Origin of the sequence: Flavobacterium sp., from assembly GCF_031409475.1 — a bacterium.
Classification (GTDB): domain Bacteria; phylum Bacteroidota; class Bacteroidia; order Flavobacteriales; family Flavobacteriaceae; genus Flavobacterium.
This window is the reverse complement of record NZ_JANNXH010000019.1, coordinates 1-46,053: the sequence shown is the minus strand read 5'-3', so window position 1 is coordinate 46,053 and position 46,053 is coordinate 1. Positions and strand designations below refer to the sequence as shown.

Below are 46,053 nucleotides of genomic sequence, written 5' to 3'. Positions count from 1 at the left end.
GAAGAAAAAAGATAATGAAGCAAGCCAAAGGTTTCTTTGGTCGTCGTAAAAACGTTTGGACAGTTGCGAAAAATGCGGTTGAGAAAGCAATGTGCTACGCTTACCGTGATAGAAAAGTGAACAAAAGAAATTTCCGCGCTTTGTGGATTCAACGTATCAACGCTGGAGCCAGATTAGAAGGAATGTCTTATTCACAATTCATTGGGAAATGCAAAGCTAATAACATCGAATTGAACCGTAAAGTTCTTGCCGATTTAGCCATGAACCACCCAGTAGCTTTCAAAGCAATACTTCATAAAGTAAAATAAACGTTTTATCAACTCAATTTAAATTACTTACTTATATAGAAACCCAGTTCTCCACGGCGAATTGGGTTTTTTGTTTTTAGGAGCACAACATTTTCGATTTATCACAACAGTCGTCCCGCTATTCATTGCAATCCACGGGATTGCTTCGTGCCTCGCAATGACGTGGGATTTTCATTGCTATCGGGGCTAATTTATATCAGTTGGTGATTAAATCAACTTATCTAATAATACTTTTTGTCCTATCGAGCGCAATCGAGATACAAACTATTAATCATTTTTAAGGATGTATTTCTCGATAATATATTTTGATACAGGCTTCAATGTTTTTCCAGTTTCGGGATGCAATCCTGGTTGATTAAAATATTCATATTCTTTTTTATCAGGTGCTTTTCCATACCAAACTAAAGGATGGTCTGTATCCCCATTTTTAAAAAAAGTAGTCGTATCAGAAACCTTTATTTTTTTGAAATTATCCAATACCTCTTGATTGAAAGGGTAAACTTCGAGGGTATCATTACCTTTATCGCATACCACTGCATCATAATGGGTTTTATTCCAAAACATACAATTCTTATTCGGAAAAAAAATGTTTTTGACACCATAACCCGCAGCACCAAAAACTAATAATGGCATCACCGCAAAAGCTATTCGCTTTGAAACACTCTTCTTTTTAAATTGTTCGAAAAATGCTACCTCTTTTTTATTTTCATTCTCAACCCATTCATCTTTTCGTAAAATCTCATTTACTTCAACAGCATCTGTCAATTCCTCTTTGTTTCCTCCAATAAATTTCTTGTATGGTCTTGGATTGAAATCTACCAAAAACGCTATTAAATCAAGACTTACAGTTCTGGTATTTTCCGTTTTTACCCTCAGAAAATTACCTACCGGTTTTAATTTATCCACATTAAAATGTTCCATCTGTTTTCGCTTACTGGACTTATCATCAAGTTCAAAAAAAATATCTAATATTTCTTGATCCTGTTTACTAATTCCTTTATCAAACAATAGTAAACATAAATTTTTCAATTCAGCGGGAGAAGGTTTCAACAAAAATCCTGAAAACTCTCCTGTTTTTGCTTCTTCATATTTAGCCTTGATATCCTTTTTGTAATCTTCAATTGAATTTCTATTCATACTATTTATGGAATTAATCGGAATGATTTAGAATTGTTCGGAATCATCGGAATGATTGGAATCCGAAGTCAATCGTCGCTCAAAAACCCTATTCCTTTGCTTCAGAATTAGTTCTTGCCTTGACCTGCAATCAAGACAAATGTACAAAACTACTTCTAAAAAAGTGTTGCTAAACAGCATGGTACGTTTATTCGGGAAGTATAAATCCTGCCATTCTGTTTCAGTACACTTCACTTCCCAAAAAAAGCAAAAGAGCATTCCGTTGTTAATGGTTTTATGCTCAGGCTAGGATTCGATTTAAGTATCGAACAGCCCAACTTATGTCTAATTTTTAATTTCAAAAAAAATGAAAAAAGCAATTTTAGTATCGATGTATGTCGTGGCAAGTGTAGCGATGATTTCTTGTAGCAATGATGAAGCGGACTATGCTGCATCCAAAAACAAATCCCAAGTTACCGTAAATGCGGATTCCAGTGGTGGACAAAGTGGTCAAACTCCAGTTCCTCCACCAAAATAATAATACAAAATCATAATTAAATTTGTATTTAAATTTAATAAATTTCTGTATTTTCGGGGAATTATATTTAAAAAATTTCATTTCCCGATTTTTAATTTATTCTTAATCCTTCTTTTTGGGATATGTTCCTGCAAAAAAGAAGCAGCTGATATTCCCAAACCCAAAATCAATCCTGAATACCAACACTATTTTTCACTTGCAGAAAAACATTTTGAAAAGCAAACCTATGATAGTGCCTACTACTATTATAACAAATCTAAATTAGCTTGTACTACAACATCTGATAATGAAAAGATAATTTATTCAGTATTAAAAATGGCTATAATTCAGCAAATGCAAGGCAATTATTCTGATAGTGAGACCAGTGCAACCGAAGCAGTATCTTTTTTTCAAAAAACCACCAATTCCTATTACAAAGTTGCCGTTTACAACACATTGGGCATCAACTACAAAAATCTTTTTGATTTTGAAAATTCCATTTACTATTATAATCAAGCCCTTAATCTAGCGGTAGATAACTTGCAAAAAGCAATTCTCAAAAATAATATAGCGGTTGTCTATTTAGACAAGAAAGACTACCCGCATGCCATACAAATTCTACTGCCGTTAACACTCGAAAAAGAGGTGCAAGAAAACCCCGAAAATCAGGCAAGAATACTAGATAATTTGGGTTATGCCTGTTTCAAAGTAGGAAATCTAAAAAGCCTTGACTATCTAAATCAATCAACAACTATTCGAAAAAAGATAAAGGACGATTTCGGAATGACTGCAAGTTATAATCACTTTTCGGAATTTTACGAAAAAAGCAACCCAAATCTAGCTCATAATTACGCCAAACTAGCTTATCAAAAGGCAACTAAAGTAAACAATGTTGACGACCGATTGAAGTCGTTGGCTTTATTAATAAAAACTAGTACAGGGAATGAATCCAAAAAATTTTCTGTAATGCATCTCAACCTCAACGACAGCATAAACAAAGTGAGGCAAAAAGCCAAAAATCAGTTTGCCAAAATAAAGTATGATTCCAAGAAAGAAAAAGACGAAAACCTAAAACTAAAAGCTCAAAAAGCAGAAAATGCACTTCAATTAGAAAAACAAAAAAATAGAAATCTACTCCTTTTAATTCTAATAGTAATTAGTATTGGAACAACTGTATTTATCGCTTATTTTTTAATAGCTCAAAGCAAAAGAGAAAAAATCAAAGCCTCGTATGATACCGAAACCCGAATTGCAAAAAAATTGCACGACGAACTTGCAAACGATGTCTTTCATACTATGGCTTTTGCCGAAACTCAAGATTTATCTTCAAACCAAAACAAAGAGGTTTTACTCACCAATCTAGATATTATTTATTCCAGAACACGAAACATTTCAAGAGAAAATAGCGCTATTGATACTGGAACACAATTTGTTCCCACGCTAAAAGAAATGATGTCTGGTTTTAACACAAATTCAGTCAATATCTTAATCAACGGATTAGATGCTGTAAATTGGGATATAATCGAGAGTAATAAAAAAATTGCTGTTTACAGGGTTTTGCAAGAGTTATTAGTCAACATGAAAAAACACAGTAAATGCAGTTTGGTCGTGATTACTTTCAAAAAAAACGATGCCAAACTACAAATAGATTACAGTGATAACGGGATTGGAGCAGCATTCGAGAAAATAAATTTGAAAAATGGACTCCAAAATGTGGAAAACCGTATTCTGGCTATAAAAGGAACAATTACTTTTGATACTAAATCTAACAAAGGATTCAAAACAAGTTTCTTATTTCCAATATAATTGTAGTTTTTATGTTTAATAAAGTTTTAGTAGCCGAAGATTTAGACACCATCAGTATTGCTGTGGTTCAAGCACTAGAAGAACTTTCTATTTCCGAAATTCATTATGCTAAATACTGTGATGATGCTTTTCTAAAAATAAAAAGAGCACTCCATGATAATTCACCTTATGATTTACTAATTAGCGATTTGTCATTCAAAGAAGACCATCGAGAAAACAAGTTGAAGTCAGGCGATGAACTCATAGAAGCTGTAAAAAAAGTGCAACCCAACATCAAAACCATAATTTTTTCTATCGAAGATAAATCCTTTAGAATAAAATCCCTTTTTAATAATTTAGGAATCAATGCCTATGTTTCTAAAGGGAGAAACAGTATTCCAGAACTCAAAAAAGCCATTCAAAGCGTTTTTAGCAATGACGAAAAAATCCTTTCTCCAGAACTATCTCATGCTTTAAGAGATCGTTCACTGTTAGAAATCGAAGCCTATGATATTTCGCTTTTGAAACTTTTGTCCAAAGGATTAACAATTGAGGAAATCGCATCACAATTCAATACATCAGGAATAATCCCCAATGGTAATAGTAGTCTCGAAAAACGTATTAATAAACTCAAAATATACTTCAAAGCCAGCAATAACGTACATCTTATAGCAATAGCAAAAGATTTAGGGTTAGTGTAACCAAAAAATTTCTACTAACAATTCGAGTCATTCCACTTTTTTTCTTCGGAATTGTATCAAAAAACAGTTCTGAAAAACCTTCACTTTTTAACTTTTTCAAAAATAATTATCCCCTTTACGGTTTCCCGTAAGGAATAGTTTTTTATTGGGTTTAAGTTTGAAAAAAAATCAATTAGAAAAGCACCAACATGAAACGTTACCAAGTATGCGAACCCAACATAGTTTCGGTAGGATATGACGAAGTAAACGAAATACTCGAAATAGAGTTTAAACTTCAAACAATCCATCACTATTTGGGCGTGCCTTTAAATGAATATGTAGCACTTATGAAAGCTAAAGATATTGAAGTGCATTATTTTGATTTTGTGCATTGCCAATATCATTTTAATGTGTTTTAATTTTTTTTTACTGCTTTATGGTTTCCCGTAAGGAAGTCATTTCTGTTACTTTTAATTTTGAGAAAAAAAAATCCAATATTGAAAAAAAATCAAAACACAATTAAAGTAAATGATTCAGAGAACATCACCAGCAAACCCACAAACAAATGGGACGAATGCCTAAATGATTATTCAAATTATATCAAAGAGTACATCAAGCATTACAAAAAATCCTTAAAAGGAGACACTAATTCATCTGGTAAATACCCTTATATGAAAGCAAAATTCGAAGATTTAAACAATAAATTAAACCAAGCCCAAAGCAAACAATTACTGAACCAGAAACAGTTAAATAGAAAATTAAAAATCCAGATGAAATTAATACATGCCTTAAACAATTAATTATTTAAAAATCTACCCGTGAAGCAATTTTATCTGACTATTGAAATATTATTTATACTACAAATAGCAGTCATGGCATTTGGTTTTATTTGCGTGGTTTATTTGTTTTTTAAAATCTGGAAGAGTAAGTAGCTTTTATAAAATGAGATTTAATAAACTACCTCTAGGCACAGCTCAATTGGCATTGAAGAAGTCAACACAAATTTACAAACAAAAATCTGTGTTAATCAGTGTAATCTGTGGCAAAAAACAAATCGGAGTAGAGTTTCGAGGAATTGAACCTTAATAGATTAAAAAAAATACCCGAAATGAGGAAAACCGTAAAATAACGATTTTTAAGGGTTGTAGGTTTGGGGGATTATTAATTAAAAAACAAAAATTATGGCTTTAGTAAATTGTTCCGAATGTAATACTAAAATTAGTGATGAAGCAAAAAATTGCCCGAAATGTGGCGCTCCTGTTGATTTGGAAAAAATAAAAATAAAAAAGAATCAAACTTCAAAAGGGTGTTTAATGTTTATTGTGATAGTCATTTTCATAGCTGTTTTAGTTAATACTTGCAATAAAACTGGTTCTGAAAATACAAATTCAACTACTGAAACTCTATACCCAGAACCAATCATAGATACTGTTGCAGAAAAAAAACTACAAGATAGTCTAAATAAAATAGCTGAAATTGAGGAAGCAAATTTTAAAAAAACTAAAGCGGGTAAAATACAAAAAAAGCATCCAGAATGGTCAAGAGAAGATTGTGAAAGAATCGCTAATAAAAAAATATGGATAGGAATGAATTATGACATGCTATTATATTTAAGAGGAAAACCAAATGATGTAAATACTTCTGATTACGGAAACGGGCCAGAATATCAGTGTTGTTGGGACGATTATGATCCTTCCTGTTTTTATATGAAATCAGACGACATTATTACCTCTTATAACTAAATATTAATTTATTTGAACTCTCTAAATCAACATATAAGTATCAAACATTTATCTAAAATTTAATCAAATAAAATAAATTATGAAAACAAAACAAATAGTCTTAATTACAGTGGTTATTATTTTAATAATAGCAATTTTTACAAATCCAAATCAAGCTGCACATAAAGAAAAAGTAAAATCTACAATTACATCTTTATACCAAAAACAATTGAAAGAAAATGAAACTACTTCAAGCAATGGTTTTGAAGCCTTAGGAAGTTTATTAGGAACTACTCTAATTAATACAATGGTTGAAAATGGGGTTAGTTGTGATAATTATATTCTTTTCTCTATTACAAAATTCACATATGAAGGTCAAGAAAAATCAATTGGCTATGGTCTTTTAGGGAACGTTTTTCTTTCTAATAAAATAGAAGATGCTTTTAATAAAAAATAATGAGTATTCAACTAATTAAAAAATCCTAAACAATGAAAAATTATATCATTATAATTCTATCTTTTTTTATTTTTTCAAGTTCATTTGCCCAAGATGCAAAAAAAGAAATTGAAAAAGAAAAAACAAAAATGGATGCATTTGCATCAAAAACAGGCACAATTATGAAGTTTGTTGATTTTAATTTATCTGGAATAAAACAATCCTATGGCAAATTAATTGAAACAAGAATAAGGAAAATAAGTTCTGGATCTTTATCTACCTATTTCTACCAAATAGTAAAAACTGGTCAATATAGTAATCCAACTGCATCGATTGAATATAATGATTTGATTGAAGTTATAAAAGCGATTCAGCCATTAAAAACTGATGTCGAAAAAGATTTAGCAACTAATCCTGATTATCTTGAAAATAAATTTACAACGGTAGATGGTTTCCAAGTTGGATATTATATTAGTAAAGGCAAATCAACTTGGTATTTAAAATTGGAGAAATATGGTTCCGATAGTTCTGTATTTATTGATAATGTAAATCAAATTGAACAATATTTTGAAGAAGCAAAAAGTAAAATTGACGAAATAAAAAATAAATAAAATGGAAAGAGAAACAGTAAGATCATCAAATTTAGCATCAATCGGTTATGATGAAATAAATAACATTCTAGAGATAGAATTTAATCACGGTGGAGTTTATCAATATCTAAATGTACCCTTAGATGTTTATGAAGATTTAATGAATGCAAATTCACACGGAACATATTTTTCAGCCAACATAAGAAATAACAGTAGATACAGAACAATAAAGCTTTAATTTTATGGAAAGATATAGAAACTCAAGTGGAAATTCAGGAGTATCTGGTTATGAAATAGGAAATGACTATATTAGGGTCAAATTTACTGGAAATTCAAAAACTTACCAATACAGTTATCAAGGAAAAGCAGGAAAAAATCACGTTGATAACATGAAGTCTTTAGCACGAAGTGGTTCAGGTTTGAATAGTTATATTAATTCTTATGTAAAATTTAAATATGATTAATAAATGAAAATAAATAATTTAAAGATTTCTAATTGGAGATCAATAGTTAGTGAAAATGTTTTTTTTGAAGATTTAATGATATTCATTGGTCAAAATAATCATGGAAAATCAAATGTATTAAGTTCTATTCTGTTTTTTTTTGGAGAGATTAATCATCAAAATTTAGATTTTAATGGTGATTGGATTGAATTATGGGTAGAAATTGAATTTGGAGAATTATCAGAAGCAGAAAATACTACTTTTAAAAAATATGTTTCATCGGATAATAAAATAAGAGTTAGAAAAACGGCAACAAAAAACGGAACATTCATATATAATGGATATATTGAAGAACCTAATGAAGATTGGCTAAAAGAATCTAAAATTTCTGAATTAAAAAAGAGAGAGATTGCGGAAACTTTACCTCTATCTTCATTCTTGCCTGAAAAAGGAGCAATAACAATTGAGCAATTCAAATTTGCTCAAAGCGAATACATTAAGGAAAATATTGCAAATTTGGAATTCAACTATAAACTTGAGAAAACAAATTTTTTAGGGTTAAAAAATGTTGCTAAAGGAAGTTTTGGGGATTTGTTTTTTATTCCTTCAGTAAAAAATGCTTCCGATGAATTAAAGCCAAATGGAAATTCTCTTTTTGGTCAACTTTATTCTAGAGTTATAAATAAAATATCTGAAAATAATCCACAATTTATTGAAGCTAAAGAGAAAATTATAGCATTGACAAAGATTCTTAATAAAACAAATATTGATGGAGAATTAAATACCTCAAGACCAACAGATTTGACAACCTTAGAAACTTTATTAGATGATGAATTATTAAGTTGGGATACAAAAATTGATATTCAAATTTCTCCACCAAATGTTGATGATATTTTTAGAGTTGGAGCAAATGTTTCAATCGATGATGGAATTAAAACTGATATTTCGCGAAAAGGACATGGATTACAAAGAGCTTTAATTTTTGCTTTAATTAAGGCGTGGTCAAAAGTAATAAAACAAGATAGAGCAGAATTAAATAACGACGAAGTTTCTGAAGGCTCAACTCGAAGAGCTTCAAGATCTACTTATTTTATATTTGAAGAACCCGAATTATTTTTACATCCACAAGCACAAAAAGAATTATTTTCTTCTTTAGTAAATTTGTCTAGAGATGAAAGTCAAGTGATTTTATGTACACATTCAAGTTCTTTTTTAGATTTAGAATTTCATAAATCTATTTGTATAGTTAAAAAAGAAAATATAGTTGATGGAACAAAAATTTTACAATATATAAATGACGTTTTTACTGACGTCGATGATAAGAAAAAATTCAATTTAAGTTATTGGATTAATCCTGAAAGGAGTGAACTATTCTTTGCAAAAAAGGTAATTCTTGTTGAAGGTCAAACAGATAAAACAATTATACCTATGATTGCTAAATCACTAGGTACTTTTAGGTACGATTTTACCATAATTGACTGTGGAAGTAAAAGTAACATTCCACTATATATTAATTTACTAAATAAATTTAAAATAAAATATTCAGCAGTTTATGATAAAGATCATCAAGCTAATAAAGATTCTAACGGATGGGCTAGTGCTGATATATCAACTAATATAATTGAGGAATGTATTGACAATTCTATTGGTAGAACGCATATATTAATAAATGATATTGAAGAAGAATTAGGAATGACTGAAAAAGTATCCAGTGGTAAAGCATATAAAGCTATAAGTTTTGTTATTAATGACGATTTTATATTATCAGAAACATTTAAGCAAAAAATCTTAGAAATATACAGCGAGTAATCATGTCAACAATAAAAATCAACCAGCAACTTAAACGCATAGAAATCAAAGAATTCGAAATTGAAAACCCCATTGTTTTCAACTACTTTGATAATTTATCAGCTACTGAACGCGATGAAAAATTGCTTCGCGCTATCTACATTGGTGTTTTAGCATTAATGGAGGATAGAATTTCAGCTTTTTTAGCCAAAACCAATAACGAGTTAGGTACAGAATTAGAAAGTCTAAAAATGATTTTCGAAATGAAAAAAGAGTTGTTTTATAAATCTACCATCAAAGGAACTCTAGCCGAAGATGAAATAGCAGGATTTTTAAACAATTACTTTTCAGAAAAAAGATTAAAAGACAGAGCTTTCTTAACAGGAAATACAGCAGGAAATCTTCCTAAAAACAAAACAGGAGATATTATTTGCGAAGTAAATGGCTCACCTGATTTAAAGATTGCCATTGAATGTAAGTTTGATAAAAGCATTCGTTTTGGAGAAATAGAAAACAAAGAAATCTTTACTCGGAAAACAGATACAGCGTGGAGTCAATTAATAGAAGCTCAAGCCAACAGAGATTCAAAAGTGAGTATCATTGTTTTTGATATTTCGTTAGTAGATAATTCTATTCTCAAAAACTTTGACAATGTTGGTTACATTCCTGAAATAGGTTTTGTAGCCATTATTAATTCTCAAAAAGGAGATTATTCAAATCTCATAATTGCTTATATGTTAGCTCGTGATATTGCAACAAATGCAAAAGAAATAGAGTTTGATAAACACCTATTGTCGATAATTGTAAATAGGATAATCAAAGACATTAACGAAATTCTTTCAGTGAAATTATTAGTTTTAAATAACATCGAAAATAACAAAGCCATTCTAAAACAACTTGATAAATCAATGCTTTTGATGGAATTCAATCAAGAATATTTAAAACGCTTTTTAAGTCAAGGTACATTAACTAAGAAAGATTTACTTGATTTTTATATGGGAGAAGACGTTAAAGACAGATTTAAGTTGATTGAAAAAGAAATAAATGAAATATAATCCATGAGAATTTATTTATTCTTTATAATTTCACTTTTCATCTCCTGCAAAAAATTTTCATCAAATGCAGAAGAAACCCAATCTTTTTATAAAGAACAGAAAAACGTTCAAAAAATCAAACCCGATGACATAGAAACTATCACTCAAGAGGAAGCTAAAACATTACATAAAGACAAAAAATTCGATTATGAATATCGAACTGGAACTTCAAAAAATTATGAGTATAATTATGATATTGTTGGGACTAATGAAGATGGAAACCAAATCACAGGAAGCATAATTATAAAAGGCAAATCTGGTGCTGGAAAAATTGAAGATGATAAAGGCAACGAATATGAGATTGAAGTTGAATGGTATGATTACGGAAAATTAAAAGGCGTTGATGAAAACGGCATTACCTTTGAACTAACGGTAGAATAATTATGTAGTTTTACATTCATATTCCAAAATACAAACTTACCTTATACAAAAATATCGCATATCGCAATATGCGATATTTTTTTATAAAATATTGTAAAATAACATAATATGTTATAATATTGCATATCGCAATATGAAATATTATAAATTATGGTAGCATCAAAATACAATATGAAGCCTCAAGATATTTTGGTTTTATTAAAAATCATCGCATTAGACAGCAAAGAATGGCAACAACTTATATTGGCACAAGAATTAAATATGAGCCAATCCGAAATTAGTCAATCTTTGCAACGCTCCAAATATGCTCAATTACTTGATTTTTCGGGTAAAAAAGTCAACAAAATAGCTTTTTATGATTTTTTAATACACGGTATGAGCTATGTTTTTCCGCAAAGACCAGCAGCAGTAGTACGAGGTATTGCAACAGCACATTCAGCAGCACCAATAAACGAAATGATACAAGCAACAGAAGTATATGTTTGGCCTTATGCCAAAGGAAACATAAGAGGACAGGCTATTATTCCGCTTTATAATTCCGCTGTTGATGCAAGTTTAAAAGATGCTACTTTATACGAACTCTTGGCAATGGTAGATGTACTGCGAGTTGGAAGCACAAGAGAAAAAGAAATGGTAAAATTAGAATTAAAAAAAAGAATCTTGGATGAGTAAATTTATTGACATTCAATCGCTCCTAAATGTAGCATTAGGCTTGAAGGAATTAAGACAAAAAGTAGTCTTTGTTGGTGGTGCTGTAATCAATCTTTACAACGACGACCTAGCTTCGGAAGAAATAAGACCTACTGAAGACATTGATATAACTTTAAAAACAGGAAACTATTTTGAATGGGCTACCATTCAAGAACGCCTTTCAGAACTGGAATTCTTCCCTGACCCATTCGGACATGCTATTTGCAGTTATAAATTCAAAGGAATTCCGATAGATATTATGCCTGCAGAAAACAGTGCCATTGGAGATTCCAATAGTTGGTATGCTCCAGGATTCAAAGATTTAAAAAAAGTTGTGATTGGGAATAATATAAGCATTCAAATTTTGAGTGCACCCTATTTTTTGGCTACAAAATTTGAAGCATTTAAAAATAGAGGTTTTAACGATTACAGAGGTAGTCACGATTTTGAAGATATTATATTCGTATTAGACAACAGAACTACAATAGTTAATGAAATTTTAGGTGCTGATGAAGCTGTAAAAAGGTATCTAAAAAAAGAAATTCTCTTTTTAAAAAGCCACAAAAATGCAGATGAGATATTGTCTATGCACATTCACCCCTTAATTGTTAAGGAACGGTTTGAACTATTAATGACCAAAATAAATAGGATTACAGAATAATGAAAAAAATATTCCTATTCCTTTTACTATTCAACACTTCCCTATTCTCCCAAACCAAACTCCTATCTTGGAACATCGAAAATTTAGGAAAATCAAAATCCGATTCTGAGATTACTTTTATAGCTAATACAGTCAAAGAATTTGACATTATTGCCATTCAGGAAGTTGTGGCAGGTTATGGCGGATCGCAAGCAGTTGCAAAACTTGCCGATGAACTCAATCGCAAAGGCACAAAATGGGATTATGTTATCAGCGAACCTACTAGTAGCAGTGCTTATAAAACCGAGCGCTATGCTTTTATCTGGAAGACAAGTAAAGTAAAACTCAAAGGCAAAGCATGGTTAGAGCAGAAATACAATCTAGAAATAGACCGCGAACCCTATTTTGCTACTTTTGAACTAGATAAAAAAACAGTTACTATCGTAAACTTTCATGCTATAACCAAAAGTAGACAACCAGAAACCGAGATAAAATATTTTAAATTATTACCTCTAGAATATCCAAGTCTAAATTTGATGTTCGTAGGAGATTTCAATTGTCCACAATCGCACACTGTTTTTAATCCGTTACGAAAAATGGGTTTTACTTCTGTTTTAGCAAATCAGAAAACATCATTGAAACAAGAATGTATTGCAGAAGAATGTTTAGCGTCAGAATTTGACAATATATTTTATGACACTTCAAAAATTAATCCCAAAAGTGCTGGAGTAATTTCGTTTTACAAAAGCTTCAATTCTTTACAAGAAGCCAGAAAAATTTCGGATCACGTTCCTATTTGGTTTGAATTTTATTTGAATTAATCAAAAACCTCCAATTTTCCCCCATCAAAACTTGCAAAAACCATACTTGGATGGGAATCTTGGTGAAATATATTCCCATTATTATCAATGGCAATTGCTCCCGCAAAACCATCAAAAGGTTTTAACTCTTGAAATGTTTTTTCAAAAGCAGATTCCAAAGTAAATCCATCAGTAACACGAGTTACAATCTTAGCAGCAACTGCTCCGCTCACAATATCTTCGCCAACACCTGTTAAACTCACGCCACAAAATTCATTAGCATAATTCCCAGCAACAGTTGCCGAGTCAGATATTCTTCCTGGAATTTCGAACCCTTTTCCGCCTGTTGATGTGGCAACGGCAAGTTTTCCGTTTTTATCCAAAGCTACACAACCCACAGTTCCAATTCCTAACGCTTTTAATTTCGCTACATATTCAGCTTTGCGTTGAGGAATTTCGGTAGAAAATTGTTCGAAACCGTGTTGTCTTGCAAAATTAGTAGCACCACTTCCGCCAAGTACTTTATCATCATAATTCAATAAAACTGCAGCAACTTGAATGGGGTTTTTTACGTCTTCTATATTGATAACGCCACTCATTTTCTGGGTTTCACCATCCATTAAAGCAGCACTCATTCTGATTTTTCCATCGCTCTGAATTTGAGAACCAATGCCAGCATTAAACAATTCATCATCTTCCAAAAGTGAAACTGCAAAAACCACAGTTTCAACTGCCGAATGTGTTTTCAAAAATTCAAACGACTCTTTTACAATTCGCTCCAAAGCTTTTTGCTTCGCAACTTTTGTTTCGTGATTTGTCGTTGATTCAGAGAAAAAACCGCCGTGGATAATAATTTTCATGTTTAGCAGATTGCAGAATTTAGAATTCTAGAAATAATCTAAAATCTAAATTTATACGTATTGTGAAGATTGAATAGTCATTTTGTAAGTATCCAGATTGAAAGTGTCGTGTTTACTCATAACGTGAGTTACCAAATGCGAAATCGAGATGGGTTGTCCTAGTTCAACTTGCGTCAAGTTGGTGTCTTTTATCTCACGACCATCAACCAGTATAACCAGTCCAGAACCTATGGCTTCCATTTGTCGTCCATTTGTAATTAGCAAACCTGTGTCCTCACCAAGTCCTATTCCGAGTACTTTTGGGTTACCCACAACCGCTTGAAAAAGTCTACCAATTCTACCTCGTTGCACAAAATGAGTATCAATAATCACATCAGCAATTAGTCCTAAACCGCTGGTAATTTTCACTTCCCCTTTGAGCAAAGCTTCAGAACTGCTGCCTTGATAAATCATATTATTTGAAGCCGCAGCAGCTCCAGCCGAAGTTCCTGCATATATAAAATCTTCGTGAAAATATTTTTCCAAAAGGATATCGTGAAACGCAGTTCCACCAAGAATTGATGTCAAACGCAATTGATCTCCACCCGTAAAAATCACCACATCAGCTGCTTTTAATCGCTCTAAACTTTCAGCGCTCGAAGCTTCTTCACGTTTTTCGATGTTCAAAACTGCTACATTATTTGCATTAAGACTGCTTAAAGCCTTGACATATTCAGGTCCAATTTCTTTTGGAATTTTCGAAGCTGTTGTAATCACCTCAATACGAGAGAGTTCTTTATACTTCGATTCATCAATGATTCTTTTTAGAATTCCTTCTTCAAAAAAATTCAGGTTCTTTGCAGCGCTTTTATCCAAATCAGTTTCAGTAAAACTGCCTTTGTCTACTGCACCTCCTATTATTATAAGTTTTCCACGTAGGTTCATTTTGTAAAAATAGCTAAAAACATAAACTGTGCAATTGAAGTCGTGTTTTTTTTCAAAGAATTTATAACCAAAAAAAGTTAATAATTTTAAAACCGTATTTACTTTGATAACTAACTTAAAAAATTTAATTTAGTTGAATTATATTCATTTTTTTTATAAAATCACAACGGTTATTTTATTATATTTATCAATTAGTAAATATTCAATAACTCATTTCCAATTAATTATCAATATCCTAACCTTTCTGTTTTATGAAAATATTAAAAGTACAAGCACTTCGTGGACCGAATATTTGGAGCGTACAAAGAAAAAAATTAATCCAAATGCGATTGGATTTAGAAGAAATGGAGCAATCCCCAACTAATAAAATCGAAGGTTTTAGAGAACGATTAGAAGTCATGTTCCCAACAATGATTGAGCATCGCTGTTCCGAAGGTTGTCGTGGTGGTTTTTTTATGCGCATCGAAAAAGGAACTTGGATGGGACACGTTATCGAACATATCGCACTCGAAATTCAAACTTTGGCTGGAATGAATACCGGTTTTGGAAGAACACGCGAAACCAAAACTCCCGGAATCTACAATGTAGTTTTTAGTTACACCGAAGAAAATGTAGGCCTTTTTGCAGCCGAAAGTGCCGTTGCAATCGCCGAGTCATTAATAAATGCAACCCACTATGATTTAGATGCAGATTTACAAAAAATGCGTGAAATCAGAGAACGTGTTCGTCTTGGTCCATCTACTGGAAGCATCGTTGAAGAAGCAGTAGCTAGAGATATTCCTTGGATTCGACTGGGTACAAACTCCTTAGTACAACTGGGTTATGGTATTAACCAAATGCGCTTTCAGGCCACAATTACTTGTAAAACGAGCAGTATTGCTGTGGATATTGCTTGTAATAAAGAACAAACCAAAAAAATGCTCGACCTTGCCTCTATTCCTGTGGCAAATGGCGGAATATGCGTTGATGACGAAGATTTAGAAGAAACCATTAAAAAAATTGGGTATCCAATTGTGATAAAACCATTGGACGGAAATCACGGAAAAGGTGCTTCTATAAATGTAAAAAAATGGGAAGATGCAGTTGAAGGTTTGGCATACGCCAAAAAATACAGCCACAGAGTTATTGTCGAAAAATTTATAACTGGGTATGACTTTAGAGTTTTGGTGATTGACAATAAATTAGTTGCTGCAGCAAAACGAGAACCTGCTCATGTAAAAGGCGACGGCAAACAAAATATCCAACAATTAATTGATCAAACTAATCTTGATCCAAAACGTGGTTACGGTCACGAAAATGTGTTGACACAAATAGATGTCGACAGAGACACTACCGATTTACTTGAAAAATTAAACTACACATTAGAAACAATTCCAAAAAAAGACGAAGTAGTTTATCTAAAATCGACAGCAAATTTAAGCACCGGCGGAACTTCTATTGACGTTACGGATATGATGCACCCAGAAAATATTTTCCTGTGTGAGCGAATTTCACGAGTAATAGGACTCGATATTTGCGGTGTAGATATAATGGCCGAAAACCTAACACAACCTTTAAAAGAAAATGGGGGTTGCATTCTCGAAGTAAACGCTGCACCAGGATTTAGAATGCATCTTGCGCCTTCCGAAGGATTGCCAAGAAACGTAGCTGCACCAGTAATTGATATGCTTTATCCTCCAGGAAAAACATGTCGCATTCCTATAATTGCCGTTACAGGAACCAATGGGAAAACTACTACAACAAGGCTTTTGGCGCATATTGTAAAAAATAATGGTTTCAAAGTTGGCTTTACCACATCTGACGGAATTTATATCCAAAATCACATGATGGAAAAAGGCGATACCACTGGACCAATAAGTGCTGAATATATATTAAGAGATCCAACAGTTGAATTTGCTGTTTTAGAAACCGCGAGAGGAGGAATTTTACGCTCTGGATTGGGTTTCAGCCGCTGTGATATTGGAATAATAACTAATATTCAGGAAGACCATTTAGGAATAAGTGACATTCACACTCTTGATGATTTAGCAAGAGTAAAAAGCACTGTTGTCAAAAGCGTTAAGAAAGACGGCTGGGCAATTTTAAATGCCGATGACGAACAATGTATAAAAATAGGGAATGAGTTGAGCTGTAACGTTGCTTATTTTAGCATGGATGAAAACAATGCCTTAATCAAGAAATTAGGTGCCGAAGGTAAAATTGTGGCTGTTTATGAAAACGGTTTTATTACTATCAAAAAAGGAGAATGGAAAATCAGAATCGAACGCGCAACTCATGTTCCGCTTACACTTGGGGGAAAAGCAAAATTTATGATTGCCAATGTTCTTGCGGCAACTTTAGCAAGTTATTTATGGGGTTTTAAAACCGAAGATATTAGTTTGTCCTTACAAACATTTATTCCGAGTGCAGCACAAACTCCAGGTAGAATGAATATTTTTGAATTCAAAAAATTCAAAGTTTTGATCGATTTTGCCCACAATGCTTCGGGTTACAAAGGTGTTGAAGAGTATTTGCAAAGTGTAACAGCTACCAAAAAAATTGGAATCATAGCAGGAGTTGGTGACCGTCGTGACGAAGATATAAAAGAATGTGCTGCAATTGCAGCAAGAATGTTTGACCATATTATTATTCGTCAAGAAAAACATTTGCGTGGCAGAACCGAAGAAGAAATTATTAATTTAATCATGGAAGGAATTGCTGAATCAGGTAAAGAGGTAACCCATGAAATTATTAAAAAAGAAGTTGAAGCCATAAAACATGCAATCGACAATGCAGAAGATGGCAGTTTTATCACAGCATTAAGCGATGTTGTAACTAATGCAATTGAGATTGTTCAGGAATATTTGGATAAAGAAAATGAAGAAGGAAATGAATAATTTATTTAATTGATTAAACAAGAAATCCAATCATTACGATTGGATTTCTTGTTTAATCAAAACACCGACATGCCTGTTTTAGTCGTTAATAATTCTAGAGCATTCATTCCAAGTTCAGAGTTTCCTTTTTTATTTAATCGTGGTGACCAAGTGGCAACAACAAAATTTTTAGGAAATAAAGCCGCAATTCCGCCACCAATTCCGCTTTTTCCGGGTAAACCAACTCTGTAAGTAAACTCGCCTGACTCGTCATAGAAACCACAGGTTTGCATTAAAGCATTCAATCGTTTGACTTGGCTTTGCGTTAAAACTTGCACTCCAGCTTTGGTCTTTCCTTCATTGGCAAAAAAGAAAAAAGAATGTGCGAGTTCTTTGCAGGTCATTTCTACAGAGCATTGGTGAAAATAAAAATCTAAAACAGTTTCTACATCATTATGTATATTGCCAAACGACTTTAAAAAATTAGTTAGAGCAGCATTTCTAAAACGAGTATCTTTCTCTGACTGTGCTACTTTTAGATTAAAATCAATGGTTGGACTTCCTGAAATCATTCGGATGAAATCTAGAAAATCTTGTTTTGGATTTTCTAAATGGGTAACAAGCATATCCGCAATTACTATTGCACCAGCATTTATAAATGGATTTCTTGGAATTCCTAATTCATATTCTAATTGAATTAACGAATTAAACGAACTTCCCGAAGGTTCAACTCCAACACGTTTCCAGATTTCTTCATCTAAAAACGAAAAAGCAAGTGCTACTGTCAGTGCTTTTGACACACTTTGAATAGAAAATTTTTCGTTACTATCCCCAATTCCAAAATCTTGTCCATCAATAGTTGATATATGCATTCCAAATTTATCAGGATTTACTTTACTCAATTCGGGTATTGAAGTTGTTAAATTTCCCGTTATTGAAAGCGATTTTAGCTCTATATAAATTTCTTGTAAAATAGTTTCGTATTTCATATCTGGGTATATTTCGAAAAATACTTATGTCTTCAATTTTTTCTTTTTGGCAGCTGGAAAGAGAACATTATTTAAAATTAATCGATAACCTGGCGAATTGGGGTGTAAATCCAATACTGTTGCTGGATCGCCAACTTGATGTCTGTAATCCTCTGGATCATGTCCACCAAAAAAAGTAAACATTCCTTTGCCTTTTTGACCATGGATATAACGTGCTTCACCGTTGAGTTCACAGGTTCCCATATTTAAAATATTCGATTTAATAAGAGAAGCATCAAAAGCAGTAGTTTGACCCATAAATCCTTTTATGAGTTGGGTATGATTTTGACACAACATACTGGGAATTGGATCCCATTTTGCTGAAAATTCCATTAAAGTAAAATAATCTTTTTCCATAGGGATTATCCTTTTTTCGGTCATGTCAATATTTGAAAACTCATAGTGATCGGGTCTTCTGTCTAGAATAAAATCCTTAAAAGCAAAAGAATTTGAATAATTAATTTTTGATTGATAATTCGCTTCACTTGCATCACCATCAAACATGGTTTCACAAATATCAACTCCATCTGCAGCCAAAGCTATGTCAAAACTATCTGTTGCAGAACACATGGCAAACATAAAACCACCACCAATGACAAAATCTCTAATTTTTTTTGCAATATCAGCTTTCTCCTCAGATACTTTTTTATATCCAAGTTTTGTAGCTAATGCTTCGGCAGTTGCCTTTTGATCTATGTACCAGGGTGAATTCCTGTTGGAACCAAAAAATTTTCCGTATTGACCCGTAAAATCTTCATGATGCAAATGCAACCAATCGTATAGAATTAATTGATCACTTAATACTTCTTGGTCATAAATAGGAGTAAATGGAATTTCGGCGTAGGTCAAAACTAGTGTAACAGCATCGTCCCAAGGTTGTTTCCCGCTGGGTGTATAAACGGCAACTTTTGGTGCTTTTTCAAGTACAACCGCTTCCATATTTTGTGATGGACTGGAGATTTCTTCGAGAATTTGATTGGTTTCAGCATCACTTAACACTTCAAAACTTACGCCTCGAATTTGACATTCTTTTCTGATTTCTGATGCATCGGCTAATAAAAAAGAACCGCCTCGATAATTGAGTAACCAACTTGCTTTGTATTTTTTTTCGATACACCAATAGGTAATTCCGTAGGCTTTAAGGTGATTTTGTTGCGTGGTTTCGTCCATTGGCAACAAAATAAACGAAGCTTTGACTGTAAACGAAATCTGGATTAGAATAATTAAGAAAACTTTTTTTAGCATCATTGTGGGTGTTTAATTGCTAATTGTTTGTATTTGTAGTTAGCAAATATACTTGTTTTTTTAGCTCATGAAGTTAAATAAATGTTAGAAACCATAGCTATAATATTGATTTAAAAAGGCATATCACTATAATCATCATTCAAATTACTGCCAAAAGCTTCGTTTGCCGTAGGAAGACTTTTAGTTTGAAAAGGGTTGTCGTCATGATTCATTTTTGAAGGCAAATCATCATAACTTCCGGTATAATCTTCGAGGTTATCAAATTTACCCAGATTACCTATGAATTTTAATCTAATGCTTTCGAGAGAACCATTTCTGTGTTTTGCAATTATAAATTCGGCTTGACCGGCAGTTGGCGATTGTTCATCATCATCCCATTCATCAATTTTATAATATTCAGGTCTGTAAATAAAGGATACAATATCCGCATCTTGTTCAATCGCACCTGATTCCCGAAGGTCAGACAGCAAAGGTCTCTTACTTGATCCACGCGTTTCAACGGCACGGGATAATTGAGAAAGTGCGATTACAGGAATACTTAATTCCTTTGCGAGTGCTTTTAAGTTTCGGGATATTGTAGAAATTTCTTGTTCTCTATTTCCAGCGCCTTTCCCGTTTCCGCCAGCGGTCATTAATTGTAAATAATCAACTATAATTAATTTTATACCGTGTTGCGATGCTAATCGTCTGGCTTTTGCTCTTAAATCAAAAATCGAAAGTGAAGGAGAATCGTCAATAAAAAGGGGTGCTTTTTCCAGATTTTTTACTTTTACACTTAACTGTTCCCATTCGTGTTTTTCTAATTTTCCGGTACGTAATTTTTCAGAGGACAATCCTGTTTCTGAGGAAATCAATCGTGTAATTAATTGTACGGAAGACATTTCGAGCGAAAATAATGCTACAGGTAATTTACTGTCAATGGCAATATTACGAGCCATAGATAATACAAATGCAGTTTTGCCCATTCCTGGTCGAGCCGCTATAATAATCAAATCACTGGGTTGCCAGCCGGATGTAATTTTATCTAATTTGTCAAAACCTGTTGCAACTCCGCTTAAACCTTCTTGTTTGGCTATTTCCTCAATTCGTTTTTTGGCTTGTAATACTAAACTTTGTGCTGTTTCGGAACTTCGTTTAATATTTCCCTGAGTAACTTCGTATAGTTTTGATTCGGCTTTGTCTAATAAATCGAATACATCGGTAGTTTCATCATAAGATTCTTCGATAATATCAGATGATATTCTAATCAAACTTCGTTGTATGTATTTTTGGAGGATAATTCTAGAATGAAACTCAATATGTGCCGAAGAAGATATCTTTTGGGTGAGCTGAATCAGGTAATAATCGCCACCAGCAAGATCTAACTTTGCGTTTTTTCGCAATTGAGCAGAAACTGTTAATAAGTCAATTGGTTGAGTATCTGTAAATAATTGAACGATAGCTTCAAAGATAAATTTATGTGCTTCTTTATAAAATGCATCGGGTTGCAAAATGTCAATTACCTCATCTACTCCTTTTTTATCAATCATCATGGCACCAAGCACAGCCTCTTCTAGGTCTAAAACTTGAGGTGGTAATTTACCTTTTTCGAGATTGATGATATTCGATTTTTCGGTTTTAATTGAGCTTAAATTTCTAACATTTTCCATGTAGCGAAAGTAACAAAAAATAAAAAAACATAATCATTGAGTTATTACAAAGAAATGTTTATAACCCCTTTTTTTTGTTAATAACCAAAAAAAAATCCATCTTGTAAGGATATACAAGATGGATTACTAATTGTAATAAATTTTTATTCTTTAAATTCACCCATTTTACTGTATTTATCCATTCTTTGAGCAACTAATTCTTGTGTTGATAAGTCTTTCAATTCATTATACCCTTTCATGATATATTGTGCTACTGTTTTGAAAGTAGTTTCTCTATCAAAGTGAGCGCCACCAAGAGGTTCTGGAATAATATCATCTACTAATTTTTGCTTTTTCATATCGGAAGAAGTTAACTTTAAAGCCTCGGCAGCTTGTTCCTTATAATCCCAGCTTTTCCATAAAATTGAGGAACACGATTCTGGTGAAATGACTGAATACCAAGTGTTTTCTAGCATATATACTTTATCCCCAACACCTATTCCTAATGCACCTCCGGAAGCACCTTCGCCTACAATTACAACAATAATAGGGACTTTTAAACGAATCATTTCAAAAATATTTCTAGCAATTGCTTCACCTTGTCCTCGTTCTTCGGCTTCAATTCCTGGAAATGCACCTGGAGTATCAATAAAAGAGAGCACAGGAATTCCAAATTTTTCTGCCATTTTCATTAATCGCAATGCTTTTCTGTACCCTTCAGGATTTGCCATCCCAAAATTTCTATATTGGCGTGTTTTGGTATTATATCCTTTTTGTTGGCCAATTATCATGAATGATTGCCCGTCAATTTTTCCTAAACCACCAATCATTGCCTTGTCATCTTTGAAACCTCTGTCGCCATGAAGCTCTAAAAAAGTATCTCCACAAATAGCATTAACATGGTCTAATGTGTACGGTCGGTCTGGATGTCGTGAGAGTTGTACTCGTTGCCAAGCCGTTAAATTTTTGTAGATTTTTCTCTTGGTTTCTACTAATTTTTTATTAATTTGAATGCAAGTATCGGTAACATCAACATTTGACTCTTGACCAATTATTTGGCATTTGTCTAACTGATCTTCTAGTTCTTTGATAGGAAGCTCAAAATCTAAATATTCCATAGGATTTGTGCGTTTTTAGTTTTAATTCGAACTGCAAATATAAATTTAATATTATCAAAAAGTTTATTTAGTGTCTAAATAAAAATAAATTCACAATGAAATTAAGTGAAAATTAGTCTTCTTTTGCCTTAAAATAGTGTTTAAAAACTCCGTTTAAGATAATCGTAATTATAATTATTAGTGATCCTAAATAAAATTCTAGGCTCATTTTTTCTTTTCCGCCAAGGATAAAATAAGCCAAAATTATTCCGTAAACGGGCTCTAAATTTGTGGTAAGCATCACCGTATAAGGCGTTAATTTTCTCATGACTTTGATTCCTGCGGTAAATGCATATGCAGAACAAACTGATGCTAAAAGCAGGATTAAAACCCAATCTTTAAAAGTCAATACAAATAATTCAAGTTTGAATTTCCCTTCAAACAAAAAGTAAATGCTAATAAAGAGAAATCCGGCAGAAAACTCATAAAAAGAGAGGAGAGTTGGCTCATGCTTCTTGATTAATTTTCCGTTAATAAGCGTCATTAAAACGCCTAGAATTATAGAGAGCAATGCGTATAACATTCCTTCTAAATACTTGATTTCTACTTGTAAAATTAAAGTGAGTCCGCCTATAATGACAAGTCCAAATACCACTTCATACCAAAGAATTTTACGCCCATAAAAAATTGGCTCCAATAACGAAGCAAAAAAAGCGCCTAAAGAAAAAATGGACAATGTAATAGATACATTGGATACCTGTATTGCCTTGAAAAAAAAAATCCAATGCAACGCAATTATCAATCCTACAACAATTAGATTTGTTAATTGTTGTAGCGGAATTCTAAAAGTTCGTTTTGTGAAAAAAATATAAAAAGCAATAAATAAAGCGGCAAAAAACATTCTAAACCACACCAAAGCATCAGCTGCAATGGTAATTAATGCACCTAAAATTGCTGTAAATCCCCAAATAAATACAATTAAATGAAGGTTTAAATAACTTTTTAATTTATCGTTTTGCATTCCGTAATAAATAAACTGCTAGAATACCAAAAACTATATTTGGAAACCAAACAGCCAATAATGGAGAAACATTAGACTTTTCGGCTAGTGTACCAAATATTTTATCAAAGAAAACAAAAGCAAAAGCTAGTGCAATTCCTATGGCTAAACTCAATCCCATTCCGCCTCTTCGCTTCATCGAAGATACTGCTACTGCAATAATAGTAAGTATAAATGCCGAAATTGGAATGCTAAATTTTTTATACAAAACCACTAAATACACATTGATATTAGAAGAACCTCGACTTCTTTCTTTCTCTATAAATTGATATAATTTTCGTAAACTTAGTGTCTCTGCAATATAAACAACAGGCGTTAAATCTTCTAAATCAAAATTAAATACCGCATCTTTTTTCTCCCCTTTTTCAATCTTATCTTCTAATTCTCCAACAGTCCTTTTAGTATAATCGTACATGGTATATGTACTATCTTTTGGGTTCCACTGTATTCTACTTGCAGTGATTTTATACTCTAATTTATCTTTTTTAAATTTTTCTAGAACAAAATTAAATCCCACTTTTGATTCGGGACTAAAACTATTAACATAAATAAATTCGGAGTTACTAATTTGCCTGTAGACATCGGTATTATCACCTCGCATCAATTCTTTTCCACCTCCTTTTAGATACGTATATCTAAAATTATTAAAACCCTCACTCGATTTTGGAACAATAAAAAATCCCATTAATAAAACAAATACAGAAACTATTGTAGCACCTATTAAAAAGGGTCTCAAAAATCGTGTAAATGAAATACCTGAACTTAAAATGGCAATAATTTCGGTATTATTTGCCAATTTTGATGTAAACCAAATAACCGATAAAAACAAAAAAATTGGAAATAAAAGACTCGTAAAGTATATGGTAAAATGATAATAATAAATTGCTATTTCAACAAATGGGATATTGTTTTCGAGCATTTTATTAATCTTTTCTGATACATCTATAATGATCCCAATTGGCGCAAAAAGCAGTAACATAGCCGCAAAAGTGGATAAATATCGTTTCAGTATGTATTTGTCAATTATTGTAAGCATATAAAGTTTGTTTGGTTATTTGGTTATTCGGTTATTCGGTTCACAAATAACCGAATAACCAAATCCACAAATTTATAGCCTTTGGCTCATATTTTTTACCATCATTTCTTTCCAAGTTCTAAAATCTCCCGCTAAGATATGCTTTCTGGCCTCACGAACCAACCACATATAAAAACCCAGATTGTGGATCGTTGCAATTTGTTTTCCGAGGTATTCATTGGCAGCAAACAAGTGGCGTAAATAAGCTTTAGTATATTCGGTATCGACAAAAGTGTGTCCCATTTCATCTAAAGGCGAAAAGTCATCTTCCCATTTTTTATTTTTAATATTAATAGTTCCATTAGATGTAAACAACATTCCGTTTCGTGCATTTCGAGTGGGCATAACACAATCAAACATGTCGATTCCCAGAGCAATATTTTCGAGAATATTTATAGGAGTTCCTACGCCCATTAAATAACGTGGTTTATCCTCAGAGAGAATTTCGCAAACCACTTCGGTCATTGCATACATTTCTTCGGCTGGTTCGCCTACAGATAATCCACCTATAGCGTTGCCTTGTTGATCTGAATTTGCTATATATTCAGCTGATTGCTGGCGCAAATCTTTATACGTACTTCCTTGAACAATAGGAAAGAATGTTTGATCATAACCATATTTAGTAGGCACTTTCTCTAAATGGTTGATACAACGATCCAACCAGCGGTGCGTCATGTGCATAGAGCGTTGTGCGTACTTATAATCACATGGATAAGGTGTACATTCGTCAAAAGCCATGATAATATCGGCTCCAATCGTACGTTGAATTTCCATTACATTTTCGGGCGTAAAAAAATGATACGAACCATCGATATGCGATTTAAACTTAACACCTTCCTCTTTAATTTTTCTATTTGCCGAAAGGGAATATACTTGATAACCACCAGAATCAGTCAAAATATTCCGGTCCCAATTCATAAATTTATGCAAACCACCCGCTTTTTCAAGAATAGCAGTTTGGGGACGCAAATACAAATGATAGGTGTTTCCCAGAATAATATCTGGATTAATATCGTCTTTCAATTCCCGCTGATGCACTCCTTTGACCGAAGCAACTGTACCAACAGGCATAAAAATTGGGGTTTCAATCACACCGTGATCTGTAGTTATCGAACCCGCTCTGGCTTTGGTATGCGGATCTTTTTGTAATAAATCAAATTTCATAAATATACAGTTCTCCCGACCGTTCGGGTGCGCAAAGATAAATTATTTAGAATTTAGTCCCGACAGTTCCAGATTTAATTTAAGATTTAATTTAACTCTATTATTTGGGCGTGTCCCTTCAGATTGCTACGTCATTCCTCCTTGCAACTTCGGGTCAGGCTATCCGTTTCAATCTTTTTTTCGTGCCTCAAAAAAGGATTTCCACTACTATCCTTCACGCAAAAAAAAATCTTAATAACTTTTCAAAAGTCTATCATCTATTTGTCCTTCATCTATTATCTAAAAAACATATATTTGCACCAGTTTAACTTTTACACACAAAATGAAGCCTAACACACAACAATTAAACGACTTAACAACTCAAGTCAGAAGAGACATTCTTCGTATGGTACACGCAGTAAACTCTGGTCATCCTGGAGGGTCACTGGGTTGCACAGAATTTTTGGTTTCCCTATACCAAAACTTAATGAATAGAAAAGAAGGTTTTGACATGAACGGTCAAGGAGAAGATTTATTTTTTCTTTCAAACGGGCATATTTCTCCTGTTTTTTATAGCGTTTTAGCACGAAGCGGTTATTTTCCAGTTTCGGAATTGGCTACATTTCGATTACTAAATTCACGCTTACAAGGCCATCCTACAACTCATGAAGGTTTACCGGGAGTGAGAATTGCTTCGGGTTCGCTAGGACAAGGACTTTCAGTAGGAATTGGTGCGGCACAAGCCAAAAAATTAAATGGCGACAACCATATTATTTACACACTTCACGGCGATGGCGAGTTGCAAGAAGGACAAAACTGGGAAGCCATAATGTATGCTTCGGCAAAAAAAGTAGACAATCTTATTGCTACCATTGACCTCAACGGAAAACAAATTGACGGAACCACAGACGAAGTTCTAGCCATGGGAAGCATACGAGCAAAATTTGAAGCTTTTGACTGGGATGTTCTTGAAATAAAAGAAGGAAACAACATCGAAGCAATTATTGCAGGAATGACGGATGCAAAATCAAGAACTGGAAAAGGAAAACCTGTTTGTGTTCTCTTGCATACCGAAATGGGTAACGGTGTTGACTTCATGATGCATACTCACGCATGGCACGGTAAAGCACCAAACGATGCTCAGTTAGAAAATGCTTTAAGCCAAAATGCTGAAACTTTAGGAGACTACTAAATAATTATGAATTTTAAATAATGAATTATGAATTTTCATAATCATTCAATTTTTAAATCATTCAATCTTTAAATTAAGTAATGAAAAAATACACAAATACAGGAAGCAAAGATACTCGTTCAGGTTTTGGAGCGGGAATGACAGAATTAGGAGCGAAAAATGAAAATGTCGTTGCACTTTGTGCAGATTTAATTGGTTCCTTAAAATTTGATGATTTCAAGAAAAATCATCCAGAACGTTTTTTCCAAATTGGAATTGCCGAAGCCAATATGATTGGAATTGCAGCTGGTTTAACTATTGGAGGTAAAATCCCATTTACAGGAACTTTTGCTAACTTTTCGACAGGGAGAGTGTACGATCAAATTCGTCAAAGCGTAGCTTATTCTGATAAGAACGTAAAAATTTGTGCTTCACACGCAGGGTTAACACTTGGTGAGGATGGCGCAACACATCAAATCCTAGAAGACATTGGACTTATGAAAATGTTACCCGGAATGACCGTAATTAATACCTGCGATTACAATCAAACCAAAGCGGCGACACTAGCAATTGCAGATCATCATGGTCCAGTTTATTTGCGTTTTGGTCGTCCAGTTGTACCCAATTTTATGCCTGCTGACGAACCTTTCGAAATTGGAAAAGCTATCCTTTTGAACGAAGGTAGTGATGTAACTATTATTGCTACGGGACATTTAGTTTGGGAAGCTCTTATTGCTGCCGAAGCATTAGAAGCTAAAGGAATCTCTGCCGAAGTAATCAATATTCACACTATAAAACCACTAGACGAAGCGGCGATTTTAAAATCATTAGCAAAAACCAAATGTATCGTTACCGCCGAAGAGCATAATATTCTTGGTGGTCTTGGCGAAAGCGTTTCAAGAGTTTTAGCATTGAATCATCCAGCTCCACAAGAATTTGTCGCAGTTCAAGACAGTTTTGGCGAAAGCGGAACTCCAGAACAACTCATGGAAAAGTACAAACTAAACAATCAAGCGATTGTTGACGCTGTTGAAAGAGTGATTAAAAGGAAATAGAATTTACAAAATTTAAACCTTTGTAAAAGATTAATTAGAAAAAAAATGTCCCGAATATCTCGGGACATTTTTTTTGCGACTTTTTAATTAATATAAGGTGGTTTACAACTTGCTGTCAAATACCTTTTTACTGTTTGACCTGAGCAACTTGGTACGGTTCCAAAAGTATGATATGTTCCATCTGGTTTTTTAAGTTCTAACTTAGTGGTGAAATTATCTGCATCATCGTCAATGTCTATAAAATCTGGAATACCATCTTTGTCCGTGTCATCAGGATTTGTAACTCCAGTAGCTAAAACTCTTAAAAATCCATCTCCATTATCTTCTTGATAGGAAGGTATACCATCCTGATCTTGGTCTAATCTTTGAATCTCGTATAATTTAAAACTGAACACAAGAGGTGAATATGAAGGAATTGAACCTGCTCCATTATTATAATATGCTAATCCTGAAGGGATAAACAAAACACCTGCGCCAAAATTATTGAAGCTAACAGTTCCGTCAGTATTAGAACTAGTTGTTCCTGTTTTAAAAAGTGGAAAACCTTCACCCCAGCCCGTAATAGTTGTAAACAAACTTAAAAATTGTTGCGGATATTTAACTGTTTCAAATGTTGTTGCAGAAAGTGTAGTTACCGTTTCTACTGTTTTACGGGCTAAATAATCACCTTTATATGCTGCCAAAACACCATCAACATTACAAGGTGACGCTCCAACACCTTCTCTCAATACCAAATAATATAGTTTATATTTAATATCGTGTAAGCTCACTTCTTTACTTAACAATTTTGGATATGTTGCGCTGTCAAGAAAGGAATATATGGTAGGCTGCAGTCCACCAGTTGGAATTTTAGTAAAAGTTACATCTTGATCATCAGTAAATCCTGCATGATCTGTAACGGTTATATAATAAGTTTTTAAGTATTCTTCAATATCGGTTTTATCTGTTTCATGTTGCGTAGCATATTCTCGTAAAGGAACATCAGCCACAGTATCACTTTTGGAACATGAAAATAAAGAGAGGGTTGTAATTGTTAAAATAAAATAAAACTTAAATTTGTTCATTATTGCTGATTTTTAAGTGCGCAAGATACAATATTGATTTATTTTTGTAAACAATTTAACTTCGATTTTAGAAATTTTATGAGAATAGACAAATATTTGTGGTGCGTGCGGTATTATAAAACCCGCAACATGGTTACAGAAGCTTGCAAAAAAAACCACATCACTGTAAACGGTCAAGTAGCTAAACCATCAAAGGAAGTTTTTCCTACCGACAAAATTACCTTTAGAAAAGATCAAATCACACAAATCATAACCGTTCTGGACATTCCTGAAAATCGCGTGGGAGCTAAACTCGTAGATATATATAGAAAAAATGAAACACCGCCAGAAGTTTTTCAGCATTTAGAATTATTAAAATTATCGAAAGAGCATTACAGAAAAACTGGTGATGGTCGTCCAACAAAAAAAGACCGTCGTGATTTAGATGATTTTGGTTCTGAAATTTCTGAATAAAATAATTGAGCTATGAAACTGAATAGTGACTATTGGGAAGATCGGTATCAAAACAATGAAATTGGTTGGAATGTTGGTAAAATAACAACTCCTATCAAAAACTATATTGACCAATTAAAAGATAAAACCATTCGGATTTTAATTCCAGGAGCAGGAAATGGATATGAATTTGAATATTTAATTCACAAAGGATTTAAAAATGTTTTTGTAGTCGATTTCGCTTCAACTCCATTAGAAAATATTAAAATACGAATTCCAAATCTTGATAAAAATCAACTAATCCTTTCCGACTTTTTTGAATTAGAAGGGAAGTACGATTTAATTATTGAGCAAACATTTTTTTGCGCCATAAAACCCAACCTACGGGAGAACTATGTCCATAAAATGAATTCTTTACTAAATCCAAAAGGCAAATTAGCAGGTTTACTTTTTCAATTTCCACTTTCAGAAAACGGCCCACCTTTTGGAGGTTCTATTCAAGAATATAAAAAATTGTTTGAGGCCGATTTCAAAATTAAATATTTAGAAATTGCCTATAATTCGATAAAATCAAGAAAAGATAACGAACTCTTTTTTATCTTTTTACTTAAATAATATTAAGTACAAGGAAGAGGTTACCTTTGATAAAAATTCTTTATTTTTGAAATCAATTTAAAATATAGACTTTATAAGTCTACATGAAAAAAATACATGAAATGAGCAAAAATATTATACTAACTAATCAAGAAATTGAGCATACTATAAAAAGAATTGCTTATCAAATTTATGAAACATTTGTAGATGAAGAAGAAATTGTAATTGCAGGGATTGCTGACAATGGCTATCTATTTGCAGCAAAAATTACTGAGGTTCTCAAAACCATTTCAAATTTAAAAGTGTCACTTTGTGAAGTAAAAATAAACAAACAAAACCCTACATTACTTATAAAAACTTCTCTTTCAAAAGAAGAATACACCAATAAAGGATTAATACTAGTCGATGATGTTTTAAATTCTGGAACTACATTGATTTATGCTGTAAGACATTTTTTAGAAGTTCCGTTAAAGAAATTTAAAACTGCCGTCCTTGTGGATAGAAATCATAAAAAATACCCTGTGAAAGCTGATTTTAAAGGTATCTCTCTTTCAACTTCATCTTTAGAACATGTTAAAGTTATTTTTGATGAAAATGGCAAAAATTATGCTTATTTAAGTTAGAATTTGGAGTATATCTAAAATAGTTTCATCAACTGATTTATTATCTACAACAATTTTCTTAGTTGCTTGATTATAATAATAACTTCTATCAAAAAGATGCTTAGCGATAAATTCTTTTAATTCAAACTCATTAAGTGAAGCTATAATTGGTCGATTACTTTTATTAACAATCAATCTATTAAACAAAGTTTGAATTGATGCTTTTAAATAAATGGACAAAATATTTTGGCCGTTTAATAAATCGTGATTATTGGCATAACAAGGCGTTCCTCCTCCTAATCCAATAATTAAACTTTCTGGTGAATTTATTAGTTCTTTAAAAATTTCGTGCTCGATTTTTCTAAAATAAATTTCTCCTTTTTGATCAAAAATTTCATTTACGGATAAATTCATTCTCTCCTCAATACATTTATCTAAATCAAGATACGGAATTCTGATAATTTTTGATAGTTTGTGTGCGATTGTAGACTTCCCACAGCCCATATAACCTAATAAAATAATTTTTTCCATATGAATAAAACCTTATGAATTAAGGCGTTAAGTAGTTTTGCTTAAAAAACACAAATTTATACTAAAATAGCTTTGAAAAATTAAAAATAAGGCCTTATATTTGCACCCGCATTCAAAATTGGAAAGACTCGATAGCTCAGTTGGTAGAGCACATCACTTTTAATGATGGGGTCCTGGGTTCGAGCCCCAGTCGGGTCACATTATTTGTGATTATTTTATAACTATTTTGAATCAAAGACTCGATAGCTCAGTTGGTAGAGCACATCACTTTTAATGATGGGGTCCTGGGTTCGAGCCCCAGTCGGGTCACAATACTATTTAGAGACGTTGCAAAGCAACGTCTCTAAATATTTAAGGCCACGTGGAGAAACGGTAGACTTGCCAGCTTGAGGGGCTGGTGCTCGAAAGGGCGTGTGGGTTCAAATCCCACCGTGGTCACGAATATAAAAAGCGTCTCGATTTTAAATCGAGACGCTTTTTTAAAATAAAACCAATTTCTATTTAACTAATTCCTGCAATGGTTTTAATTGCTCTAAATCTATATTGGAACTTTTCAAGACTGAAATTAAAGTCATAATATTTGTGGGATTCATATCCTTACCAATTACTCGAATCACAGCAAAACCGGTTTCTTTTTTATTGGCAAATAATACAAATTCACTTATATGATCATCAGTACCAACATAACTTACTGATGCACCCTCTTTTCCAGAAGAAAATTTCATTAATTGCTGGTATTTTTCATCCTTTAGAATTGAATTTACCTTGGCTCTTTCAAGTTCAAAATCTGCCTTGTTTTTATCATTTAATTTAAAGGCCAATACATTCATTTTATCAAAGGATTGTAAAGCAGCACTTTGTTCTGATGATAATTTGGCTTTGTCGACATTTAAAATATTTGGAGAAATATCTACAGCTATGAAATTTTTATTGTTGGTGTTTTCTACAAAATACTTTTGTAGTGTAGGTTTACTATCGCAACTGAATAAAAATAAACACCCTATAATTGAAATACTATAAATTAGTTTCATAATTATTTTTTCCCTTTTGATGCTTTCTTCAAATCGTCGCCTCCGGGTATTCTCATTTTATCAGTTAATGCTGATAATTCATTCAAGTCGAAATTACCTGTCAATGAAAGCAATACCGTTTCGTTTGACTTGCTTCCGCCTTCGATAAACATAAGTAACTCTTTTATTTGAGTGTCAGTTGAACCTGATTTAATCATTATTTTTATGTTTTTTCCATTGTCATTTACACGCATTAATTCTTCAAGTCCACTGGTTTTAATATATTTTTCGGCAGTTGCTTTCATCTCTGCAGTTGCACGTGAACTTGTGGTTGTAAAAACTTTTAGATTGTCAAGTTTTTTAATTAAATTTATATAATGCTGGGCTTCTTTGTCAGCTGAATCCATTTTTACCTTACTCATTAAGTCGAACATTTTCTTGTTGACAACAATTGAGGTTACATCATCTTGACCGTCAAATTTATCGAAGGCATCTTGTGCAAAAAACGTATTAGATACTAATACTACTACTAATGTTATTATTATTTTTTTCATTATTTCTATTTTTTATTATTGTTTAAAAATTAAGTTTTTTGAATTATCAAATTCTTCGATGTAGTGCACACTTTCTATGCCTACATTAACATGGTTTGATAATTGTGATAATGCTTTTTGAGTTTCTCTGAAAGCTATTTCAGGATCATCATAAGTTCCTAAGCCTTGATTTAGATTTGCAGTACCATAATTAGAGTAACCATAAGTTCCAATTCCTAACAAAACAAGAACCGAAGCTGCAATGGATAACCACGCTACATTACGTTTTTTATCCCGAGACTTCGGGAGAAGTGGAATTTCTTGCTTAAACTTTTGCTCTTTTGCGAGAGAGAAGTAACCAAAAACTGGTTTGTAATGTTCTAAATGCTGTGCAACATTAGAGGAAGTAAAATAATTTTTCAATTCTTTTTCTTCGGCAATACTGGTTTCTCCCTGAAAGTATTTTTCTATTATTATTTCTATATTATCCAATTCCATAATTGTGTGTTTTTGTCATAAATTCTCTAATCGTTTTTCTTGCTCTTGAAAGTGCAACTCGAATTGTGGCCTCACTAATATTCATTATTTTGGCTATTTCATTAAACTCGTATTGCTCTATATCTCGCATTTGAATAATTAATCGTTGTTGTTCTGGCAGCTGATTGATGATTCTTTCAACCCAATTAAAACTATCAATATCTTCAACTTTTTTATCTAAACTTGGCTCTCGATCTGTAAAATTATTATGAACTATTTTAAGGTTACTTGCTCTTTTAGATTTTAATTGATCTAAACAATAATTTTTAGTCATTGTCATCGCAAAAGCTTCAATATTATTATAATCATTTAAATTTTCCTTTCTACTCCATAATTTTACCAAAACTTCTTGTGTTGCATCTTGAGCTTCTTCAGAACTTATGAGCAATCGCTTTGCAAGTCTATAGACTTTATCTTTGAATGGAGCGATTACTTGTACAAACTCTTTTTGGTTCATGAAACTCAATTCTAATCTGGTTATACAATCAAGACGATACACTATTATTTTTGTTACAAAGTATAGAAAATAAAACTAAAGTTACTATTTTTACGTTAATAAGATATTGAAAATCCTGATATGAGAACTACAGCCAAAATTACAATTCTATTTATTTTAACATTTTTTGTGTTACAAAGTTGTCAAGATAATGATGATATCGCTCCGCCAATAAGCTTAGAAATTCATGATTTTATTTGGAAAGGAATGAATCTATATTATTTATGGCAAACAGATGTCCCAAATTTATCTGATAATAGGTTCGCCACACAAAAAGAATTAAATAATTTTTTATCTGGATATTCAAAACCAGAGGATTTATTTAATGCACTTAGAGTCAATTCAACAATTGATAGATTCAGTTGGATTGTGAACGATTATTTAGAATTAGAAGGTGCGCTTCAAGGAACGACAAATAATAATGGTGTAGATTTTGGTTTAAGCAGGAAATCTTCAGGTTCTACGGAACTATTTGGTTGGGTACGTTATATTATTCCAAATTCGGACGCATCAACTAAAAATATTAAGCGAGGTGACATTTTCACAGCTGTAAACGGAACCCAACTCACCATTAATAATTATCAATCGTTGTTATTTGGATCCAATAATGATTATACTTTAAATCTTGCAGACCTCAATGGTGGAGCATTTACACCAAACGGAAAATCAATTGCACTCACAAAAACTGTTCTAGATGAAAATCCTATTCTACTAAATACTGTAATAAATTCTGGCACTCACAAAATAGGATACCTAGTTTATAATGCTTTCTATGCAAATTACGATACCCAATTAAATTCCGCTTTTGAAACCCTAAAAACACAAGGAATAACAGACTTTGTCTTAGATTTACGATACAATTCTGGCGGCTCAGTGCTTACTGCAACTCGATTAGCCAGCATGATTACTGGGCAATTTACAGGGCAAGTATTTGCAAAACAACAATGGAATGCAAAAGTAAATGCTTATTATGATGCCAATAATCCAGATGCTTTGAAAAATATTTTTACTGACAAAATTGGAACCACATCTATTAAAAGTTTGAATTTGTCCAAAATTTATATTCTTACTTCAAAAAGTTCCGCATCGGCAAGTGAACTATTAATTAACGGTTTAAAACCTTACATTACCGTTGTTCAAATAGGCGATGTGACAACAGGAAAAAACGTAGGCTCAATTACACTCTACGATTCTCCAACTTTTGGCAAAGAGAATAGAAACCCAAATCATCGCTATGCCATGCAACCCATCGTCCTGAAAATAGTCAACTCATCAGGTTTTGGTGATTATCAAGACGGGTTAATTCCTACCTTTGAATTGAAAGAAAGTTTAGAAAACTTAAACGTTCTAGGAAATACAACTGAACCTTTATTGAGTTTAGCAATCGGTAAAATTACTGGAACAAAAAAAATAGCACAACCAAGTTCTATAATTAATTATGATTATTTCAAAGATTCGAAATCCATAAATGGACAAAACCAAATGTATCTTGAAAAAGCTCCCGAAGGACTTTTGAAAGCTTTGGAATAATATAATTAAAAACTCAAGCAATAATCCTAATCTTAATAAGTTATAACTAACTAACCATTTATAAAACATCAATTAAAATGAAAAACACAACCAAATTATTTTTGCTCTTAACCGCTATTATCTCTTTTGCATTTGCAAACCCTAACCCTACAGAAGCTAAACAAATCAACGTAGTTATTGATGCTGGCCATGGCGGTCACGATTCTGGAGCAACTTCAAACGATGCTTCCGAAAAAATAATTGTAGCACAAATCACAAACAAAATCAAGTCTTTAAATAAAAATAAAAACGTTGTTCTCCATTTCACCAGAAACTCAGATGCCTTTTTATCTTTAAAAGAAAGAACTGATATTATTAACAACATTAATCCTGATTTAGTGCTATCATTACATGTAAACTCAAATAAAAACAAAGACAAGTCTGGAGTTGAACTTTTTGTTTTTAAAGATTCTCAATCCTATAAAAAGTCAAATGAAATAGCAGTAAATCTTAATGAGAAGTTAGTCAAAAATCATAATTTTAAAGTTTCCGAAATAAAAAACGCTCCTTTTTTTATTCTTAAAAAATCAAATGCTCCAGCCATAATTCTAGAGCTTGGTTATTTATCAAATGATGAGGACAAAAAATATCTAACCGATGAAAACCAGCAAATCAAAATTGCCGAAAGCATTCTGGAATTTGTTTCGGATTTAAAATAAAACGAGAGAAGGCTTTCAGTAACGAAAGCCTTCTCCTTTAATTATAATTTTGTCTTTTAGAACAAGATATTCAACCCTAATTTAAAGTTTCTGCCACGAGTGCTATAACCTACAGACTCTACAAACTCTTCGTTTAATATATTGTTTATAGCAGCAAAAATGCTCATTCTGTTTTTGATTAAATCATATTTCGCTGTGGCATTCACTAACTGATACGCATCCAGAAGTACAGGCGTAGTTGCATAAGTTCCACCATCAAAAAAAGCATCGTTTCTCTGGTCAACATATTGATAGTTAACATTAAAAAATACTTTAGTCGTTGGTTGATAATCTAATGAAACGTTTCCTTTATGTTTTGGAATAAGTCTGCTCAAACGCTCTTCAACTTGTGTAAAAGTATAATTTCCGTTAACCGATAATTTGCTAGACAATGCATACGAAATCATTGTTTCAATACCTTTTGCATTGTTAATCCCTTCGATATTAATGTAATTTGAAATATAAGTTATTGGAGCAGTATAAAATCCAAAGGCATTTTTTTCTTCTCTATAAAATGCAACCGTGTTCAAAGTCAGTTTTTTATCTAGCATATTCAATTCAAAACCAGCTTCGACTGTGCTGTTTTCTTCAGGAACTAAATCTAAATTTCCGTATGGAGAATACAACTGGTATAAACTTGGCGTGATGTAAGCTGTGCTATACGAAGCCAAAATTTTCAAAGGCAATTTCGAAAAAGTATACGAAGGATTTACATTATAAACAAAATGACTGTCATAAACACTATGCATGTTGTAACGTGCACCAGCATTAAGATTAAAGCCAAAATCAGAGTTGTAAACCGCAGTTACATAAGGATCATTTGTATTGAATTTTGCTATCTCCTTTGCAATCGCATCATAAGGCGTTTCAGAATTCATTTCGTTAAACTGAAACTGATTTCCCAACACGACAAAAAACTGAGAATTGAACGCATATTTATTAAATGCATCTACATTTACACTTTTTGAGTTATAAACACTTTCGCCAACCGAGTTGCTGTAACTACTATAAACAGTATAATCGCGTTGAATCGTATTAAAGCTAGAATTCAAAACAAACTCGCCTTTGTTGTATTTGTATTTTGGAGAAAAACCAAAACGAAATTGTTCTGATTTTGAAACATTCAAAGGCGTATCTGGATTATTGAAATTATCAAATGAACCATCAAAATCATTTTTCATTCTATCGTAATTAGCAAAGAAATCCAAAGCCAATTTTGTAGTAGGTTTGACCCCAAGTTTAACTAATGCATTTATTCTCGAAAAATTATCAGCTTCATAAGTTGCGGATTGCGGTACAGAAGCATCAGATATCCCAGTAGTTTCAGTACTATTCAATGAGGCATAATAATTAAACTTCGTTCCACTTCCGTTTAAAGCAACTCCTTGATTAAAATCGTTTAAGTTGTAGTTCTTTTTTTCTGCAGTATTTTGAGTTCCTACATTAGCATAAACATTTCCCGCAAAAGATTTTTTTGCTGCTTTCTTGAGTGTAATATTAATAACTCCAGTTGCAGCACCAGTTCCGTATAACGTACTTGCCGCACCTTTCATTATCTCCACACTTTCAACTTGTTCCACTGGAATCAAGCGCAAATCATATTCCAGATTAATTCCCGAAGCATCGGTTACCGGAATTCCATCAATCATAATCAAGGTTTGGCGGTTGCGTCCACCACGAATGTAGTAACTCAAATTTTTTCCCGCACTACTCTGGTTTCCGTTAATTTCGACACCAGCAACAGTACTCAAAACTGTAGCAAGCGATTGTCCTGATTTTTTAGCTAATTCAGCAGCTGTAATTTTTACAATTACTTTTCCTGATTTTTCTTTGGCTAAAGCAAATTTGGAGTCCGAAATTACAACTTCATCCAATTGATTTTGAGATGCAATAGAATCTTTTTGTTGTGCGAAAGCACAGCTTGTAATTAATACGCACAACGCACTAATACGAACGATTTTGTTGTTCATTTTTAATAAAATATTTAGCAACAGCATAAATTTAGGACTGTTACATTACTAATAATTGGGAGAAAAGCATAGAATTACCCATACCCAAACCTTTTTTCCCGAAAGTTTGATACTCGATGTAATAGGCAGGTCTCCTGGCTTGCGTCTTGTTGTTTACCTTCCCAAGAAACTGAAATAAATTCAGTTAACTCAGTGGTTTTGTAGATAACAACAAGCTTTCTAGCTTACAGTTGCGGGTACAGCTCAAGATTTAAGATTTTTGATTTAAGATTTTTGATTTAAGATTTGTTACAATCTGAAATCTACAATCTGAAATCTGCAATCTCTCACCTGATTCCCTTTTAATGCCGTTTTGAAAAACAAAACAACAACCTCATTACGGGTGCAAATGTAACCCTAACATCTGAATAAAAAAATAAAATTTGATTTTTAAAAAGGATAAAAGATACCTTTGCATTTCTTATAAAACATTTTATGAAATCATTTTTGTTGAAATTTATTACTTTTTTAGCACTATTTTTTTTAGGTAGTTGCAAGCAAAACAATGACCTAGCTGTCAAAAAAATACCAACAAGCAAGAATTCAATTCACCATGCCAAAGGCTTAGAAATCTACAAATACAAAGGATATTCAGTAGTAAAAATCACCAATCCTTGGCCAGAAGCCAAAGAAAGTTTCACATACATTCTTCAAGAAAAAAACGGAATTATTCCCGATAGTTTAAAACAATTCACCCCAATACAAGTTCCCATAAAATCGATAGTTGTAACCTCAACAACACACATTCCGTCCCTCGAAATGCTTGGAGTAGAAAACACTTTGATAGGTTTTCCTAATACCAATTATATTTCTTCCGAAAAAACTAGAAAATTAATTGACTCCAAGAAAGTGAGAGAAGTGGGTCGAAACGAAAGTCTGAACACCGAAGTTTTGATTGATATGAAACCCGATGTAATTATCAGTTTTGGTTTAAATAATAGCAACCCAACACTAGACAATCTCAAAAAAAGCGGCTTGAAAGTAATGCTCAACGGCGATTGGACCGAGCAAACTCCTCTAGGAAAAGCCGAATGGATTAAGTTTTTTGGAGCATTGTACGGACTAGAAACAAAGGCAAATACTGTTTTTTTAGAAATCGAAAACGAATACAAAAACACTTTGGCTTTAGCCAAAAAAGCAACAACCAAACCAACAGTTTTGTGTGGTGCCATGTTTCAAAACCAATGGTATGTGCCACAAGGCGAGAGTTGGGCTTCTCTTTTTTTGATCGATGCTCAAGCCAATTATTTATGGAAAACTACCAAAGGAACTGGCAGTTTATCGTTGCCTTTCGAAAAAGTTTTAGAAAAAGCACAAGATGCTGAATTCTGGATTGCTCCTGGCGATTTTTCTTCCATGAAAGAAATGAGCGACAGCAATCCGCATTATGGTGAGTTTGCCTCATTCCAAAATAAAAAAGTATATTCGTACGGTGTAAATAAAGGTACAAAAGGCGGAATCATTTATTTTGAATTATCTCCTACTCGACCTGACTTGGTTTTGAAGGATTTTATTAAAATTTTACATCCCGAATTGTTACCAAATCACAAACTTTTTTTCTTTCAGAAATTACAATAAATTGAATCTTAGAAACCGAAATACTCTTTTATTCACCATTTTGACTTTGGCTTTGCTATTGGCATTGCTATTAAACATCAGTTTAGGTTCGGTTTCTATCCCCATAAAAGAAGTTTTCAATAGCCTGACAGGAACAACTGCAAGTAAAGAAACTTGGGAATACATAATAGTAAATTACCGTTTACCCAAAGCTATTGCAGCTATTCTTGTGGGTATGGGATTATCAATAAGTGGATTGCTCATGCAAACTTTATTTAGAAATCCACTCGCTGGACCTTATGTTCTGGGATTGAGTTCTGGTGCGAGTTTAGGCGTGGCAATTGTCATCTTGGGCGCTGGATTTTTGCCTCCATTTTTAGCTTCTATCCTGCTCTCTTCTTACGGAATTATTCTGGCTTCAAGTGCTGGGAGTTTTTTAGTTTTTCTGGCCGTTTTAGCAATTTCTAGACAGTTGCGAGACACAATGGCAATATTAATTGTAGGCCTGATGTTTGGTAGTTTAACCAGCGCTATTGTTGGGATATTGACTTATTTTAGCACTGCTGAACAGTTACAAAAATTCACTTTCTGGTCATTAGGAAATTTAGGAAACTTGTCTTGGCCATCGATTGTAATTTTGTCGATTTGTGTTGCAATTGGTTTGCTTTTAAGTCTCTTTAGTATAAAACCTTTAAACGCTTTGTTGCTTGGAGAAAATTACGCACGCAGTTTGGGTTTGAATTATAAAAAATCAAGGCTTATTATTATTTTTGCGACCAGTATTCTAGCAGGAAGTATCACCGCATTTGCTGGGCCAATTGCCTTTATTGGGTTAGCTGTACCGCATATTGCTAAAATGGTTTTTCAAACAAGCAGTCATGCAATACTGTTTTGGAGCACTATACTTATTGGCGCCATTATCATGCTTGTTTGCGATACTATTTCGCAAGTTCCAGGTAGCGATATTACGTTACCAATCAATGCGGTAACCTCTATTTTTGGTGCGCCAATAGTGATTTGGTTGTTAGTTAGAAAAAGAAAAATGATGAACTAATTTTTTATTTTTAACCACGTAGAGACATAGCAAATGATTGTAAATAAAGGAGTAATAGAAAATTTAATATTTTCCAACATAGCTCAATTTTGTGGAAAAGTGAAACTACTATGTAAACTTTAAATAATAAAAAACTATGCGTTTAAAAAAATCCAAATGAAAATCAATAAAAACATTCTTTCTACTTCAAATTTGAGCATTGGTTACAAAACCAAAAGCATGACAACAACTATTGCCGAAAACCTAAATATAAATTTACAAGAAGGAAAACTCATCGCTTTAATTGGCGCAAACGGAATCGGAAAATCAACGTTGTTAAGAACCCTAACCGGAATTCAAAAACCGATTTTAGGAACAGTTTTCTTGAATGAATGGAACATTCAAGATTTAGATACTTTCATATTAGCACAAAATCTAAGTGTAGTTTTGACGGAGAAATTACCTCCAAGCAACCTAAGCGTTTTTGAACTCATTGCTCTAGGAAGACAACCTTATACCAACTGGATTGGTAAATTAACCGACATTGATATTGCAAAAGTCAACGAAGCTATAACACGGACGCAAATTGAACATTTAGCATCAAAAAAGCATTACGAAATTAGCGATGGACAGTTGCAAATCGTTTTGATTGCAAGAGCATTGGCGCAAGACACACCTTTAATAATTCTAGACGAACCCACAACTCATTTAGACTTACAACACAAAGTTTCGCTTTTAAAACTTTTGAAAAAATTAACTCAGGAAACTGGAAAATGCATTTTGTTTTCGACCCACGATATTGATATGGCAATACAATTGAGCGACGAAATGATTATTATGACTCCAGAAAACGTGGTGCAAGACCAACCTTGCAATTTGATTTCTAATGGAGTTTTCAATACCTTGTTCCAAGACGAAAATATTATTTTTGATAACGAAAAGGGGAAATTTGTGATTAATTAATAATGGATAATTGTCAATTGTTAATTATCAATTGAAATCTGCCGCTTCGCTTCACCAACTACAAACGCAACAGAATTCGCAATATTAAAACTTCGGATTAAATTTGACATTGGGATAGTCAAATGGTTTTCGAATCTAGCCAAAACGGCTTCGCTCAAACCCACGCTTTCTTTACCAAAAACCAACCAATCACCATCTTGAAATTCAGCTTCATAAATGGATTTTGTAGCATGAGAACTCATCAGGAAAACTCGTGATTTATCAGGGATAATTGTCATCCATTCTTCTATGTTTTGATATTCGGACACATCGAGATGCACCCAATAATCCAAACCGGAGCGTTTCAGGTTTTTATCATTAATTACAAATCCAAAAGGATGAATCAAGTGCAAACGACTTTCGGTACCCACACACAAACGACCAATGTTTCCGGTATTGTTAGGGATTTCGGGTTCTACGAGGACGATGTTTAACATAAAAGTTAGAAGTTAAAAGTTAGGAGTTGGGAGTTTGAAAAAAAGCATCGACTTCTTTTACTTCTCCAGCCTGCAAATCGTTCAAATATACGTTTCCTATTCGAACTCGTACCAGTCGCAAAGTTGGAAAACCAACCGCTGCAGTCATTTTGCGTACTTGACGAAACTTTCCTTCATTGACCGTAATCGAAGCCCAAGATGTTGGTCCATGCCGTTCATCTCGAATTTTTTTTCCTCGTGGTCCAAAGTTAGGAATTTCATTTATTACAAAAGCCTCACACCGTTTTGTGCTATATTTTGAACCATCAAAACCTATTTCGACACCTTTTTTAATCTTTTCTATCGCTTCTTGTGTTATAATTCCATCAACTTGAACGTAATATTCCTTATCCACTTTTTTGCTGCGGACGATTTCACTCATTTTGCCGTCGGTAGTTAATAAAAGTAATCCTTCGGAATCTTCGTCGAGGCGACCAATAGCCATCGTTCCAGTGGGGAAATTATATAATTCTCCCAAGAGTTTTTTCTTTCGTTTGAGCTCATATATAAACTGACTCAAATAACCGTAGGGTTTATGAAGAATGAAATGGCGGTGGGACATGCTAATTTTTTTTGAGAAGCAAAGATAGTTTTGTTAGCATACAACTAGAAGTATTATTTCTAACTATTTTTTGAATAATTTGAATAAAAATACTGCAATGAGGTTTCCCGTAAAAAAAATTATCCCTAACTGATTAGTTTTACATATTGATTATCAACAACAAATAACCATTTTAATCATGCTAAAAAAATCCGTTTTAATCGAAAATAAAACTTCTATTACTGCAAAAAACTTGCAACTTATAATCAAATCAGAAATTAGAGAAAGCTCTATTCCAATTGAAGATATTGGTATTTTAGTTCTGGATCATCAGGAAATTTATATCAGTTTACCAGCTATGAATATGATGGTAGAGAACAACACTGCTGTTATTATATGTTCCAAAAATCATATGCCAAACGGTATGTTCCTGAACCTTAATAGCCACCATATTCAACAAGAAGTTTTCAAAAATCAAATAGAAGCTTCAATTCCATTAAAAAAGCAGTTGTGGCAACAAACCATTATCGAAAAAATAACCAATCAAGGGTTTTTATTAGCAAAGATTACTGGGGATAAAAATGCATTTGACTTTTTAGCATCCAAAGTTTTAAGCGGAGATACTACAAATATGGAAGGTGTAGCAGCCCAACAATACTGGAAATCCTTTTTTGAGATTGATTTCAAGCGAGAACGTTTTGGCGATTATCCCAATAATTTCCTGAATTATGGTTATGCAATTCTTCGAGCAGCAACCGCAAGAGCATTATCAGGAAGCGGATTACTCAACACGCTAGGCATTCATCACAAAAGCAAATACAATGCTTTTGCTCTTGCCGATGATATAATGGAGCCTTTTCGACCAGTTATTGATGAAAAAGTATTGGAGATTATGCAGCAGTATGATGAACAGGAACTGAACACAAAAATCAAATCAGAACTTCTGCAAGTATTAACTCGAACCGTATATTTCAAAGACGAAAAAAGCCCGTTGATGGTTGCATTACAAAAAACAGCCAGTTCCTTGCAGCAATGCTTTATGGGAAAAAGAAAGAAAATTAAATATCCAAAACTATGGAACTTAACGCCTACCGAATAATGTGGTTGTTTGTGTTCTTTGATTTGCCCACAGAAACCAAAAAGGATAGACGAAATGCCTCACAGTTTCGTGGAAATCTCTTGAAAGATGGTTTCTCGATGATGCAATATTCGGTTTATATTCGGCATTGCGCTAGTGGAGAAAGTGCCGATGTACATGAAAAACGAATTAATAAACTTGTTCCGTCATTAGGGAAAGTAAGTGTTTTACGAATAACCGATAAGCAGTTTGGGATGATTATTAATTATCTGGGCAAAGCCAAACAAGACATTATTGATGCGCCAACTCAATTGGAATTATTTTAATCCTAATTTTTATAAAATTTATCTTTACACCATTTATTTGGATTATTTTCAATGTAATTTACAATGTTTAAATACGATTTTTCATCTCTAATGATATGATCATGAAAAGAACGATGCCAAGCAAACTCGTCATTACCTGCTTGATGAATTAATTTAGAACTTGTTGTTTTAAAGGCACCCATAATTTGGGAAAGCGATTTTATTTTTATGATCTCTGAATCCAATTGCCCCATATCAGTATTGTGAATTGAATTTACCTTTAGCGAATCTATTTCGATTACAGCGTGAATATGATTCGGCATCACAACATAAGAATGGAGTTCAATATATTGATATTGAATTGCCAACCATTCCAATTGATTATTTGCAATAATTCCATACCGATTCAAAATCATTTCTGATTCATTTTTATCGGCATCATTTTTACCGGCATCATTTTTATCGGGATTATTTTTATCGGGATTTTGTACGGACAGGTCGCGACCTGTCCCTACGTATACCACATCACCAAAACAACATTCCATATTTTTTACACACGACGTAACAAAATATAAATTATTCTTCGAATAATCATATCCCTTCAATCTATTTGCTTTTCTACTTTTCATACTAATTTATCTATTGCATTTTTTCTATTATGCGCGTGTACGGACAGGTCGCGTCCTGTCCCTACGCATTGCAAATAACAAATTATATTTTTAAAATCAATATTCCCAAAATTTAGAATTGAAAAAATGCTCCAATCTTGCCTTATCACAACAAAAAAGGAGCATTTTATTTTACGATATCTCTCTTTATTCTCTTGATTATTAGAAGGTAACAAGCCAACTAATATCGTGTTTTCTAATCTTTAATCAAACCACAACCAGCTGATTGTATTGGAATGATTACTTCCGAATATCGTGTTTTCTAATCTTTAATCAAACCACAACCAATCATTATCTTTTGAGTGTCGGATTGCTAATATCGTGTTTTCTAATCTTTAATCAAACCACAACCGTGAAGTCGCCAACGGATCGTTATTTGTTAATATCGTGTTTTCTAATCTTTAATCAAACCACAACTCAAATATTTCAATTCGAGTTCTAAACTCCAATATCGTGTTTTCTAATCTTTAATCAAACCACAACTTGGCGTTCTATAGACATAAGAAAATCGTAAATATCGTGTTTTCTAATCTTTAATCAAACCACAACCACACCGTATCGCAATGCGTCAAAGCAGGAAATATCGTGTTTTCTAATCTTTAATCAAACCACAACATATTGTTTTTTTTATAATCGAATTTAAAAAATATCGTGTTTTCTAATCTTTAATCAAACCACAACTTCCTCACTCCATTTCATTAGCTTAGAAACAATATCGTGTTTTCTAATCTTTAATCAAACCACAACCTCTCTTTCCCTATATAGTATTTTGTAATAAATATCGTGTTTTCTAATCTTTAATCAAACCACAACTTATTAATAGTGTACTCATAATTTCATTATAATATCGTGTTTTCTAATCTTTAATCAAACCACAACTAAAATATAAAGATTATTGTCTTCACTAACAATATCGTGTTTTCTAATCTTTAATCAAACCACAACTTCAGATACTATTGGACTTTCACTATTTAAATATCGTGTTTTCTAATCTTTAATCAAACCACAACAGGGTATAGGAAGTTTGCTCAAATTCTTTAATATCGTGGGAGAATTCAAAAACCTAACGCAACAAATGATAAATTTTATCTTTGTTGAATTATGAAAAAAATACACAAAAGATTATCCTATAAAGAGAGGATTGTAATTGAAACTTTACTCCAGCAAGGTAAGAGCAAAAATCACATC

At 32.8% G+C, this 46,053-nt stretch carries 50 protein-coding genes, 3 tRNA genes, 1 CRISPR repeat array and 1 riboswitch; of the genes, 33 read left to right on the top strand and 20 right to left on the bottom strand.

The window, feature by feature from the left end:
* Positions 1-308: 50S ribosomal protein L20 (gene rplT / locus RMO53_RS03935; protein ID WP_310378233.1), on the top strand; the 308-nt coding region annotated here is incomplete at its 5' end.
* 267 nt (positions 309-575) lie between these two features.
* On the opposite strand, the gene RMO53_RS03930 is transcribed toward rplT, so the two are convergent.
* On the bottom strand, positions 576-1,445 hold the full coding sequence (locus RMO53_RS03930) for a hypothetical protein (RefSeq protein WP_310378231.1): 870 nt from the start codon (positions 1,443-1,445) through the stop codon (positions 576-578).
* 346 nt (positions 1,446-1,791) lie between these two features.
* Between RMO53_RS03930 and RMO53_RS03925 the strand changes: the two genes are divergently transcribed.
* The 16 genes from RMO53_RS03925 (at position 1,792) to RMO53_RS03850 (ending at position 13,010) form a co-directional block, all read left to right on the top strand.
* Positions 1,792-1,962 carry a hypothetical protein gene (locus RMO53_RS03925; RefSeq protein WP_310378229.1) on the top strand — a complete coding sequence of 57 codons (171 nt, stop codon included), beginning with the start codon at positions 1,792-1,794 and terminating at the stop codon, positions 1,960-1,962.
* 315 nt (positions 1,963-2,277) lie between these two features.
* Positions 2,278-3,747: an ATP-binding protein gene (locus RMO53_RS03920; protein ID WP_310378228.1), complete on the top strand. Its 1,470-nt coding sequence runs from the start codon at positions 2,278-2,280 to the stop codon at positions 3,745-3,747.
* 11 nt (positions 3,748-3,758) lie between these two features.
* Positions 3,759-4,427, top strand: coding sequence for a response regulator (locus tag RMO53_RS03915; RefSeq protein ID WP_310378226.1), 669 nt, complete (start codon positions 3,759-3,761; stop codon positions 4,425-4,427).
* Between the two features lie 188 nt (positions 4,428-4,615).
* Positions 4,616-4,825 carry a KTSC domain-containing protein gene (locus RMO53_RS03910; RefSeq protein ID WP_310378224.1) on the top strand — a complete coding sequence of 70 codons (210 nt, stop codon included), beginning with the start codon at positions 4,616-4,618 and terminating at the stop codon, positions 4,823-4,825.
* 78 nt (positions 4,826-4,903) lie between these two features.
* Complete coding sequence (locus RMO53_RS03905; protein WP_310378222.1) at positions 4,904-5,206, top strand: hypothetical protein; 303 nt, start codon at positions 4,904-4,906, stop codon at positions 5,204-5,206.
* A 381-nt stretch (positions 5,207-5,587) separates the two neighbouring features.
* Complete coding sequence (locus RMO53_RS03900) at positions 5,588-6,148, top strand: zinc-ribbon domain-containing protein (RefSeq protein WP_310378220.1); 561 nt, start codon at positions 5,588-5,590, stop codon at positions 6,146-6,148.
* Between the two features lie 79 nt (positions 6,149-6,227).
* Positions 6,228-6,584, top strand: a complete 357-nt coding sequence (locus RMO53_RS03895; RefSeq protein WP_310378218.1) for a DUF4359 domain-containing protein — start codon at positions 6,228-6,230, stop codon at positions 6,582-6,584.
* A gap of 32 nt (positions 6,585-6,616) precedes the next feature.
* Positions 6,617-7,174: a hypothetical protein gene (locus RMO53_RS03890; protein ID WP_310378216.1), complete on the top strand. Its 558-nt coding sequence runs from the start codon at positions 6,617-6,619 to the stop codon at positions 7,172-7,174.
* Position 7,175: 1 nt separating this feature from the next.
* Positions 7,176-7,391: a KTSC domain-containing protein gene (locus RMO53_RS03885; RefSeq protein ID WP_310378214.1), complete on the top strand. Its 216-nt coding sequence runs from the start codon at positions 7,176-7,178 to the stop codon at positions 7,389-7,391.
* Between the two features lie 4 nt (positions 7,392-7,395).
* Positions 7,396-7,617, top strand: coding sequence for a hypothetical protein (locus RMO53_RS03880; RefSeq protein WP_310378212.1), 222 nt, complete (start codon positions 7,396-7,398; stop codon positions 7,615-7,617).
* A gap of 3 nt (positions 7,618-7,620) precedes the next feature.
* On the top strand, positions 7,621-9,405 hold the full coding sequence (locus RMO53_RS03875) for an AAA family ATPase (protein WP_310378210.1): 1,785 nt from the start codon (positions 7,621-7,623) through the stop codon (positions 9,403-9,405).
* 2 nt (positions 9,406-9,407) lie between these two features.
* Entirely contained in the window at positions 9,408-10,439 is a 1,032-nt protein-coding gene (locus RMO53_RS03870) for a hypothetical protein (protein ID WP_310378209.1), read from the top strand.
* A 3-nt stretch (positions 10,440-10,442) separates the two neighbouring features.
* A complete protein-coding gene (locus tag RMO53_RS03865) occupies positions 10,443-10,859 on the top strand; it encodes a hypothetical protein (RefSeq protein WP_310378207.1) in 417 nt (138 codons plus the stop codon).
* A 150-nt stretch (positions 10,860-11,009) separates the two neighbouring features.
* The gene (locus RMO53_RS03860) at positions 11,010-11,531 is read left to right on the top strand and encodes a hypothetical protein (RefSeq protein ID WP_310378205.1); all 522 of its coding nucleotides are present in this window, start codon (positions 11,010-11,012) and stop codon (positions 11,529-11,531) included.
* A complete protein-coding gene (locus RMO53_RS03855; RefSeq protein ID WP_310378204.1) occupies positions 11,524-12,210 on the top strand; it encodes a nucleotidyl transferase AbiEii/AbiGii toxin family protein in 687 nt (228 codons plus the stop codon). The genes RMO53_RS03860 and RMO53_RS03855 overlap by 8 nt, the downstream gene beginning before the upstream one ends.
* The gene (locus tag RMO53_RS03850) at positions 12,210-13,010 is read left to right on the top strand and encodes an endonuclease/exonuclease/phosphatase family protein (RefSeq protein WP_310378203.1); all 801 of its coding nucleotides are present in this window, start codon (positions 12,210-12,212) and stop codon (positions 13,008-13,010) included. Before RMO53_RS03855 ends, RMO53_RS03850 begins: the two co-directional genes overlap by 1 nt.
* Here the strand turns inward: RMO53_RS03850 and RMO53_RS03845 are convergent.
* Together RMO53_RS03845 and RMO53_RS03840 are read right to left on the bottom strand one after the other, a co-directional pair.
* Positions 13,007-13,849 (bottom strand): isoaspartyl peptidase/L-asparaginase, encoded by an 843-nt coding sequence (locus tag RMO53_RS03845; protein ID WP_310378202.1) that lies wholly within the window; start codon positions 13,847-13,849, stop codon positions 13,007-13,009. The genes RMO53_RS03850 and RMO53_RS03845 overlap by 4 nt on opposite strands.
* 51 nt (positions 13,850-13,900) lie before the next feature.
* Entirely contained in the window at positions 13,901-14,773 is an 873-nt protein-coding gene (locus RMO53_RS03840; protein ID WP_310378200.1) for a cyanophycinase, read from the bottom strand.
* A gap of 251 nt (positions 14,774-15,024) precedes the next feature.
* Between RMO53_RS03840 and cphA the strand changes: the two genes are divergently transcribed.
* A complete protein-coding gene (gene cphA, locus RMO53_RS03835; protein WP_310378199.1) occupies positions 15,025-17,649 on the top strand; it encodes a cyanophycin synthetase in 2,625 nt (874 codons plus the stop codon).
* A 56-nt stretch (positions 17,650-17,705) separates the two neighbouring features.
* Here cphA and RMO53_RS03830 read toward each other — a convergent pair whose 3' ends face one another.
* The 7 genes from RMO53_RS03830 to tgt all read right to left on the bottom strand — a co-directional run bounded on the left by RMO53_RS03830 (position 17,706) and on the right by tgt (position 25,925).
* Positions 17,706-18,617: a glutaminase gene (locus RMO53_RS03830; RefSeq protein WP_310378198.1), complete on the bottom strand. Its 912-nt coding sequence runs from the start codon at positions 18,615-18,617 to the stop codon at positions 17,706-17,708.
* 24 nt (positions 18,618-18,641) lie between these two features.
* The gene (locus RMO53_RS03825; protein WP_310378197.1) at positions 18,642-19,904 is read right to left on the bottom strand and encodes an asparagine synthetase B; all 1,263 of its coding nucleotides are present in this window, start codon (positions 19,902-19,904) and stop codon (positions 18,642-18,644) included.
* Between the two features lie 107 nt (positions 19,905-20,011).
* A complete protein-coding gene (gene dnaB, locus RMO53_RS03820) occupies positions 20,012-21,550 on the bottom strand; it encodes a replicative DNA helicase (RefSeq protein ID WP_310378196.1) in 1,539 nt (512 codons plus the stop codon).
* 143 nt (positions 21,551-21,693) lie between these two features.
* Positions 21,694-22,647, bottom strand: coding sequence for an acetyl-CoA carboxylase carboxyltransferase subunit alpha (locus RMO53_RS03815; protein ID WP_310378194.1), 954 nt, complete (start codon positions 22,645-22,647; stop codon positions 21,694-21,696).
* Positions 22,648-22,759: 112 nt separating this feature from the next.
* Positions 22,760-23,647, bottom strand: coding sequence for a DMT family transporter (locus tag RMO53_RS03810; protein ID WP_310378192.1), 888 nt, complete (start codon positions 23,645-23,647; stop codon positions 22,760-22,762).
* Positions 23,634-24,722, bottom strand: a complete 1,089-nt coding sequence (locus RMO53_RS03805; protein ID WP_310378190.1) for an LptF/LptG family permease — start codon at positions 24,720-24,722, stop codon at positions 23,634-23,636. Before RMO53_RS03805 ends, RMO53_RS03810 begins: the two co-directional genes overlap by 14 nt.
* Positions 24,723-24,794: 72 nt before the next feature.
* Complete coding sequence (gene tgt / locus RMO53_RS03800; protein WP_310378188.1) at positions 24,795-25,925, bottom strand: tRNA guanosine(34) transglycosylase Tgt; 1,131 nt, start codon at positions 25,923-25,925, stop codon at positions 24,795-24,797.
* Positions 25,926-26,247: 322 nt separating this feature from the next.
* Between tgt and RMO53_RS03795 the strand changes: the two genes are divergently transcribed.
* Complete coding sequence (locus tag RMO53_RS03795) at positions 26,248-27,096, top strand: transketolase (protein WP_310378186.1); 849 nt, start codon at positions 26,248-26,250, stop codon at positions 27,094-27,096.
* An 80-nt stretch (positions 27,097-27,176) separates the two neighbouring features.
* Positions 27,177-28,130, top strand: a complete 954-nt coding sequence (locus RMO53_RS03790; RefSeq protein ID WP_310378183.1) for a transketolase C-terminal domain-containing protein — start codon at positions 27,177-27,179, stop codon at positions 28,128-28,130.
* 83 nt (positions 28,131-28,213) lie between these two features.
* On the opposite strand, the gene RMO53_RS03785 is transcribed toward RMO53_RS03790, so the two are convergent.
* Complete coding sequence (locus tag RMO53_RS03785; protein WP_310378182.1) at positions 28,214-29,194, bottom strand: FKBP-type peptidylprolyl isomerase; 981 nt, start codon at positions 29,192-29,194, stop codon at positions 28,214-28,216.
* Between the two features lie 78 nt (positions 29,195-29,272).
* Here RMO53_RS03785 and RMO53_RS03780 point away from each other — a divergent pair, with 78 nt between their 5' ends.
* The 3 genes from RMO53_RS03780 (at position 29,273) to RMO53_RS03770 (ending at position 30,843) form a co-directional block, all read left to right on the top strand.
* Positions 29,273-29,647 (top strand): RNA-binding S4 domain-containing protein, encoded by a 375-nt coding sequence (locus RMO53_RS03780; protein WP_310378180.1) that lies wholly within the window; start codon positions 29,273-29,275, stop codon positions 29,645-29,647.
* A 12-nt stretch (positions 29,648-29,659) separates the two neighbouring features.
* Positions 29,660-30,241 (top strand): methyltransferase domain-containing protein, encoded by a 582-nt coding sequence (locus tag RMO53_RS03775; RefSeq protein ID WP_310378179.1) that lies wholly within the window; start codon positions 29,660-29,662, stop codon positions 30,239-30,241.
* Positions 30,242-30,342: 101 nt separating this feature from the next.
* Positions 30,343-30,843 (top strand): phosphoribosyltransferase family protein, encoded by a 501-nt coding sequence (locus RMO53_RS03770; protein WP_310378236.1) that lies wholly within the window; start codon positions 30,343-30,345, stop codon positions 30,841-30,843.
* On the opposite strand, the gene RMO53_RS03765 is transcribed toward RMO53_RS03770, so the two are convergent.
* A complete protein-coding gene (locus tag RMO53_RS03765; protein ID WP_310378178.1) occupies positions 30,835-31,353 on the bottom strand; it encodes a shikimate kinase in 519 nt (172 codons plus the stop codon). The genes RMO53_RS03770 and RMO53_RS03765 overlap by 9 nt on opposite strands.
* A 125-nt stretch (positions 31,354-31,478) precedes the next feature.
* On the opposite strand from RMO53_RS03765, the gene RMO53_RS03760 reads away from it, so the two are divergent.
* The 3 genes from RMO53_RS03760 (at position 31,479) to RMO53_RS03750 (ending at position 31,791) form a co-directional block, all read left to right on the top strand.
* Positions 31,479-31,551, top strand: a tRNA-Lys gene (locus RMO53_RS03760).
* A gap of 38 nt (positions 31,552-31,589) precedes the next feature.
* Positions 31,590-31,662: transfer RNA gene (locus tag RMO53_RS03755), tRNA-Lys, on the top strand.
* Between the two features lie 46 nt (positions 31,663-31,708).
* Positions 31,709-31,791, top strand: a tRNA-Leu gene (locus RMO53_RS03750).
* Positions 31,792-31,850: 59 nt separating this feature from the next.
* Here RMO53_RS03750 and RMO53_RS03745 read toward each other — a convergent pair.
* The 4 genes from RMO53_RS03745 to RMO53_RS03730 are packed head-to-tail and all read right to left on the bottom strand — an operon-like array spanning position 31,851 to position 33,890.
* The gene (locus RMO53_RS03745; protein ID WP_310378176.1) at positions 31,851-32,384 is read right to left on the bottom strand and encodes a DUF4252 domain-containing protein; all 534 of its coding nucleotides are present in this window, start codon (positions 32,382-32,384) and stop codon (positions 31,851-31,853) included.
* Between the two features lie 2 nt (positions 32,385-32,386).
* Positions 32,387-32,917: a DUF4252 domain-containing protein gene (locus RMO53_RS03740; RefSeq protein WP_310378174.1), complete on the bottom strand. Its 531-nt coding sequence runs from the start codon at positions 32,915-32,917 to the stop codon at positions 32,387-32,389.
* A 15-nt stretch (positions 32,918-32,932) separates the two neighbouring features.
* The gene (locus RMO53_RS03735) at positions 32,933-33,394 is read right to left on the bottom strand and encodes a hypothetical protein (protein WP_310378173.1); all 462 of its coding nucleotides are present in this window, start codon (positions 33,392-33,394) and stop codon (positions 32,933-32,935) included.
* Entirely contained in the window at positions 33,381-33,890 is a 510-nt protein-coding gene (locus RMO53_RS03730; protein ID WP_310378171.1) for a sigma-70 family RNA polymerase sigma factor, read from the bottom strand. Before RMO53_RS03730 ends, RMO53_RS03735 begins: the two co-directional genes overlap by 14 nt.
* A 120-nt stretch (positions 33,891-34,010) precedes the next feature.
* Here RMO53_RS03730 and RMO53_RS03725 point away from each other — a divergent pair, with 120 nt between their 5' ends.
* Positions 34,011-35,459: a S41 family peptidase gene (locus RMO53_RS03725; RefSeq protein ID WP_310378170.1), complete on the top strand. Its 1,449-nt coding sequence runs from the start codon at positions 34,011-34,013 to the stop codon at positions 35,457-35,459.
* A gap of 77 nt (positions 35,460-35,536) precedes the next feature.
* Positions 35,537-36,157, top strand: coding sequence for an N-acetylmuramoyl-L-alanine amidase (locus RMO53_RS03720; RefSeq protein ID WP_310378168.1), 621 nt, complete (start codon positions 35,537-35,539; stop codon positions 36,155-36,157).
* A 56-nt stretch (positions 36,158-36,213) separates the two neighbouring features.
* Here the strand turns inward: RMO53_RS03720 and RMO53_RS03715 are convergent, their stop codons facing one another.
* The gene (locus tag RMO53_RS03715; RefSeq protein ID WP_310378166.1) at positions 36,214-38,166 is read right to left on the bottom strand and encodes a TonB-dependent receptor domain-containing protein; all 1,953 of its coding nucleotides are present in this window, start codon (positions 38,164-38,166) and stop codon (positions 36,214-36,216) included.
* 106 nt (positions 38,167-38,272) lie between these two features.
* Positions 38,273-38,557: riboswitch (cobalamin riboswitch) on the bottom strand.
* A gap of 83 nt (positions 38,558-38,640) precedes the next feature.
* On the opposite strand from RMO53_RS03715, the gene RMO53_RS03710 reads away from it, so the two are divergent.
* The 3 genes from RMO53_RS03710 to RMO53_RS03700 all read left to right on the top strand — a co-directional run bounded on the left by RMO53_RS03710 (position 38,641) and on the right by RMO53_RS03700 (position 41,758).
* The gene (locus RMO53_RS03710) at positions 38,641-39,783 is read left to right on the top strand and encodes an ABC transporter substrate-binding protein (protein WP_310378164.1); all 1,143 of its coding nucleotides are present in this window, start codon (positions 38,641-38,643) and stop codon (positions 39,781-39,783) included.
* Between the two features lies 1 nt (position 39,784).
* Positions 39,785-40,816, top strand: coding sequence for an iron ABC transporter permease (locus RMO53_RS03705; RefSeq protein WP_310378163.1), 1,032 nt, complete (start codon positions 39,785-39,787; stop codon positions 40,814-40,816).
* Between the two features lie 156 nt (positions 40,817-40,972).
* Entirely contained in the window at positions 40,973-41,758 is a 786-nt protein-coding gene (locus RMO53_RS03700) for an ABC transporter ATP-binding protein (RefSeq protein WP_310378162.1), read from the top strand.
* Positions 41,759-41,778: 20 nt separating this feature from the next.
* Here the strand turns inward: RMO53_RS03700 and RMO53_RS03695 are convergent, their stop codons facing one another.
* Together RMO53_RS03695 and RMO53_RS03690 are read right to left on the bottom strand one after the other, a co-directional pair.
* On the bottom strand, positions 41,779-42,234 hold the full coding sequence (locus RMO53_RS03695; protein WP_310378160.1) for a tRNA (cytidine(34)-2'-O)-methyltransferase: 456 nt from the start codon (positions 42,232-42,234) through the stop codon (positions 41,779-41,781).
* Positions 42,235-42,253: 19 nt separating this feature from the next.
* On the bottom strand, positions 42,254-42,835 hold the full coding sequence (locus RMO53_RS03690; RefSeq protein WP_310378158.1) for a pseudouridine synthase: 582 nt from the start codon (positions 42,833-42,835) through the stop codon (positions 42,254-42,256).
* A gap of 178 nt (positions 42,836-43,013) precedes the next feature.
* On the opposite strand from RMO53_RS03690, the gene cas1 reads away from it, so the two are divergent.
* Complete coding sequence (gene cas1 / locus RMO53_RS03685) at positions 43,014-43,913, top strand: type II CRISPR-associated endonuclease Cas1 (protein WP_310378157.1); 900 nt, start codon at positions 43,014-43,016, stop codon at positions 43,911-43,913.
* Positions 43,889-44,218: a CRISPR-associated endonuclease Cas2 gene (cas2, locus tag RMO53_RS03680; protein ID WP_310378156.1), complete on the top strand. Its 330-nt coding sequence runs from the start codon at positions 43,889-43,891 to the stop codon at positions 44,216-44,218. Before cas1 ends, cas2 begins: the two co-directional genes overlap by 25 nt.
* Positions 44,219-44,220: 2 nt before the next feature.
* On the opposite strand, the gene RMO53_RS03675 is transcribed toward cas2, so the two are convergent.
* Positions 44,221-44,826, bottom strand: coding sequence for a transposase (locus RMO53_RS03675; protein WP_310378155.1), 606 nt, complete (start codon positions 44,824-44,826; stop codon positions 44,221-44,223).
* Positions 44,827-45,048: 222 nt separating this feature from the next.
* A CRISPR array of direct repeats spans positions 45,049-45,875; the repeat unit is 36 nt; unit sequence AATATCGTGTTTTCTAATCTTTAATCAAACCACAAC.
* Between the last annotated feature and the right edge of the window lie 178 nt (positions 45,876-46,053).

Bases quoted from the DNA above. Each gene is read 5' to 3' on its own strand.
- RMO53_RS03930 (WP_310378231.1), bottom strand. From the start codon at position 1,445: ATGAATAGAAATTCAATTGAAGATTACAAAAAGGATATCAAGGCTAAA.
- RMO53_RS03925 (WP_310378229.1), top strand. From the start codon at position 1,792: ATGAAAAAAGCAATTTTAGTATCGATGTATGTCGTGGCAAGTGTAGCG.
- RMO53_RS03920 (WP_310378228.1), top strand. From the start codon at position 2,278: ATGGCTATAATTCAGCAAATGCAAGGCAATTATTCTGATAGTGAGACC.
- RMO53_RS03915 (WP_310378226.1), top strand. From the start codon at position 3,759: ATGTTTAATAAAGTTTTAGTAGCCGAAGATTTAGACACCATCAGTATT.
- RMO53_RS03910 (WP_310378224.1), top strand. From the start codon at position 4,616: ATGAAACGTTACCAAGTATGCGAACCCAACATAGTTTCGGTAGGATAT.
- RMO53_RS03900 (WP_310378220.1), top strand. From the start codon at position 5,588: ATGGCTTTAGTAAATTGTTCCGAATGTAATACTAAAATTAGTGATGAA.
- RMO53_RS03895 (WP_310378218.1), top strand. From the start codon at position 6,228: ATGAAAACAAAACAAATAGTCTTAATTACAGTGGTTATTATTTTAATA.
- RMO53_RS03890 (WP_310378216.1), top strand. From the start codon at position 6,617: ATGAAAAATTATATCATTATAATTCTATCTTTTTTTATTTTTTCAAGT.
- RMO53_RS03885 (WP_310378214.1), top strand. From the start codon at position 7,176: ATGGAAAGAGAAACAGTAAGATCATCAAATTTAGCATCAATCGGTTAT.
- RMO53_RS03880 (WP_310378212.1), top strand. From the start codon at position 7,396: ATGGAAAGATATAGAAACTCAAGTGGAAATTCAGGAGTATCTGGTTAT.
- RMO53_RS03875 (WP_310378210.1), top strand. From the start codon at position 7,621: ATGAAAATAAATAATTTAAAGATTTCTAATTGGAGATCAATAGTTAGT.
- RMO53_RS03870 (WP_310378209.1), top strand. From the start codon at position 9,408: ATGTCAACAATAAAAATCAACCAGCAACTTAAACGCATAGAAATCAAA.
- RMO53_RS03865 (WP_310378207.1), top strand. From the start codon at position 10,443: ATGAGAATTTATTTATTCTTTATAATTTCACTTTTCATCTCCTGCAAA.
- RMO53_RS03860 (WP_310378205.1), top strand. From the start codon at position 11,010: ATGGTAGCATCAAAATACAATATGAAGCCTCAAGATATTTTGGTTTTA.
- RMO53_RS03855 (WP_310378204.1), top strand. From the start codon at position 11,524: ATGAGTAAATTTATTGACATTCAATCGCTCCTAAATGTAGCATTAGGC.
- RMO53_RS03850 (WP_310378203.1), top strand. From the start codon at position 12,210: ATGAAAAAAATATTCCTATTCCTTTTACTATTCAACACTTCCCTATTC.
- RMO53_RS03845 (WP_310378202.1), bottom strand. From the start codon at position 13,849: ATGAAAATTATTATCCACGGCGGTTTTTTCTCTGAATCAACGACAAAT.
- RMO53_RS03840 (WP_310378200.1), bottom strand. From the start codon at position 14,773: ATGAACCTACGTGGAAAACTTATAATAATAGGAGGTGCAGTAGACAAA.
- cphA (WP_310378199.1), top strand. From the start codon at position 15,025: ATGAAAATATTAAAAGTACAAGCACTTCGTGGACCGAATATTTGGAGC.
- RMO53_RS03830 (WP_310378198.1), bottom strand. From the start codon at position 18,617: ATGAAATACGAAACTATTTTACAAGAAATTTATATAGAGCTAAAATCG.
- RMO53_RS03825 (WP_310378197.1), bottom strand. From the start codon at position 19,904: ATGATGCTAAAAAAAGTTTTCTTAATTATTCTAATCCAGATTTCGTTT.
- dnaB (WP_310378196.1), bottom strand. From the start codon at position 21,550: ATGGAAAATGTTAGAAATTTAAGCTCAATTAAAACCGAAAAATCGAAT.
- RMO53_RS03815 (WP_310378194.1), bottom strand. From the start codon at position 22,647: ATGGAATATTTAGATTTTGAGCTTCCTATCAAAGAACTAGAAGATCAG.
- RMO53_RS03810 (WP_310378192.1), bottom strand. From the start codon at position 23,647: ATGCAAAACGATAAATTAAAAAGTTATTTAAACCTTCATTTAATTGTA.
- RMO53_RS03805 (WP_310378190.1), bottom strand. From the start codon at position 24,722: ATGCTTACAATAATTGACAAATACATACTGAAACGATATTTATCCACT.
- tgt (WP_310378188.1), bottom strand. From the start codon at position 25,925: ATGAAATTTGATTTATTACAAAAAGATCCGCATACCAAAGCCAGAGCG.
- RMO53_RS03795 (WP_310378186.1), top strand. From the start codon at position 26,248: ATGAAGCCTAACACACAACAATTAAACGACTTAACAACTCAAGTCAGA.
- RMO53_RS03790 (WP_310378183.1), top strand. From the start codon at position 27,177: ATGAAAAAATACACAAATACAGGAAGCAAAGATACTCGTTCAGGTTTT.
- RMO53_RS03785 (WP_310378182.1), bottom strand. From the start codon at position 29,194: ATGAACAAATTTAAGTTTTATTTTATTTTAACAATTACAACCCTCTCT.
- RMO53_RS03780 (WP_310378180.1), top strand. From the start codon at position 29,273: ATGAGAATAGACAAATATTTGTGGTGCGTGCGGTATTATAAAACCCGC.
- RMO53_RS03775 (WP_310378179.1), top strand. From the start codon at position 29,660: ATGAAACTGAATAGTGACTATTGGGAAGATCGGTATCAAAACAATGAA.
- RMO53_RS03770 (WP_310378236.1), top strand. From the start codon at position 30,343: ATGAGCAAAAATATTATACTAACTAATCAAGAAATTGAGCATACTATA.
- RMO53_RS03765 (WP_310378178.1), bottom strand. From the start codon at position 31,353: ATGGAAAAAATTATTTTATTAGGTTATATGGGCTGTGGGAAGTCTACA.
- RMO53_RS03745 (WP_310378176.1), bottom strand. From the start codon at position 32,384: ATGAAACTAATTTATAGTATTTCAATTATAGGGTGTTTATTTTTATTC.
- RMO53_RS03740 (WP_310378174.1), bottom strand. From the start codon at position 32,917: ATGAAAAAAATAATAATAACATTAGTAGTAGTATTAGTATCTAATACG.
- RMO53_RS03735 (WP_310378173.1), bottom strand. From the start codon at position 33,394: ATGGAATTGGATAATATAGAAATAATAATAGAAAAATACTTTCAGGGA.
- RMO53_RS03730 (WP_310378171.1), bottom strand. From the start codon at position 33,890: ATGAACCAAAAAGAGTTTGTACAAGTAATCGCTCCATTCAAAGATAAA.
- RMO53_RS03725 (WP_310378170.1), top strand. From the start codon at position 34,011: ATGAGAACTACAGCCAAAATTACAATTCTATTTATTTTAACATTTTTT.
- RMO53_RS03720 (WP_310378168.1), top strand. From the start codon at position 35,537: ATGAAAAACACAACCAAATTATTTTTGCTCTTAACCGCTATTATCTCT.
- RMO53_RS03715 (WP_310378166.1), bottom strand. From the start codon at position 38,166: ATGAACAACAAAATCGTTCGTATTAGTGCGTTGTGCGTATTAATTACA.
- RMO53_RS03710 (WP_310378164.1), top strand. From the start codon at position 38,641: ATGAAATCATTTTTGTTGAAATTTATTACTTTTTTAGCACTATTTTTT.
- RMO53_RS03700 (WP_310378162.1), top strand. From the start codon at position 40,973: ATGAAAATCAATAAAAACATTCTTTCTACTTCAAATTTGAGCATTGGT.
- RMO53_RS03695 (WP_310378160.1), bottom strand. From the start codon at position 42,234: ATGTTAAACATCGTCCTCGTAGAACCCGAAATCCCTAACAATACCGGA.
- RMO53_RS03690 (WP_310378158.1), bottom strand. From the start codon at position 42,835: ATGTCCCACCGCCATTTCATTCTTCATAAACCCTACGGTTATTTGAGT.
- cas1 (WP_310378157.1), top strand. From the start codon at position 43,014: ATGCTAAAAAAATCCGTTTTAATCGAAAATAAAACTTCTATTACTGCA.
- cas2 (WP_310378156.1), top strand. From the start codon at position 43,889: ATGGAACTTAACGCCTACCGAATAATGTGGTTGTTTGTGTTCTTTGAT.
- RMO53_RS03675 (WP_310378155.1), bottom strand. From the start codon at position 44,826: ATGAAAAGTAGAAAAGCAAATAGATTGAAGGGATATGATTATTCGAAG.